The sequence below is a fragment of the Methylocella tundrae genome, assembly GCF_901905185.1.
Lineage (GTDB): Bacteria > Pseudomonadota > Alphaproteobacteria > Rhizobiales > Beijerinckiaceae > Methylocapsa > Methylocapsa tundrae.
In genome coordinates this window covers 1-57,671 of the sequence record NZ_CABFMQ020000080.1, presented here as the reverse complement: position 1 = coordinate 57,671, position 57,671 = coordinate 1, and the positions used below count along the sequence as shown (strand labels likewise).

At 62.8% G+C, this 57,671-nt stretch carries 50 protein-coding genes (1 of these 50 running past the window's edge); 23 read left to right on the top strand and 27 right to left on the bottom strand.

Annotated elements, in window-relative coordinates:
• The 9 genes from secD to MPC4_RS10560 form a co-directional block, all read left to right on the top strand.
• Window positions 1-307 carry the 3' portion of a protein translocase subunit SecD gene (gene secD / locus MPC4_RS10600; RefSeq protein WP_174512498.1) on the top strand. The gene continues 1,292 nt to the left of window position 1, outside the view, so the window shows 307 of its 1,599 coding nt (coding positions 1,293-1,599); its start codon lies off the left edge, out of view; it ends in the stop codon at window positions 305-307.
• A gap of 128 nt (window positions 308-435) precedes the next feature.
• A complete protein-coding gene (gene secF / locus MPC4_RS10595; RefSeq protein WP_174512497.1) occupies window positions 436-1,401 on the top strand; it encodes a protein translocase subunit SecF in 966 nt (321 codons plus the stop codon).
• 23 nt (window positions 1,402-1,424) lie between these two features.
• On the top strand, window positions 1,425-1,811 hold the full coding sequence (locus tag MPC4_RS10590) for an Mth938-like domain-containing protein (RefSeq protein WP_174512496.1): 387 nt from the start codon (window positions 1,425-1,427) through the stop codon (window positions 1,809-1,811).
• On the top strand, window positions 1,811-2,680 hold the full coding sequence (locus MPC4_RS10585; protein ID WP_174512495.1) for a phytoene/squalene synthase family protein: 870 nt from the start codon (window positions 1,811-1,813) through the stop codon (window positions 2,678-2,680). Before MPC4_RS10590 ends, MPC4_RS10585 begins: the two co-directional genes overlap by 1 nt.
• Window positions 2,681-2,996: 316 nt before the next feature.
• Complete coding sequence (gene ileS / locus MPC4_RS10580) at window positions 2,997-5,978, top strand: isoleucine--tRNA ligase (RefSeq protein WP_425312454.1); 2,982 nt, start codon at window positions 2,997-2,999, stop codon at window positions 5,976-5,978.
• Complete coding sequence (gene lspA / locus MPC4_RS10575) at window positions 5,975-6,469, top strand: signal peptidase II (protein WP_174512493.1); 495 nt, start codon at window positions 5,975-5,977, stop codon at window positions 6,467-6,469. The genes ileS and lspA overlap by 4 nt, the downstream gene beginning before the upstream one ends.
• Before the next feature lie 151 nt (window positions 6,470-6,620).
• Window positions 6,621-7,289, top strand: coding sequence for a hypothetical protein (locus MPC4_RS10570; RefSeq protein ID WP_174512492.1), 669 nt, complete (start codon window positions 6,621-6,623; stop codon window positions 7,287-7,289).
• Window positions 7,290-7,522: 233 nt separating this feature from the next.
• Window positions 7,523-8,890 (top strand): M16 family metallopeptidase, encoded by a 1,368-nt coding sequence (locus MPC4_RS10565; protein WP_425312452.1) that lies wholly within the window; start codon window positions 7,523-7,525, stop codon window positions 8,888-8,890.
• A 245-nt stretch (window positions 8,891-9,135) separates the two neighbouring features.
• Window positions 9,136-10,374, top strand: a complete 1,239-nt coding sequence (locus MPC4_RS10560) for a M16 family metallopeptidase (RefSeq protein ID WP_244628952.1) — start codon at window positions 9,136-9,138, stop codon at window positions 10,372-10,374.
• Between the two features lie 264 nt (window positions 10,375-10,638).
• Here the strand turns inward: MPC4_RS10560 and MPC4_RS10555 are convergent, their stop codons facing one another.
• A complete protein-coding gene (locus MPC4_RS10555; RefSeq protein WP_174512490.1) occupies window positions 10,639-12,252 on the bottom strand; it encodes a thaumatin family protein in 1,614 nt (537 codons plus the stop codon).
• Window positions 12,253-12,798: 546 nt separating this feature from the next.
• Here MPC4_RS10555 and mutL point away from each other — a divergent pair.
• Window positions 12,799-14,637, top strand: a complete 1,839-nt coding sequence (gene mutL, locus MPC4_RS10550) for a DNA mismatch repair endonuclease MutL (protein WP_174512489.1) — start codon at window positions 12,799-12,801, stop codon at window positions 14,635-14,637.
• Here mutL and MPC4_RS10545 read toward each other — a convergent pair.
• A complete protein-coding gene (locus MPC4_RS10545) occupies window positions 14,620-15,627 on the bottom strand; it encodes a lysozyme inhibitor LprI family protein (protein WP_174512488.1) in 1,008 nt (335 codons plus the stop codon). The genes mutL and MPC4_RS10545 overlap by 18 nt on opposite strands.
• A 181-nt stretch (window positions 15,628-15,808) precedes the next feature.
• Here MPC4_RS10545 and purD point away from each other — a divergent pair, with 181 nt between their 5' ends.
• Both purD and MPC4_RS10535 read left to right on the top strand, forming a co-directional pair.
• On the top strand, window positions 15,809-17,101 hold the full coding sequence (gene purD / locus MPC4_RS10540) for a phosphoribosylamine--glycine ligase (protein WP_174512487.1): 1,293 nt from the start codon (window positions 15,809-15,811) through the stop codon (window positions 17,099-17,101).
• A gap of 40 nt (window positions 17,102-17,141) precedes the next feature.
• Window positions 17,142-17,699 carry a fasciclin domain-containing protein gene (locus tag MPC4_RS10535; protein WP_174512486.1) on the top strand — a complete coding sequence of 186 codons (558 nt, stop codon included), beginning with the start codon at window positions 17,142-17,144 and terminating at the stop codon, window positions 17,697-17,699.
• A gap of 100 nt (window positions 17,700-17,799) precedes the next feature.
• Here the strand turns inward: MPC4_RS10535 and rsmD are convergent, their stop codons facing one another.
• Both rsmD and MPC4_RS10525 read right to left on the bottom strand, forming a co-directional pair.
• Window positions 17,800-18,354 (bottom strand): 16S rRNA (guanine(966)-N(2))-methyltransferase RsmD, encoded by a 555-nt coding sequence (rsmD, locus tag MPC4_RS10530; RefSeq protein ID WP_174512485.1) that lies wholly within the window; start codon window positions 18,352-18,354, stop codon window positions 17,800-17,802.
• Window positions 18,355-18,358: 4 nt separating this feature from the next.
• Window positions 18,359-20,239: a pseudouridine synthase gene (locus tag MPC4_RS10525; RefSeq protein ID WP_174512514.1), complete on the bottom strand. Its 1,881-nt coding sequence runs from the start codon at window positions 20,237-20,239 to the stop codon at window positions 18,359-18,361.
• 138 nt (window positions 20,240-20,377) lie between these two features.
• Here MPC4_RS10525 and MPC4_RS10520 point away from each other — a divergent pair, with 138 nt between their 5' ends.
• Window positions 20,378-20,848 carry a nucleoside deaminase gene (locus tag MPC4_RS10520; protein WP_174512484.1) on the top strand — a complete coding sequence of 157 codons (471 nt, stop codon included), beginning with the start codon at window positions 20,378-20,380 and terminating at the stop codon, window positions 20,846-20,848.
• Window positions 20,849-20,884: 36 nt separating this feature from the next.
• On the opposite strand, the gene MPC4_RS10515 is transcribed toward MPC4_RS10520, so the two are convergent.
• The 14 genes from MPC4_RS10515 to MPC4_RS10450 all read right to left on the bottom strand — a co-directional run bounded on the left by MPC4_RS10515 (window position 20,885) and on the right by MPC4_RS10450 (window position 35,001).
• Window positions 20,885-21,313, bottom strand: coding sequence for a hypothetical protein (locus tag MPC4_RS10515; RefSeq protein ID WP_174512483.1), 429 nt, complete (start codon window positions 21,311-21,313; stop codon window positions 20,885-20,887).
• 436 nt (window positions 21,314-21,749) lie between these two features.
• Window positions 21,750-22,016, bottom strand: a complete 267-nt coding sequence (locus MPC4_RS10510) for a BQ00720 family protein (RefSeq protein WP_134491765.1) — start codon at window positions 22,014-22,016, stop codon at window positions 21,750-21,752.
• 77 nt (window positions 22,017-22,093) lie between these two features.
• Complete coding sequence (locus tag MPC4_RS10505; protein WP_134491767.1) at window positions 22,094-22,486, bottom strand: Hsp20 family protein; 393 nt, start codon at window positions 22,484-22,486, stop codon at window positions 22,094-22,096.
• A gap of 310 nt (window positions 22,487-22,796) precedes the next feature.
• A complete protein-coding gene (locus tag MPC4_RS10500) occupies window positions 22,797-24,164 on the bottom strand; it encodes a CarD family transcriptional regulator (RefSeq protein ID WP_174512482.1) in 1,368 nt (455 codons plus the stop codon).
• Between the two features lie 416 nt (window positions 24,165-24,580).
• Window positions 24,581-24,919, bottom strand: coding sequence for a ferredoxin FdxA (fdxA, locus tag MPC4_RS10495; protein WP_174512481.1), 339 nt, complete (start codon window positions 24,917-24,919; stop codon window positions 24,581-24,583).
• 260 nt (window positions 24,920-25,179) lie between these two features.
• Window positions 25,180-25,461, bottom strand: coding sequence for an RNA-binding S4 domain-containing protein (locus tag MPC4_RS10490; protein WP_174512480.1), 282 nt, complete (start codon window positions 25,459-25,461; stop codon window positions 25,180-25,182).
• Window positions 25,462-25,526: 65 nt separating this feature from the next.
• Window positions 25,527-26,792 (bottom strand): CobW family GTP-binding protein, encoded by a 1,266-nt coding sequence (locus MPC4_RS10485; RefSeq protein WP_244628947.1) that lies wholly within the window; start codon window positions 26,790-26,792, stop codon window positions 25,527-25,529.
• Complete coding sequence (locus MPC4_RS10480) at window positions 26,789-28,477, bottom strand: D-alanyl-D-alanine carboxypeptidase family protein (RefSeq protein ID WP_174512479.1); 1,689 nt, start codon at window positions 28,475-28,477, stop codon at window positions 26,789-26,791. The genes MPC4_RS10485 and MPC4_RS10480 overlap by 4 nt, the downstream gene beginning before the upstream one ends.
• Window positions 28,478-28,684: 207 nt before the next feature.
• Window positions 28,685-29,968 carry an FAD-dependent oxidoreductase gene (locus MPC4_RS10475; protein WP_174512478.1) on the bottom strand — a complete coding sequence of 428 codons (1,284 nt, stop codon included), beginning with the start codon at window positions 29,966-29,968 and terminating at the stop codon, window positions 28,685-28,687.
• A 275-nt stretch (window positions 29,969-30,243) separates the two neighbouring features.
• Window positions 30,244-30,465 (bottom strand): hypothetical protein, encoded by a 222-nt coding sequence (locus MPC4_RS10470; RefSeq protein WP_174512477.1) that lies wholly within the window; start codon window positions 30,463-30,465, stop codon window positions 30,244-30,246.
• Window positions 30,466-30,649: 184 nt separating this feature from the next.
• Window positions 30,650-32,161, bottom strand: coding sequence for a monocarboxylate uptake permease MctP (mctP, locus tag MPC4_RS10465; protein WP_174512476.1), 1,512 nt, complete (start codon window positions 32,159-32,161; stop codon window positions 30,650-30,652).
• Window positions 32,151-32,333, bottom strand: coding sequence for a DUF3311 domain-containing protein (locus MPC4_RS10460; protein WP_134491781.1), 183 nt, complete (start codon window positions 32,331-32,333; stop codon window positions 32,151-32,153). Before MPC4_RS10460 ends, mctP begins: the two co-directional genes overlap by 11 nt.
• A 171-nt stretch (window positions 32,334-32,504) precedes the next feature.
• Window positions 32,505-34,097 (bottom strand): M48 family metalloprotease, encoded by a 1,593-nt coding sequence (locus MPC4_RS10455; protein WP_244628946.1) that lies wholly within the window; start codon window positions 34,095-34,097, stop codon window positions 32,505-32,507.
• A 46-nt stretch (window positions 34,098-34,143) separates the two neighbouring features.
• The gene (locus MPC4_RS10450) at window positions 34,144-35,001 is read right to left on the bottom strand and encodes a hypothetical protein (RefSeq protein ID WP_174512475.1); all 858 of its coding nucleotides are present in this window, start codon (window positions 34,999-35,001) and stop codon (window positions 34,144-34,146) included.
• A 280-nt stretch (window positions 35,002-35,281) separates the two neighbouring features.
• Between MPC4_RS10450 and pyc the strand changes: the two genes are divergently transcribed.
• Window positions 35,282-38,725: a pyruvate carboxylase gene (pyc, locus tag MPC4_RS10445; RefSeq protein WP_174512474.1), complete on the top strand. Its 3,444-nt coding sequence runs from the start codon at window positions 35,282-35,284 to the stop codon at window positions 38,723-38,725.
• Window positions 38,726-38,803: 78 nt separating this feature from the next.
• On the opposite strand, the gene MPC4_RS10440 is transcribed toward pyc, so the two are convergent.
• The 3 genes from MPC4_RS10440 to MPC4_RS10430 are packed head-to-tail and all read right to left on the bottom strand — an operon-like array spanning window position 38,804 to window position 42,360.
• A complete protein-coding gene (locus MPC4_RS10440) occupies window positions 38,804-40,222 on the bottom strand; it encodes a coiled-coil domain-containing protein (RefSeq protein WP_174512473.1) in 1,419 nt (472 codons plus the stop codon).
• Window positions 40,223-40,226: 4 nt separating this feature from the next.
• On the bottom strand, window positions 40,227-41,189 hold the full coding sequence (locus tag MPC4_RS10435; RefSeq protein ID WP_174512472.1) for a DUF6384 family protein: 963 nt from the start codon (window positions 41,187-41,189) through the stop codon (window positions 40,227-40,229).
• Entirely contained in the window at window positions 41,182-42,360 is a 1,179-nt protein-coding gene (locus MPC4_RS10430; protein WP_174512471.1) for a cell surface protein, read from the bottom strand. Before MPC4_RS10430 ends, MPC4_RS10435 begins: the two co-directional genes overlap by 8 nt.
• A 446-nt stretch (window positions 42,361-42,806) precedes the next feature.
• Here MPC4_RS10430 and MPC4_RS10425 point away from each other — a divergent pair, with 446 nt between their 5' ends.
• From MPC4_RS10425 to MPC4_RS10410, 4 genes are all read left to right on the top strand, one after another.
• Window positions 42,807-44,033: an aminotransferase class I/II-fold pyridoxal phosphate-dependent enzyme gene (locus MPC4_RS10425; protein ID WP_174512470.1), complete on the top strand. Its 1,227-nt coding sequence runs from the start codon at window positions 42,807-42,809 to the stop codon at window positions 44,031-44,033.
• A gap of 139 nt (window positions 44,034-44,172) precedes the next feature.
• Window positions 44,173-45,351: a hypothetical protein gene (locus MPC4_RS10420; protein WP_342343627.1), complete on the top strand. Its 1,179-nt coding sequence runs from the start codon at window positions 44,173-44,175 to the stop codon at window positions 45,349-45,351.
• Between the two features lie 309 nt (window positions 45,352-45,660).
• The gene (locus MPC4_RS10415; protein ID WP_174512469.1) at window positions 45,661-46,692 is read left to right on the top strand and encodes a fatty acid desaturase; all 1,032 of its coding nucleotides are present in this window, start codon (window positions 45,661-45,663) and stop codon (window positions 46,690-46,692) included.
• A 183-nt stretch (window positions 46,693-46,875) separates the two neighbouring features.
• Complete coding sequence (locus MPC4_RS10410) at window positions 46,876-47,400, top strand: DUF3280 domain-containing protein (protein ID WP_174512468.1); 525 nt, start codon at window positions 46,876-46,878, stop codon at window positions 47,398-47,400.
• Between the two features lie 141 nt (window positions 47,401-47,541).
• On the opposite strand, the gene MPC4_RS10405 is transcribed toward MPC4_RS10410, so the two are convergent.
• The 3 genes from MPC4_RS10405 to MPC4_RS10395 form a co-directional block, all read right to left on the bottom strand.
• On the bottom strand, window positions 47,542-48,018 hold the full coding sequence (locus MPC4_RS10405) for a Spy/CpxP family protein refolding chaperone (protein ID WP_174512467.1): 477 nt from the start codon (window positions 48,016-48,018) through the stop codon (window positions 47,542-47,544).
• A 129-nt stretch (window positions 48,019-48,147) separates the two neighbouring features.
• Window positions 48,148-48,924, bottom strand: coding sequence for a glycerophosphodiester phosphodiesterase family protein (locus tag MPC4_RS10400; RefSeq protein WP_342343626.1), 777 nt, complete (start codon window positions 48,922-48,924; stop codon window positions 48,148-48,150).
• Window positions 48,925-48,940: 16 nt separating this feature from the next.
• Window positions 48,941-49,414 carry a RidA family protein gene (locus tag MPC4_RS10395; protein ID WP_174512466.1) on the bottom strand — a complete coding sequence of 158 codons (474 nt, stop codon included), beginning with the start codon at window positions 49,412-49,414 and terminating at the stop codon, window positions 48,941-48,943.
• A gap of 188 nt (window positions 49,415-49,602) precedes the next feature.
• On the opposite strand from MPC4_RS10395, the gene MPC4_RS10390 reads away from it, so the two are divergent.
• The 4 genes from MPC4_RS10390 (at window position 49,603) to MPC4_RS10375 (ending at window position 53,608) form a co-directional block, all read left to right on the top strand.
• Window positions 49,603-50,511 carry a cell envelope integrity EipB family protein gene (locus tag MPC4_RS10390; protein ID WP_174512465.1) on the top strand — a complete coding sequence of 303 codons (909 nt, stop codon included), beginning with the start codon at window positions 49,603-49,605 and terminating at the stop codon, window positions 50,509-50,511.
• 197 nt (window positions 50,512-50,708) lie between these two features.
• Entirely contained in the window at window positions 50,709-51,470 is a 762-nt protein-coding gene (surE, locus tag MPC4_RS10385) for a 5'/3'-nucleotidase SurE (protein ID WP_134491811.1), read from the top strand.
• A gap of 13 nt (window positions 51,471-51,483) precedes the next feature.
• Entirely contained in the window at window positions 51,484-52,176 is a 693-nt protein-coding gene (locus tag MPC4_RS10380) for a protein-L-isoaspartate O-methyltransferase family protein (RefSeq protein WP_174512464.1), read from the top strand.
• A 121-nt stretch (window positions 52,177-52,297) separates the two neighbouring features.
• Window positions 52,298-53,608: a peptidoglycan DD-metalloendopeptidase family protein gene (locus MPC4_RS10375; RefSeq protein ID WP_174512463.1), complete on the top strand. Its 1,311-nt coding sequence runs from the start codon at window positions 52,298-52,300 to the stop codon at window positions 53,606-53,608.
• Between the two features lie 14 nt (window positions 53,609-53,622).
• On the opposite strand, the gene MPC4_RS10370 is transcribed toward MPC4_RS10375, so the two are convergent.
• A complete protein-coding gene (locus MPC4_RS10370; RefSeq protein ID WP_174512462.1) occupies window positions 53,623-54,414 on the bottom strand; it encodes an adenosylcobinamide-GDP ribazoletransferase in 792 nt (263 codons plus the stop codon).
• Window positions 54,415-54,577: 163 nt separating this feature from the next.
• Complete coding sequence (locus MPC4_RS10365) at window positions 54,578-54,826, bottom strand: hypothetical protein (RefSeq protein ID WP_174512461.1); 249 nt, start codon at window positions 54,824-54,826, stop codon at window positions 54,578-54,580.
• Window positions 54,827-55,147: 321 nt separating this feature from the next.
• Between MPC4_RS10365 and cobT the strand changes: the two genes are divergently transcribed.
• Window positions 55,148-56,173: a nicotinate-nucleotide--dimethylbenzimidazole phosphoribosyltransferase gene (gene cobT, locus MPC4_RS10360; RefSeq protein ID WP_174512460.1), complete on the top strand. Its 1,026-nt coding sequence runs from the start codon at window positions 55,148-55,150 to the stop codon at window positions 56,171-56,173.
• Window positions 56,174-56,281: 108 nt separating this feature from the next.
• Here cobT and MPC4_RS10355 read toward each other — a convergent pair.
• A partial coding sequence (locus MPC4_RS10355) for a S10 family peptidase (protein WP_174512459.1) occupies window positions 56,282-57,671 on the bottom strand: 1,390 nt, incomplete at its 5' end.

The window sequence follows — 57,671 nt, the reverse complement described above, 5'->3', positions numbered from 1 at the left end:
CGGCATGGCGGTCGATTCCAACGTGCTGATCTACGAGCGTATTCGTGAGGAGGCTCATATGGGGCGTTCGATCGTCTCCGCGCTCGACGCCGGATTCAACCGCGCCTTCGCCACCATCGTCGATTCCAACGTCACCATGTTCGTCGCCGCCGCGATTCTCTATTTTCTGGGATCGGGGCCCGTGCGCGGCTTTGCCGTATCGCTGGCGCTCGGTATTTTGACGACCATCGTGACAGCGGTGACGATGACGCGCATGATGATTACCTTGTGGTATCGCTACAAACGGCCGGTGCGCCTGCCCATCTAGCGCCTCGGCCCGAGAAGCCGGGGCTTTGGCCAGGCCCATGCTGGACGGACGAATAGATAAAGCCGCTAAACCATGATTCGAATGATCGCCCGGTCAATCCGGGACAGCAAGGCATAAGGCATTTTGGCATGAAACTTCTGCGCCTTGCGCCAGAGAACACAAAATTCCCCTTCATGCGCTTCCGGCGCGTGAGCTACCCCTTCTCGGCCGTGCTCTCGATCATTTCCGTCGTGCTGTTCCTGACGCTCGGCATGAATTTCGGCATCGATTTTTCGGGCGGCACGCTGATCGAGCTGCGCGCCAAGACCGGCGTCGCCGACATCGCCCATCTCCGCGCGGTCGCCGAAAAGATGAATGTCGGCGACGTCGAGGTGCAGGGATTCGGCTCGCCGTCGGACGTCACCTTGCGCTTCGGCGTGCAGCACGATGAGAAGGGCGACGCCGCGGCGCAGGAGGCGGCGATCGCGCGCATCAGGGCCGCGATTGGCAATGATTATGATTTCCGGCGCGTTGAGGTCGTCGGCCCGCGCGTTTCAGGCGAACTCGTGCAGTCCGGCACGCTTGGCGTCGTGCTCTCGATCATCGCCGTGCTCTGTTACCTCTGGTTCCGCTTCGAATGGCAGTTCGCGGTCGGGGCGATCATCGCGACCATGCATGACCTTCTGCTGACGGTCGGCTTTTTCTCCCTGACCCGGCTCGAGTTCAATACGACGTCGATCGCCGCGATCTTGACCATCGTCGGCTATTCTTTGAACGAGACCGTCGTCGTGCTCGACCGCATTCGCGAAATGATGCGCAAATATCGCAAGATGCCGACCGACGAACTGATCGACGTCTCGGTCAATGCGGTGCTGCCAAGAACGATCATGACGGCGACGACGGTGTTCCTCGCGCTGTTCTCGCTCGTTGTTTTCGGCGGGCAGGTGATTCGCTCCTTCTCGATCGCGATGATCTGGGGCATCTTTGTCGCCACCTATTCGTCTGTTTTCATCTGCTCGCCGATGCTGATTTACCTTGGCCTGCGCAGTGAGACCGTCGGCGCCGAGCCGACGCCGGGCGGCAAGCTCGCAAGGACCTCGGCCGCAAAATCCTGAACGCGCTCTCTTGGGAGCCAAGCATGAGCGAAGCGAAATACGCCGGGTTTCTTCCCGGCGCGCATGTGATCGAGGGTTACGGCGCCGGCGGCTTTCGCTTCGGCGGCATGTCCCATCGCGGGGCGATCCTCGCCGTGCCGTCCGGCATTTACGCCTGGAGCGCGATTGACCCGTCAGACATTACGATCGAGGCGCTCGGCCCCGTCTTCGCTGAAAAGCCGGGCCTGATCGAGCATCTTCTGATCGGCACGGGGCGGGAGATGGTTCCGATCAGCGCCGCTCTGCGTCAGCGTCTTCGCGCGGCGGGCATCAGGGCCGAGCCCATGCAAACCGGCGCCGCCGCGCGCACCTATTCCATTTTGCTCGGTGAAAAAAGGCGAGTCGCGGCCGCGCTTCTGGCTGCGCCCTGATGAATGGCCCGGCCAAAAATATGAGCGCCGACCCGAACTATGCCTATTGCGACGCGATCGTGCGGCAGGGCGACCCGGACAGATGGCTCGCCAGCCTCTTTATTCCTGAGGCGAAGCGCCGCCATGTCCATGCGCTCTATGCCTTCAACCTCGAAGTTTCCCGCATACGCGAAATCGTGTCTGAGCCGCTGCTTGGCGAAATCCGCCTGCAATGGTGGCGCGACGCGCTCGAAAAGCCGGACTCGGGCGACGTCAGGTCCAGCCCGGTCGCCGCGGCGCTCCTCGACACGATGGAGCGCTTCGATCTGCCGGCGGGCGCCTTGCTCGAACTGATCCACGCGCGGGAGTTCGATCTTTATGACGACGGCATGGAAAGCGTCGAGGCCCTGACCGCCTATGTCAAAGCGACCTCCTCCTCGCTCTTTCGCATGATTCCGATGATCCTCGATGGGGAGCAGCCTGCGAGCGGGCTTGGAGCGTCGCAATATGGCGGAATTGCTTACGCCTTGACGGGATTGTTGCGGGCTTTTCCCTGGCTCAGCGCGCGGGGCCAAATGTTCATCCCGCTCGATATCCTCAAAAAGCATGGGCTCGACCGCGCCAACGTCGCCGCCGGGCAGGCGACGCCTGCGATTCTCGGCGCGCTCTCTGATCTGCGTGGCCTCGCGCGCGACAATCTCGACGTTTTCCTGACGCGGATCGAGGGCCTGCCGGATGTCTGCCGCGCCGGGTTTCTGCCGATAAGCCTCTGCGAAGCCTATTTACGCCAGATGGAAAAACCCGGCTACGAGCCGTTCCAGACGGTGGTGCAACTGCCGCAATGGCGCCGCCAATGGATTCTTTGGCGCGCCGCCAGGCAGTGGGCATAGGCGGCGCTGCGGAAATCCTTTATCCGCCGCCGTTTCATTGCTAGAACGCCTCCATGTCCAAGATCGGCCTGCGCCCCACGTCCCGAATTATGCGCCCGGCCCGCGCGTAAAAAGTTTTCGCGCGGGGCCGGGGATTTTTCGCCCATTCCGGCGGCAAAGCCGCGCCGCGCCCCAAAAGGTGCGCGATCAACATTGCAGAATCAAAATGAATGAGACGGACCGGGCGCAAGGCGCGCCCCATGAGCGTGACGCCGAGGCCGGACAGAAGCCGGCGGACTATTCAAAAAGCCTTTATCTGCCGCAGACGGATTTTCCGATGCGGGCCGGATTGCCGAAGAAGGAGCCGGAGCTGCTCGCCTATTGGCGCGAGATCGGGCTTTACGAGCGCATGCGCCAGGCGGCGAAGGGACGCGAAAAATTCGTCCTGCACGATGGGCCGCCCTACGCCAATGGCAACATCCATATCGGCCATGCGCTGAACAAGATCCTCAAAGACCTCGTCGCGCGCTCGCAGCAGATGCTCGGCAAGGACGCCAATTATGTGCCGGGCTGGGACTGCCACGGGCTGCCGATCGAATGGAAGATCGAGGAGCAGTATCGCGCCAAGGGGCGCAACAAGGACGAGGTTCCGATCAATGAGTTCCGGCGCGAATGCCGCGTCTTCGCCGAGCATTGGGTCGGCGTCCAGCGCGAGGAGTTCAAGCGCTTGGGCGTCAATGGCGATTGGGATCATCCCTATCTCACCATGACCTATCCGGCGGAAGCGACGATCGCCCGCGAGATCATGAAGTTCGCCGAAAACGGGCTGCTCTATCGCGGCTCGAAGCCAGTGATGTGGAGCGTCGTCGAAAAGACCGCTCTGGCCGAGGCCGAGGTGGAATACGAGGATCACGTCAGCGACACGGTTTTCGTGGCGTTTCCGGTCGCGAAGATTGTTCCAAGTGAAGCTGAGCTTCTATTTGTAGAAGATAATCCCAGCGCCACAAAAATAGAAATCGAAGAATTCTGCGCCGCGCTCGAGAGCGCTAAGGTCGTGATTTGGACGACTACGCCTTGGACTATTCCTGCCAATCGAGCGATAGCGTATAATCCGCATCTGCATCACGTCTCATACAGTGTCTACCAAGTCACCGATGCGCCTGACGGCAATTGGGCTGCGGTGGGCGCCAACTATGTGCTGGCTGATGCGCTTGCCGCCGAAGTATTCAAAAATGCAAAAGTGACGTCCTTTGTACGGCTCGGACGTGTGTTTGCCGATGCTATTAAATACTGTGACCATCCTCTCAAAGGTCAGTTTGGGGATTACACGTTTCTGGTGCCGCTCCTTGCCGGCGACCACGTCACGGCGGATACCGGCACGGGCTTCGTCCATACCGCGCCCGGCCATGGCCGCGACGATTTTGACGTCTGGATGGCCCACTCTCGCGACTTGCAGAAGCGCGGCATCGACACCCGCATCCCCTATACCGTCGACGCCGATGGCTTTTTCACCAAGGATGCGCCGGGCTTCACGGGCCGCCGCGTCCTCGACGACAAAGGCGCCAAGGGCGACGCCAATGACGCGGTCATCGAGGCGCTGATCGAGGCCGGCAATCTTGTCGCGCGCGGAAAACTGAAGCACCAGTATCCGCATTCGTGGCGCTCGAAAAAGCCGCTCATTTTCCGCAACACGCCGCAATGGTTCATCGCGCTCGATAAAGATTTCGAGCCGACAGATGCGCGCACGCTCGAGGGCTCCGAGAAAACCTTGCGGACCATCGCCCTGCGCGAGATCGCCGTCACCAAATGGCACCCGGCGTCCGGCGAAAATCGCATCACCGGCATGATCGCCAACCGGCCGGACTGGGTCGTCTCGCGCCAGCGCGCCTGGGGCGTGCCGATCGCCATCTTCGTCCATAAGGAGACCGGCGAGATCTTGAAAGATCGCCAGGTCAACCGCCGCATCGCGGAAGCCTTCGAGGCCGAGGGCGCCGACGCCTGGTTCGCGGAGGGCGCCGCCGCGCGCTTCCTCGGCAACGGCTACGCTCCCGAACAGTACGAGAAAATCGACGACGTTCTCGACGTCTGGTTTGATTCCGGCTCGACGCATGCCTTTACGCTCGATGATCCGGTCCATTTTCCGGGCCTCGCCAATATCTGCCGCAAGCGCGACGGCGGCGGCGACGAGATCATGTATCTTGAAGGCTCGGACCAGCATCGCGGCTGGTTCCACTCTTCGCTTCTTGAATCCTGCGGCACGCGCGGCAGGGCGCCCTTCGACCTCGTTCTGACGCACGGCTTCGTGCTGGACGAGAAGGGCCAGAAAATGTCGAAGTCGGTCGGCAATGTCACAGCGCCGCAGACCATCATCAAAGAGGCGGGCGCGGATATTCTGCGCCTGTGGGTCGCGGCCTCCGACTATTCCGACGATCTGCGCATCGGGCCGGAGATCCTCAAAACCTTCGTCGAGACCTATCGCAAGCTGCGCAACACGATCCGCTGGATGCTGGGTTCTCTCGCGCATTACGAGCCGGCGCGCGCGGTGGCGCATAAGGATATGGGCGAACTCGAGCGCTTGATGCTGCATCGGCTGGCGGAGCTTGATGAGGACATCCGCGACGCCTATCAGCGCTTCGATCTGAAGCGCGTCGTCGCGCGGCTTTCCTCTTTCCTCAACACCGATCTTTCGGCGTTTTACTTCGACATTCGCAAGGATGCGCTTTATTGCGAGCCGCCATCGAGCCACAAGCGTCTCGCGGCGCTTTCCGCGATCGAACAAATCTTTCGCGCCGTCACGCTGTGGCTTGCGCCGATTCTCGTCTTTACCTCGGAGGAGGCGTGGCGCTCGCGTTACCCGGACAAAGCCTCGGTGCATCTCGAAACCCTTCCTGATGTTCCGGCGGACTGGCGTGATGACGCTTTGGCGGCCAAATGGGAGAACATCCGCCGCATCCGCGCGGTCGTTACCGGCGCGCTCGAGATCGAGCGGGCGCAAAAGCGCATCGGCTCCTCGCTCGAAGCCGCGCCACGGGTGTTTATAAAGGATGACGGCCTGCGGGCGGCGCTGGATGGCGTCGACTTTGCCGAAATCTGCATCACCTCCGACATCGCAATCGAGGCGGGCGAGGGACCGGCTGACGCGTTCCGTCTTGACGAGGTTCCGGGCGTCGCCGTTGTTCCGCATCGCGCCGAGGGCAGAAAATGCGCGCGGTCGTGGCGGATTTCGACGCTGGTCGGGTCCGATCCAGACTATCCCGACGTCACGCCGCGCGACGCCGAGGCCTTGCGCGAATTGACGGCGGCGGGACGTTGGCCGTGACGCCCCGCGCGATTGGCCTCATTGTCGCCGTTCTGACGCTGGCTCTGGATCAGGCCAACAAGCTATGGCTGATTTTCGTGTTTGGCATCGAGAGGCGCCAGCCGGTCGCGCTGGCGCCCTTCCTTGATGTCGTCTACGCGAAGAATCCGGGCATTTCCTATTCGCTGTTCAGCGCCCGGACCGATCTCCAGCGTTACGCCTTGCTTGCCGTCACATTGGCGGCGACGGCGTTTCTTCTCGTCTGGCTCTGGCGCTCAAAAACGATGTTCATCGCCTGCGCGCTCGGCCTCATCGTCGGCGGCGCGCTCGGCAACGCCTATGACCGCATAGCCTATGGTTTCGTCGCGGATTTCTATCATTTCCACGTCGGATCCTTCTCCTGGTATGTCTTTAACCTTGCGGACGCGGCGATTGTCGTCGGCGTCGGGCTTTTGATCTGCGAGTCCCTGTTCGGCGCGAAGCCGGCGGGGGAGGGCGCCTCTGTTGGATAATGACATTTTAACTGTTTTCTGCCCCTAAATTGCCCCGATGGCGCCCGATGTTGCGGGACCGAACGCCGCCGCGCGGCGCGAGGCGGGTCTATGCCGCCCAGGCCTTTTTTTGCCAAGTCGATTTTGAAAAAGACGCTCGAGGATGAACGCTATGGTCTCTGACAGAGTTAAGACGCGCCCGAGCGCGGCGGCGCCCTCTCTCCAGCTCATTGCCGCCATTTTCGCGCTCGCGGCGTCGATTGGCGCATCGCCGGCGTGGGCGCAGGCTCCGGAGCAGGGCGGCAATCCGGTCAACTCGGTGCTCGGCTTCTTCGGCATGCAGCCCGACAAAAGTAAGGAAGAGATCGATTATCGCGCCCGGGCGCCGCTGGTCGTCCCGCCCCGCTTCGATCTCCCAAAGCCGAAGGAAGTCGCCCACGGCGCCGACTGGCCGAACGATCCGGACATTTCCGAGCGGCGCCACGCCGCCGCGGCCGCGCAGCGGCCTGCGCCGCAAGCGCGCGGTGAAACCGCGTCTCAGGAAGAAGGCGGCCGCGCCGAAGCGCCGGGCGCAGGGGGGACGCCTGACGATTGTCAGCCGGGCGCGCTCTGCATCAATGCGCCGTGGAAAATTCTGCAAAACATGGTCGGCGGAGTGACCGGCGCAAAACCCGAGACGGACACAGTGGCCACGGGAGAGGAACCGCCGCGTAATTACCTGACCGAGCCGCCGTCCGGCTATCGCAAGCCGTTGGAGGACGCCACTGCGACGGCGGAGCCAGCGAAAGAGACGCCCGACCCGGCCAATACGAAGGCCTATGTCGGCCCGCAGCCGCATTAAGACTTCCGTCGAGAATTGATCGGCCCGAGGCGCGGTTGCAGCCGATCGGGCGCGGCTTTGGCCGCGGCGCGGGACAAACTCGGCGCGGCAGCCGCCGCCCCGATGGCGGCTTTGACCTTGCTAAAGCCCGTAACGCTTTCTAAGTTCTGTTTAATAGAGGCGACGCGCGCCCGGCGCGCGCCTCCCGCCCTCAGCATGCTTTGCCGCGGGATCTGCAGAAAGCGATGTACGAAATGTCTTTTGGCCAATCCGCAGCGGCGCCCGGCGCGCTCTTTCTGAACCCCTCCGCGCAGTCCACAGCCAAGCCCGCGGGCCCCGCCATTACCGAGGCAAAGCTGGCCAATGGGCTCGACATCGTCGTCATTCCGGACCATCGCGCGCCCGTCGTCACCCACATGGTCTGGTATCGCAACGGTTCGGCCGACGATCCGCTGGGCAAATCCGGCATCGCGCATTTCCTTGAACATCTGATGTTCAAGGGCACCAGGAATAATCCGCAGGGAAAGTTCTCCGAGCTTGTCGCCGACTCCGGCGGCCAGGAGAACGCCTTCACCTCGAATGATTACACCGCCTATTTCCAGCGCGTCGCCAAGGATCAACTCGCCGTCTGCATGGAATATGAAGCGGACCGCATGAAGAACCTTGTTCTTTCGGACGAGATCGTCGCGCCCGAGCGCGAGGTGGTGCTGGAGGAGCGGCGGATGCGCACGGATTCCGATCCGTCCGATCAATTGAACGAAGCGGTGCAGGCGGCGCTGTTCACGCAGCATCCCTACGGCCGGCCGATCATCGGCTGGAACCATGAGATCGAGGGCCTCGACCGCGTTGACGCGCTCGCCTATTATGATCGTTTCTATACGCCCGAAAACGCCATTCTCGTCGTCGCCGGCGATGTCGAGCCGGCCGAGGTCATTGCGCTGGCGGAAAAAATCTACGGTCAGATTCCGGCGCGCGGCGAAGCGCCGGAGCGGATGCGCCCGCGCGAGCCTTCGCCGCGCGCGCATCGCCTCGTCACCCTCGCGGATGAGAAGGTCGAGCAGCCCTCGTATCAGGGCGTCTATCTGGTGCCGTCCTATCGCACGGCGGAAAAAGGCGTCGGGGAGGCGCTCGAGGTTCTTGGCCATCTTCTCGGCGGGGGCCAGACGAGCCTTCTCTTCAAGAGCCTCGTCATGGAGCAGAAGATCGCGGTCGCCGCCGGCGCGCATTATCTCGGCACGGCGGTCGATGACACGCGCTTTTACGTCGTCGCCGTGCCGGCGCCCGGAGTTCCCCTCGATCGCCTTGACGCCGCGATCGACGCCGTCATCGCCCGCGCCGCCGCCGGCGGCGTTGATGAGGCCGATTTCCTCCGCGCCAAGACCCGCCTCGTCGCCGATGCGGTCTATGCGCAGGACAGTCAGGCGTCATTGGCGCGCTGGTATGGCGCGGCTCTCGCGACAGGGCTCAGCGTTGAGGATGTCGCAAAATGGCCGGAACGGATCGAGGCGGTGACCCTCGAAGACGTGCGCAAGGCTGCGCTCTGGCTCGACAAGAAGCGTAGCGTGACCGGATTTCTGCTGTCGGCGCCGGGTCATGATTCCGGCCTTGAGCTTGACGGCTGATACATGACCGGGCGGCGCCGGCCGCCTTGTCAAGCTCAGGATTTTTGAGTTCGCATCATTTCATCGGCGATCCGGCGTCCAGTTTTCGGAAATGATGCTTAGATATCCCCTTGTTCGCCGCATCCGGCATCGTCCCGCGCGGCCTATCGGAAGTGACGCATATGACCGCGCCTGCAACCACAACGGATGCGCCGACCCTCACGCCGGCGGGGCTGAAGACAAGCGAGCGAGGCTCACGCGCCTCGATGGTCCAGAAAGTCGTCTCGAAAGGCGGCATTGAGGCCTGGCTCGTCGAGGATTACGCGGTGCCGCTCGTCGCGGTCGAATTCGCCTTCAAGGGCGGCGCCTCGCAGGATCCCGCCGGCAAGCCCGGCGCCGCCAATCTCCTCGCGGGCCTCATCGACGAAGGCGCCGGGCCCTATGACGCGGAAGCCTTCCATCGCGCTCTCGACGAGGACGCGATCGAACTCTCCTTTTCGGCCGATCGCGATATACTCTCCGGGCGGCTGCAGACCCTCTCGCGCAACAGCTCGCAAGCCTTTTCTCTGCTGCGGCTCGCGGTCAATGAAGCGCGGCTCGAGGCCGAGCCCTTTGAGCGCGTCCTGAGCCAGATCGCCGCCGGCCTGAAGAGCGAGGCGAACGAGCCGGATTATGTCGCCGGCCGCACTTTTCGCGAGAAGGCTTTTCCCGGGCATCCCTACGGCCTGCCGGTGCGCGGCGATCTTTCCGCGCTGCCGACGCTGACGCGTGGCGATCTGGTCGAGCTGCGTGGAAAGATCTTCGCGCGCGACACGCTTAAGATCGCTGTTGTCGGCGCGATCGACGCCGCGACCCTTGCCGGCCATCTCGATGACGTGTTCGGCCCTCTGCCGCAGGCTTCGCATATCGCGCCGGTCGCGGACGCGCTGCTTTCCGGCGAAGGCGATCGCTTCGTCGTCGACATTGACGTTCCGCAATCGACGATCCGTTTCGGCCGTCAGGGCCTTGCCCGCATGGATCCCGATTTCATCGCCTCGATGGTCGTCAATCATGTGCTCGGCGGCGGCGTGTTTTCGGCGCGGCTCTTTCGCGAGGTGCGCGAAAAGCGCGGCCTTGCCTATTCCGTCTATTCTCAGCTTATCACCTATGATCATGGCTCGATGCTTTACGGCGGCACCTCGACCAAGAATGAGCGCGCCGCCGAATCGATGACGGTGATCGCGGGCGAGATCGCGAGCCTTTCGGAGCAGGGGCCGACCGAGGAGGAGCTTGAGAAGGCGAAGAAATATCTCATCGGCTCCTATGCGCTGCGCTTCGACACTTCGACCAAGATCGCCTCGCAGCTCCTGCACCTTCAGACGGACGGCTTCGGCGTCGACTATCTCGACGAACGCAACAGGCTGATCGCGGCGGTGACGATGGAAGACGCCAAGCGCGCGGCCAAGCGCCTCTTCGGCGACGCGAAGCTTCTCGTCGCGGTGGCCGGCCGTCCCGAGGGGATGTGAGGGGCGGCAGAGGCAAAGGCCTTAATCTCGCAGGATGGCCTCGGCGCAGTCGCTAGAGCGCTTTCCGATCGAATGGAGTCATTCGATCGATCAGAAATCGCTCCAGATTCATAAACTTGAGCATATTCTTGTCGATCAGATCGAACCGATCTGATCGGATTATGCTCTAAGGCGGCAAACGCGTTTTATTGCTCGACCGCTGCTCACAACAAAGGCGCGAGGCCGCAAGGCTCCGCGCCTTTAATGGTTAAAGACTGACCGCGCTCAGGGGGTCGCCCACCGGCATATGACGCCTTCGTTGCCGGCGCCGCCGGGAGAAAGATTGCAAGCCCAGGGTGAAGCTCCTGTAGGCGAGGGATGAGCGACGGCGAACGTCGCCTTATCGATATTTACAGGTACGTCACAGGGCTTGGAGTTACTGCCGGGTCCGCCATATTGGGTGGAGTAGCCATATATTGTCGGCAAATCGCTGCAAACTGGAATTGCGCCAGCGGGAGTGATCGGCACTGTTGTGCCTCCCGGCGCGAAGATGATCCTGTAAAGCTGTGCGTCGCCACCGTAGACCTGAGGGTCGTTGGGCCAGGTATAGGCCTTGTGCATGACGTGGTGCACGACATCATCCCCTATGCAGCCTTTGGGATTGTCGCCGACGATATCGCTGCAATGTCCAAACGGAGGCTGCGTCGAGAAGAATTGCTGACCATTTGTGGGGTCGATATAGCCGTAAGGAAAGGTGCAGATATTTGACGGGCAGGTCGCATTTTTGATGAATGCCCGGCCTTGGCAGGTATGATCCAATTTAGAGCCTGGATTGTTCCAGCATGACGTTCCCTGCTTACAATCGCTATCCTGCGTGCATTTCACGCCGAACACGGATCCTACAGGATATTCATTGAGGCAAAACGATTTCCAGCGATAGCAACGGGTGTTGTGGTCCGAAGAGTCGCAGTCCGCGGCCGGCACGTCGGGGAAGGCATATCTCGCACAATTTGAGAAACAGGCCACCGTGCCGTCGCCGCCTAACGGTTTGCCGTCATTTCCAACGATGACAAAAGCGTAGATCCCTGACGTGAGGTCTGAGCGTTGGAGGCGAAACTTCTCCAGGCATCGGGCGTCGCTCCGCATGTCCTGTCCGTGTTTCGTAAGGGGGTAGTTCTGGGCCAGCCACTGGATGTCATGGCCCCCCAGCGCGTCGAAAGGGTCAACGGAGTGGCCGCCAACCGGCTGAATGTCCATATTCAAGTTCACGCCATCGACCGCGCTGATGTCCGGCGAATCCTTGAAATAAGTGATGTTGCCGGCCGTGACCTGCTCATAGAATGTCCATTCGGCGACCGTCGTGCCTACCGATGCTCCAAGCTTGGCGGCGCTACAATCATATTTGCCGCCGCAGCCGCCCGTTTCGCATTGAGCCCTGTCGCTTGCGATATCATAACGGCAACCTGTTCGCGCCCAGATCCTCGGGCCGGTCGAGCCTGGGCCAATGGTGGACTCCCATTTCGGCGGCACGTCTATGGTGAGGATATTTCCATTGGGCGTGGACGGCGGATACGGCTGCATCACCCAGGTCTTCTCTCGCGGGAAAACCGATTTCAGCGGCACGACGCCTGCCTTTCCGGCCGCGTTCGCAGCGCCAAGCACAACCTGGTTCGAACAGTTGATCAGTTGTAGCACCCTGTGGACGGCGGGCTGTTGTGGTGTAGGCGTGGGCAGGCCCTGCAGGCACGGATCTACAACCTGCGCGTGAGCATGGGCGCCCCAAAACATCGGGATGATTGAACCGAACCCAAAAGCCAAAAGTGCAATGATAATGATTTTGTGGGTCAGGCGCGTTGCCTTCCGACCCGAAATCAATTGTATCGGAATTGCTGCTGTCATGACGCTAACCTCTGAAGCAGCCTTTTCCGGCTTACATAAGCCGATATTCTACGGGCAGCTGCATCTACTCGAGCGTGCCCCGATTCTGCACGCTTGACAAGCAGCAAAACAGGGCCGCGCCTCATGAACAGGCGCCGCCGCGGGGCCGCTCCAACGTCCGGGCGACCGTTGCGCAAGGGCGCGGCACAGAGAGGGAATAAGGCCCATCCGCCCCCGACATATTGTGCGCCGCCGTATAAGCGATCGGCGGCGCGTTGACGCCAGGTCGGCTGGCAAGCCTGGCGCAACGGCGGATTTTCAGAATTGGAACCGATGCCGGCGCGCTGCGTGGGCAAGAACACGTGGCGGACGGATCTTTCCCGTTGAAATCATGATAGCGTAAAAACGCTTTGGAAAAGCGCCCCGCCTCAGGCCTCGCCCATTCGCTTAAGGCCGAGATACGACTATTCTGGAGTTCCTGTTCTTGACAGGCGGCCTCGCCGTCTTCGGCTCGCCGCCGAAGCATGATCCTTCGGCGCCCGGCGCCTGCAAGCAAATGTGAGCGCCATGCCCATCCGCCGCCTTGATCCCGTTCTTGTCGACCGCATCGCAGCAGGCGAGGTTGTAGAGCGGCCGGCCTCGGCTCTGAAAGAGCTGGTCGAAAACGCGCTCGACGCCGGGGCCGCCCGCATCGACATTGCAATCGAGGCTGGCGGCAGGCGCCTCATCCGCGTCATCGACAATGGCGCTGGCATGTCGGAGGAGGATCTCGACCTCGCCGTCGAGCGACATGCGACGTCAAAACTCCCCGACGGCGATCTCTCGGCCATCGCGACCCTTGGCTTTCGCGGCGAGGCTCTACCCTCGATCGGCTCCATCGCGACGCTCGAAATTTTTTCACGCACGAAAGAAGCCACGCAAGGCGCCCGCATCCGCGTCGATCAGGGCGTCAAGCAGCCCGTCGCGCCCGCCGCGCAGCCGCAGGGCGCGCGCGTCGAAATCCGCGATCTCTTCGCCGGCACGCCGGCGCGCCTCAAATTCCTGAAAACCGATCGCGCGGAGGCGCGCGCCTGCGCCGATGTCGTCCAGCGCCTCGCCATGGCGCATCCTGATGTGCGCTTCAGCTTTTCGGCGAGCGAGGCGGCGGGTTTCGATCTTCCCGCCTCAGCGCCGGGAGAAGATGGGCTTTTGACGCGGCTCTCTTCCATCCTCGGCGCCGAGTTCCGCCCCAATGCGCTGCGGGTTGAGGCCGCGCGGGAGGGCTTCCGGCTCGAAGGCTTCGCCGGCCTGCCGACCTGGCATCGCGCCAGCCCCTCGGCGCAATATCTGTTCGTCAACGGGCGTCCCGTGCGCGACAAGCTTCTCATCGGCGCCGTGCGCGCCGCCTATATGGATTATCTCCCCTCAGGCCGTCATCCGGCGCTCGTTCTGTTCATCGCCTGCGATCCCCACGAGGTCGACGTCAACGTCCATCCCGCCAAGGCGGAAGTGCGTTTTCGCGACGCGGGCCTCGTGCGCGGGCTTTTGATCGGCGCTTTGAAACAAAGTTTACAGGGCGCGCTGCATCGCGCGACGCCGACAAATGGCGCGGCGGCTCTCGATCTTCTCGCGCGGCGCGGCGCGCCGCAACAGGGCGGGCGCTTTAGCGGGCAGGGCGCCCCCGTGGCCGATTGGGACTGGCGGCGCTCCCCGTTTCATCCAGATCCCGGCCAGACTGCACATGTGGGCTTCGCCGAGCCGGCGCAGGCGGCGTTTCAGGCCTTGGGCGGCGATCTCGCCCTTGCCGCGCGCGCGGAGCCTGAGGCGCCTTCCAATGAGGTCTGCGAGGCCCCGCTCGGCGCGGCGCGGGCGCAGATTCACGAGACCTATATTGTGGCGCAAACGCGCGACGGGATTGTCATCGTCGATCAGCACGCCGCCCATGAGCGCCTCGTCTATGAGCGGCTGAAGGCGGCGCGCGCTGGCCGGGCCGCGCCGCGGCAGGCGCTGCTCGTACCAGTGATCGTCGAAATGGCGCAAAGCGAAGTCGGCCTCATTGAAGAGGCGGCCCCGCTGCTCGCCGAGTTCGGCCTGATCGTCGAATCCTTCGGGCCGGGCGCCATCGCCGTGCAGGAAATGCCCGCCGCGCTGAAAAGCGCCGACGCGGCAAGGCTCATACGCGATCTCGCCTCGACGCTCGGGGAAGATGGCCATGCCGCCTCGCTCGAGCGGCGGCTCGATCATGTGCTCGCGACCATGGCCTGCCATCATTCCGTGCGCGCCGGGCGGCGGCTTTTAATCGAAGAGATGAACGCCCTGCTGCGCGATATGGAGCGCACGCCCGGCTCCGGCCAATGCAATCACGGGCGTCCGACCTATGTCGAATTGAAACTCGCAGACGTCGAAAGACTATTTGGACGGCGATGAGTCCTGAGGCGCTTCCTGCGCCAGATAGTCAAGCTTCAGATAGGGCCGTAGATCCGCCGCGGGAAAATCGCAGGCGTAGGAGCCTTCGAAATAGGCGCCGAGCGCATAAGGATCGAACGTCACCTCGGCCTTGTCAGCCGAAAAGCTCCATCGGGTCAGGTCTTTAATGCTGTCTTCGATCGTTTTCTTCTGTTCCTCCGCGCTGATGACGCCATAGGGGTCGTCCGGCATTTTTTCGTGCTTTTGCTGTTTGATCTGCTCAAGGCAGGAAGCGACGAATTTTTGCCGCGCGGCGGGCTCGAACAGATCCGAGAAGGACAGCTCCTTGCCGCTTTGAAGGTCGATGGCGAAATTTGATGTGCTGGAATTGCCATGCGCGCCGCCGGAAAAATCATAAAGCTCGATATGGCCAAAGGCGAATTTTGCCGAGGCGAAGGGCGCGCTGACGTCGAGCACATAGGAATAGACCATATTCTGCCGGATATCGCTTTGGTCGATCTTTGGAACCTCCTTCAAAAGAGCGTCGATCTTGGCGTTGAAGAGCTTTTCGCCGGGCAGATTCGGGTCGGAAAACTTCAGCGCCGTGACGTCGAGATCATATTGGTTCGGTTTGCCGACATGCTGGATCAGCACCGGAAGGAAGGTTTGCGCGGGGGCGGGACCGCTCAAGGGTTCGCCGGAAAGAAAGGCGCGGCGCGCTTCTGTCTCATCCTTGAGGCATGAGGTGATCCGATCGCCCTCGCGCCCGAGGCAAACGTCGGCGCGGCGCTTCAGCCATCGCCTTTGCGAGATCAAAAGCGCGGTTTTCTGGGGCGGCGGCAGCTTCAAAGCCAGCGCGTCATAGGCTTTGGTCATGGCCGCGTCCGCGGCCTCGGCCGCAGGATCGCCGCAGATCGCCAGTTCCGCTGGCGCCTTCGCCTTCGCGCAGTCGAGCGCCCAGGCTGGAGCCGCCGCGAAAACGAGGGCGGACAGATAGAATGCTGCGCGCATCGCGGATCCCTTTAAAAAAGCGGCCGCTCCGAGAATAGCTAAAAATAGACCGGAAATCTTGGCTCAAGCTGACCGATTCTCCCTTTCAAGGCCGAACTTGAAATCGGCGCGCCTTGCCGTGATAAGAGGGCCGGCTGAGGCCCTAAAGGGCCAGGAGAGACAACAAAGGTTTTCGCGCGGCATGAACGTTCTTCTTCTGGGCTCCGGCGGGCGCGAACATGCGATCGCCATAGCGCTCGCCAAAAGCCCGCTCCTGACCCGGCTCTTCGCGGCGCCGGGCAACCCCGGCATTGCGCGCCTCGCGCGGCTGGCGGCGCTGGATCTTGCCGATCATGCCGCGATCATTGGCTTCTGCAAGGCGAACGCCATCGATCTCGTCATCGTTGGTCCCGAGGCGCCGTTGGTCGCGGGGCTCGTTGACGATCTCGAAGCCTGCGGCGTCAAGGCTTTCGGCCCCAGCAGGGCGGCGGCGCAACTCGAGGGCTCGAAGGCCTTTACGAAGGACTTTTGCGCGCGCTTCAATATTCCCACAGCGGCTTTCGGACGCTTCGATGAGGCCGGCGCCGCCAAGGCCTATGTACGGGAAAAAGGCGCGCCGATCGTCATCAAGGCCGATGGCCTGGCCGCCGGCAAGGGCGTCGTCGTCGCCATGACCGTCGCGGAGGCGGAGGCCGCCATAGACATGATGTTTTCGGGCGGCTTCGGCGCCGCGGGCAAGACCATCGTCGTCGAAGAGTTTCTGAAAGGCGAGGAGGCCTCCTTCTTCGCGCTCTGCGATGGCGAGCATGCGCTGAGCTTTGCGTCCGCGCAGGATCATAAGCGCGTCGGCGAGGCCGAAAGCGGCCCGAACACCGGCGGCATGGGCGCCTATTCGCCGGCGCCGATCATGGACGAGGCCATGTCCGCGCGCGTGATGCGCGACATCATCGAGCCGACGGTCAAGGGCATGGCCGCGATGGGCATGCCTTTCAGGGGGGTGTTGTTCGCGGGACTGATGATCGGTGAGGATGGCCCGAAGCTCATCGAGTATAATGTGCGCTTCGGCGATCCCGAGACGCAGGTCATGCTGCCGCGTCTCAACGATGATTTGCTGACGCTCATCATAGAATGCGTCGAAGGCCGCTTGCCGCAACGGCCGGTGCGCCTGTCGCCGAAGACGGCGCTCAGCGTCGTGCTCGCCGCGAAGGGCTATCCGGATGCGCCAGTCAAGGGCGGCGAGCTCAAGGGCGCGGCGCACGCCGAAGCCATGCCGTTCGTGACGTTGACCCATGCCGGAACGAGGCTCGAGGGCGAGCGACTCATCGCCGACGGCGGACGCGTGTTGAATGTGACGGCGCTCGGCAATGATATCGCCGAGGCGCAAAGCCGCGCCTATGCCGCGGTTGACGCAATTGATTGGCCGGACGGATTTTGCCGGCGCGACATTGGCTGGCGCGCTTTGAAACTTTTTCGCGAGGGCTCCCGTAAAGCCTGACATACCGGCGCTGCGCCGGCATGAGCGGAGGAGCCTCAAGATGAGATTCAAACAGTTTACTTTCGCCGCCGCGTCTTTCATCGCTGTCGCCGGCGCATCCGGCTTCGCGTCCGCCGAGATGACGAAGATGGTCGGCGGCGCCGCCATGTATCCGAGCAAGAACATCATCCAGAACGCGGTGAACTCCAAAACCAACACAACCCTCGTCGCGGCGGTCAAAGCGGCCGGCCTCGTCGAGACGCTTGAGGGGCCCGGACCTTTCACCGTGTTTGCGCCGACCAATGCGGCTTTCAACGAACTGCCGCCTGGCACGGTGGATTCTCTGTTGAAGCCGGAGAACAAGGCTGAGCTGACGAGCGTTCTAACCTACCATGTCGTGCCCGGTCGCCTCACCACCGAGGACCTTGGCGCGGCGATCAAGCAGGGCGGCGGAGAAGCGACGTTCAAGACCGTCGAGGGCGAGCCGCTGATTTTCTCGGAGAAAGGCAAGACCTTTGAAATCAGGGATTCCAAGGGCCGCGTGGCGCGCATTACGATTGCGGACGTCATGCAATCGAATGGCGTCATCCATGTCGTCAACAAGGTTCTGATGCCCTGATCCGTTTGCGCGGCGCGCGACCTATGATGAACGTCATAGAACGGGATGGCCGTCGCGCGGCAGGCCGCGTCATCGTGCAGCCCAAAACAATTTGCACGCGTCAGCCGGCGCTCGCAAAAACCACTTGCGTATCGCCGAACTGGCGAATTTCGCGCGGCGCAAAACCGCCCGGCAGCGCCACTTCGCTCTGTGTTGTTTCCTCAATCAGAACGAGGGCGCCTTTTTCGAGCCAGCCGCCTTCGCGCAGGGCCGTGAGAGCGGGCGCGGCGAGACCCCTGCCATAAGGCGGATCAAGGAAGGCGATATCGTAGCGCTCGTCCTTCGGCGCGGCGCCGAGTTTGCGTGCGTCCCGCCGCAGCACCCTCGTTGTCTGGCCTAGCCCCAAAGCCTCGATGTTGGTGCGGATGATCGCCGCCGCCTGCGCGCTCTGATCAACGAAGAGCGCAAAGGCCGCGCCGCGCGAAAGAGCTTCGATCGCCAGCGCGCCCGTGCCGGCGAAAACGTCGATCACACGCGCCCCCTCGATGGGCGCGCCATAGGCATGCTCCAGAATGTTGAACAGGCTTTCGCGCAGACGGTCCGATGTTGGCCGAATGGAGTCGGAGGCTGGTCCCTTGAGCGTGCGGCCTTTCAGCCGGCCGCCGACGATACGCATGGATTTAAGGTTTTCCGCGCGGGCGCCCTTTGCCGGGACGCCCTTTCCCGGCATCGCCCGGGCCCCTCGACGCGCCCGTGGGCTTGCCGGGGCGCTTGCCGCCAAATGACGGTTTGCCGCCGTGGCCGCCCGGACCTTGATCCTTGCCACGAAAACGCGAAGCGGCGCCGTTTGGCCGCGTCTCCGACTGAGCGCCGCGCGTTCTCTTATCCGACGGCGCCCCGGTCTTCGCGCCGGGGGTCCGTTGCCCCTGGGCTTTGCCGGGGGCGCCGCCAAAGCGCTTCGCGGCCCCTCGGTCTGCTGGCCGTGAGTCTGTGCGCGCACCGGAGGTTTTTGTTCCGCGATAGGGTTCGCCAGAGCGCTTCGCCGCCCCGCTCCGCGCGGGCCGGGCGTCGGTCCGTGAGCGGTCCTTGTCGCCGTCATAGGGGCGTCGGACTTTTGCCGCTGGCGCGCCGCCTTCTGCCCGCTTTTGCGGACGCGCGGCGGCTGCGTCCGTCGTGGCGCGATGCTCCTTCGCCTCAAAGGGCGCGCGTACGCGGCCGGGGCCGCGCATGGGCCGCTCCGATACGCCGTGACGCTGCTGGCGCTCGGCCTCGAAACGGCGGCTGTTGCGCGTGTTTGGCGGCGGGTTCTCGCCTTTTCGCTCCTCAAATCTGGCTTTCGCCTTGCCGCGCGCGGCTCGCTCGACGGGGACCAGACGCTCGACGGGGACGGTTCGCCCGCTGCGGTCGGCGGTCTCGCTGCGCTCGATCCGTTTGCGCGCGGCGCCTGGCTCCGCGCCATCCTCGCGCAATGCCGAAATATGTTTGCGCGGGGCTGGCGCCGGTTTTTTGCGCGCCTCGGGCCGGGGCGACAAAGCCAGCGGCTGCCGTTCACCTCGGCGCATCGGGCGGTCCGGCGGCGCTCTGCGCGCGCCATCATCGCTCTGCCGTGCTGCGCGGGCCGGTTTTCCGCGCGGCGACTCAACGGGGGCGTCGGGCTCCGCCGCGGCTCCGGCAAAATCGACGCCGGCGGCCTCGGCCAGCGCCGGCCCCAATTGGTCGCGCAGGACGCGGGTTCGGATCTCCTCAAAACCGCCCTCGGGAAGGTCGGCCAGCTGGAACGGCCCGAACGACAGCCGGATCAACCGATTGACCTCGAGCCCCAGATGTTCGAGCACGCGCTTGACTTCGCGGTTCTTGCCTTCGCGCAGGCCCATGGTCAGCCAGCTATTGGCGCCTTGCACGCGATCGAGCTTCGCCTCGATCTCGGCGTAAGCGACGCCATCGACGGTAACGCCGTGGCGCAGCTGATCCAGCACGGCTTGATCGGTCGAACCCTTTGCGCGCACGCGATAGCGGCGCACCCAGCCGGTCGAGGGCAGCTCCAGAACGCGGGCGAGACCTCCGTCATTGGTCAGCAGCAAAAGCCCTTCGGTATTGATATCGAGGCGACCGATGCTGACGAGACGGGGCGCATCCGGCCAATGCTCGCGCAGATAATCGAAAATGGTCTGCCGCCCCTCGGGATCGCGCTCCGTCGTGACGAGGCCGCGCGGCTTGTGGAACAGGAAGAGCCGGGTCGGCGCGCGCTGCGCGAGGGGGGCGCCGTCGACGGTGATCTCGTCGTCATCGCCGACATTGACCGCGGGACTGGTGAGGACAACGCCATTGAGGGCGACGCGGCCCTCGCTGATCCAGGCTTCCGCATCGCGCCGCGAACAGGCGCCGGCTCTCGCTATGACCTTGGCGATGCGTTGCGGGCCGGCGGCGACCGCAGGAGCTTCGGTTCTGGCCTTTCGCTCAGGTCCGGCAAGGGGCGCGATTTTTTTCCGCGCCGGACGGGCCGCTGGTCCGCGGGAAGAATGAGAAGAGGGTGGATGGTGTTTCGTCGGGTCATCGCGCATATAGCCCAATAGCAGACTCTGCGCCGAAAGGGGAACCGAAGGCGGTGGGAAAAGGCGCCATTTGTTCAAAAGCGCCTGGTGGCGCGGCAAATGAAGCTATTGATATGAGTGAAGCTATTGATATGAGGCGGCGATCCCATGCGGCGAGGCGAGACTGATTCCAAATCCCTGGCCGATCCGATGTCCTGCGCGTTCATGGAGGCGGAAGCGGCCTTCGCGCGCGGAGAAGTTCCGGTCGGAGCGGCGATTGCGCGGCATGGGGAGGTGATCGCGCGCGCTGGCAACCGGACTTTGGAGGCCCATGATCCGACCGCCCACGCGGAAACTCTCGCGATCCGCGAAGCCTGCCGCAGGCTCGGCTCGCAAAGACTGACGGACTGCGACCTTTACGTGACGCTCGAGCCTTGCGCCATGTGCGCCGCGGCGATCTCCTTTGCCCGCGTGCGGCGGCTCTATTTCGCGGCCCCTGATCCGAAAGGCGGGGCGGTCGAGCATGGTCCGCGTTTCTTCGCGCAGGCGACCTGCCATCATGCCCCCGAGTTTTATGGCGGCATTCGCGAAAGCGAAGCCGCGCAGCTGCTGCGGCGGTTTTTTCAAGAGAGGCGGTGATCGCGAACCGCCGAAGGCGGCCGCCGCGCGCGCAATCTATGAGCGAAGATGCGCCGGCGCCTGAGGGTTGCTCGCTGGGTTCGTGTCGTGCTTGGACAATCGCGTGACAAGCGCGCCGCCGACCAGGGGCTGGAGGTCCGTCTCCAGCGCATCCGCGATCTCTTTCGCGTAGACTTCCTTGCCGTCGACATAGAGCGTGAAGGATTTGATGTGCTTTTCCTTCTTTGCGGGATCCTCGATCGTGACCTTGGTCCATTTGTAAAGCGGAAAATGCTCGACGCCATGCTTTTCAGCTTCGGCGACATAGTCGGCGAAGGCGTCGAACTGACTTTTCAACTTCGCGTGATGCCTGGTGAGAATGTCTGTCAGCGGCTTGATCGCCGCATTACCGGGATCGCTTCTCGCCACTTCCGCGAATTCACCGGCGAGATTGACACGAATCTGATACTCCCATTGATCGCTCACCGAGATCCCCTTTGGCTGTTGTGGCCATTCCGCGGCGCCGCCTTTGGCAAACATGCGGCTTTCAATCGACTATATGGTCGAATTCAGAACGGCTTTCCATGGCTCTTTGAACCGGCGCCGCGCGGATGATCGACGCATGCCAAATCTGACGCGGGCGCGCCAGCCGCGAAATCAACACAAAAAAACTGCGCCTCCAAGTCGTGCGGAGGCGCAGTCATCAGTAACGGAACTTCGAAAAAGCGCTTCTAATGCCATAAGAAGTATAGAAGAATAATAATCGGAATCGGGACCCCGACAAGCCAAAGTAAAGCGCTGCGTGCCATTTCACTTCCTCCGCAAAAGCATCAGGTTTCGCGGGCTAACGTAACGGCGTTGGAAAAAGTTCCAGACTGTGCTTGCTTGGCGGCGACGCGGCCCTTCGCTCCTCCATGAAAACTCAATGGACGCTCACCATTTCAAGTTCCTGCTCCATCGCATTGGCCACCGCCGCGTCGCGCGACTGGGTGACGGCGATCGGCGATCCGTCCGCGGCAAGAAGCGCAAAAAGCTTGAGGCCCGGCTGCATCGCAGGCGCCTGGGGAAACAAGCGGTTCACCTCCTCGGACCGCATCGCCTTCAGGTAAGCGACGCGGCCGCCGCCAAGGCTTGCCAGCTGATCATTGGTCAGCGGCGCCAAAACTTCATTGTCGCCATCATTGAACATCAGAATTCTCCTTCGCTGCTACGCATTGTCTGCCCTGAGCGATCATCGGGGTTCTCGCCCCTGTTCGCCCTCGATCGCTATTCCGCCTCGCGCGGCGCCAGTTCGACAGAGAGGAGGCCGCGATCCAAAGTCGCGAGCGCCACCTGCATCGCCTCGGCTAGAATGAAGACGCGCTGGAACTGCCTCGTCGCGATGCCCCGATGAAGATGGAATCGCTCTCGCTCATCTTGCTGACGCCCGCGAATGACGAGTTGCTCGCGCCCATGGACGATCTCAATCTGGTCGACGGAGAAGCCTGCAACGGCCAGTGTAATGCGCAGCCGCGCGGTTCCCGGCCCGTCTCCCGAAAATCTTTCAACGTTAAAGGGTGGGTAGCCATCGAAGGGAGCGTTGGCGGCTCTGGAAAAGCCCCGCTCGATCTCGCTGAAAGCAAGAACGAAAGGGATATGTGAATTCGACCCGCGCGCCATCAGCGAAGCTTTCAAAAGCCTTCGACAAGGGACCCTTCAAAAGGCGTCCCGCGGCCATCGCCGTTCCTTCGATATGGCGAGCGGCGGCGCCGATTCAAGAGGGCGACAAGAGCGGCTGCGACAGGCCGCCAACCGAAAGCAGCGCTGAAATCCTCGTTCGGGTCTCGGGCTAAATGGGCGAGCGTCCGAGGGAGCGTTGACGCCAGCGCAAAAAAAAAGCCCGACGCTTCGCCGGGCTTTTCGTCAGGTCCCGCGCAAGGCGGGCGTATCGCAGGGTAGAAAGAAACCGCCGGGCAGCTGGCGCGACGGCTCAGGCAGCCTCTTCGATATCCGCATCGACGTCTTCGACGTCGATCTCTTCGGCTTTGCCGCGGCGGGGGCCTTTTTGAAGCTGCGCTTCAATGGTCTTGAGCGATTCCGTTTCCGTCAGCTTCTGCACGATGACGACTTCGCGCGCCATGCGATCGAGGGCGGCCTCATAGAGCTGGCGCTCGGAATAAGACTGCTCCGGCTGCGCATCCGAGCGATAAAGGTCGCGAACAACCTCGGCGATCGCGATCAGATCGCCCGAGTTGATCTTGGCTTCATACTCCTGCGCGCGGCGCGACCACATGGTCCGCTTGATGCGCGCCCGGCCGGCCAGGGTGTCGAGAGCCTTCTTGACCACATCGGCCTCAGCCAGCTTGCGCATTCCAACGCTCGCCACTTTCGGAACCGGCACCTTCAGGATCATCTTGTCCTTAACGAAGCTGATCACGTATAATTCGAGCTTGAAGCCGGCGACTTCCTGATCCTCGATGGCGACGATCTGACCGACCCCGTGCGCGGGGTAGACGATGAACTCATTCGGCTTGAATCCCTGCCGCCCAGCGCTGGGGGCCTTGGCCGCCTTGCTGATCGTCGCCGCCGCTTTTTCGGCCGGCTTCGGCTCGCTCTGCTTTTGTCCTGCGCTCAGGGCCGATGTCGCGGCCGTCGTCTCGATATCTGCTGTAAAATCCACAGGTGCTCTCTTTTCGATTTTCTTGGTCACTATCTTTTGCTCGTCTGCGCCCGGGATCGAATTCAGGAATGCCGCAGCCCGTCCCGGGGTCACTGCTCGGCCAATTTTCGGCGAATTTTCCGCCTCGATAGGATCGCCGCCCTCCGAAACGATGGCCACGTCCAGTCGAGCGGACGAAGATTCGACGATGACCTGGCGCTGAGCGCCGGCCGCGAGGAATGCTTCGGGTAGCGGCTCAACCGAAACGGCAGATCGTCTCCCTTTCGATGGATCTTTCGCTTTCGGCGAATCCGTCAATTTCTCCATCGCAGCGGCAGGGCTGGCGGCGAAAATCTCGACCGACGTCTCCTCGCCATCCGTTTCGATCTCCAACCTAAGCCGAGCCTTCACCGCGGACGCCTTGCGGTCCAAAGGCTTGAACGCCGCGTCGGAACCTTGAGCGACATTCGGACGCTTTGGCTTGCGAATTCCTTTTGCGTTTCCCGCCGCTTCCACATCTCCGGCCTGCAGCGGGTCTTTCGACTGCGCGGCGAACCCCTCGGCGACTGACTTCGTTTCGCCGCCGCATTTTGGCTTTTTCGTCCCAGTCTTTCGATTTTCCGATTGCCTCGCTGAGTCGCGGGCGATATCTGCTGCTTCTGTCTCGAACGGCTTTCCGGTCTTCTTGGCGGACCTCATCGGCGTCCCTTTCAGGCCCCGCTTTGGAGACGGAGCAATTTGATCATCGGCGGACCGGGAATCCGCCGACGAATGACTTCACGATAAATCGTGAATGCCCCTATAGGGCGAATTGTGATCGAGGATCATCCAATTATGAGCTGGCGAACTTCAAGAGGCGAGACTTACACATTGAGCAGCATCATAAATTGACGTCCTGACGCATGATGGCCTCGTCAGGACGACGGATGACGGCGAAAATCGTAAAATCCCATAGTTCCGATTGATTTTTTGAGTATAACACGGAAAGTGACAAGAATCAAAAGATTCGATCCGTGTCCGGCTTCTCCTCCAGCTGGGGCGCCGCGCGCCATCTGTCAGTCAATCAGAGAATTCGGACCGTGCTAATGCGTCGCTGGGCGGCGCTCGACCTTCCTCTAATCGCCCTTGCCGGGATCGGCGGAGAAAAACTCTTTGAATTTGCCAGGTCTTCCGTCGAACGCCTTGGCGTCAGGAGCCGCCTCGCGCTTCACTGTGATGTTCGGCCACGATTGCGCCATTTCTGCGTTCAGCTGAATCCACTGTTCGATCCCCTGCTCGGTGTCCGGCTTGATCGCTTCGGCGGGGCATTCGGGTTCGCAGACGCCGCAGTCAATGCATTCGTCCGGATGGATAACGAGCATGTTTTCGCCTTCATAGAAGCAGTCTACCGGACACACCTCCACGCAATCCATGTATTTGCACTTGATGCAATTCTCCAGGACGACATAGGCCATCATCATGCTCCTTCGCGGCCAAAGCCAGCGAACCTACGGCGATGCAACCAGGATTCGCTCAGCGCCCAATCACGGCGCCGTCGAGCTTGGCGCGAACCTTTGATTCCGGCAAAATCACCACAATGACTGATTGAAAGATCGATTAACTCGCCACGCGGGCGGGATGGACCCACTAGCGGCTTTGCGCCAGATAATCAAGGCATGGTTGCAGGCCAATCGCCGCAGGCGTTCGTCGCGACGCCGCCCTGCAGCCCCATAGATCAGTCTTGCGCGGCGGTTCCGCCGGTCAAATCCTCAAATAGAAGGCGCGCTTCAGGATATCCGCCGCGCCGGGTCCCCGGATGCAGCACCTTCAGCACACGAACCTGCTGTTCCAGCGCGATGGTCAGGACGTCTCCGGGAGCGACTGGCTTGGCTGGCGCATCAATACGCCGCGCATTGATGCGAACATGCCCGGACGAGATGAGGCGAGCCGCAAGCGTCCGAGTCTTCACCACTCGGGCGAACCACAGCCATTTATCGACCCGCTGCGTCTCGGCCATGCCTTTCCCGGATAAGCCGCCAACTACGTTACTTAGTCATCGCGCGCCGGGTTTCAAGCGGTGATTTATGCAAGGAGCCCGGTCTTTGTAGGCGCGAGAGGATTATTTCCCAGCGCCGCAGCGTCGGCGCGGTCAAGATCGGGGACGCCGGCAAAGGCCTTCCACATCCCCTCGACGAACGCCGGATCCATGTCCCGCAGGATGAAGACGATGCGCGTTGCGTGGTCGTCATCCGGCCACGCCGGCAGCCGCGCGGGCGGATGAAACACGTGCTGCACGCCATGAATGACGACCGGCCGCGACAAATCATCGTCAAGGGCGACGATGCCCTTGACGCGCAGCAGACTCGGCCCATGCGCATTGCGCAGGAGCTCGAGAAAGAGATCGAAGGCGGCGGGCGCGATCGGCGCGTCTGAACGCATGCAGAAGGCGCGGATGCGGGCGTCGTGACGGTTGACGTCGCGCGGCTCGTGACCGCCATGATCGTGATGATGGTCTTCCCCATCATCATCGTGATGATGCGCGGTCGCGCCTTCGGACCGCTGGGAAAACGCCTCGGCGTTCAGCCATCGCCGAACCTCGAGCGTCTTGCGCTCCGGATCATAGAGTCCCGCGTCGAGGAGCGCCGCGGGGGTCGCCTCGCCCTTCGCCGCGTCGATGACGCGGGCGCCGGGATTGAGCCGTGACAGGCGCGCGCGAAGGTCGGCGGAAGCGCGGGCGCCGGCCTCGCCCTCGAGGAGGTCGGTCTTGGCGATAACCAGCCGGTCGGCCATGGCGGCCTGCTTGACCGCTTCTTCATGCGCGTCGAGCGTCGCGGCTCCGTTCACCGCGTCGATCAGGGTTACGACGCCGTCGAGCCGGAACCGCAGCATGAGATAGGGATGATACATGATGGTATGGAGGACCGGCGCCGGATCGGCTAGCCCCGTCGTCTCGATGATGACGCGTTTGAACGGGGTGATGCGCCCATTGTCGCGCCGGCGCAAGACGTCTTCGAGCGTCGTTATGAGGTCGCCGCGAATGGAGCAGCAAACACAGCCCGATGTCATGACGAGCATGTCGTCGCCGGCCTGTTCGACCAGAAGGTGATCGAGGCCAATTTCACCAAATTCATTGATGATGACCAGCGTGTCCGAAAGGGCAGGATCCCGCAGCAGACGATTTAACAATGTGGTTTTGCCGGCGCCGAGAAACCCGGTGATGACGGTCAGCGGAAATGGCGCCGGCGGTCGGCGCGCCTCGGGAGCGGCGTGATTCGCGCTTCGCTGAGCCACGTCTTGACCGGCGCTCGACCCCGGCGCTCCTGACGTCATGACGGATGGTTCGTTCATTCGGAGGTTTCAGCCTTTTTGGCGCCGGCCTGGCCTGCTTTTGGGGCGGCTTCGGCGCTGTTCGCTTTCGCCGAAGATGTTTTCGCCGGCTGTTGCTTGAGATGGCCCTGCGCCTTCGTTTTACCAGACGGCGCCGGCGTTTCCGCGCTCTTTATGTGAGCCGCTTTGTCCTTGCCGTGCCTGCCCTTTGCGGCCCGGCCCGGCTTGACCGCGCTCGCCGCGTCGGCGTCGCCCACCGCATCAGCCGTCTGCGCCGCGCCTGCGTGGCCGTGATGCGCTGTTTTTGTCTTTTTGGAGGACGCCTCGGCGATTTTGCCGTGTGTTTCCCTTCGCGCCGCCTGCGCCGCGGCCAGATGGCGCGCCGCCAGGGCTCTGGCATGGCGAGAAGGCTTCGCGCCTCCCTTCATGGGCAGAGCCTGGTCGTCCGGCTTCAACTGTGCGCTGGTCGCCGCCAGCGCGGGGCTGACGGCCGGCGCGTAGGCGCTGACCGCCGGCGGGGTCTGCGTGTTGGCGGGGGCGCCGCGCGCGACCGACGCTGGCGCGGCATAGCCAGCGATCGCGATCGGCACGGGCTCGAACGTTGGCGCCGGCACGAGAGTGATGCGGGTCGCCATCGGCGACATCCTCGAAAGCGCGCTTGAACTGTAAAAGGCGCTTCCTTGCGTGGAGGCGAAAGCCTGGCTGTTGGCGGCCTCAAGGGGCGCGATCAGTTGCTCATTCTCGGCGCTGAACTCGGCAATCGCCCGGCCGCGATTGCGGCACACCGCGTTGCCCATGTCCGGCGGCGCGCCACCCTGCAGGGAAAGCCCTGCGAGCGTTCCCGAGGGGCGATCGATCCCGGCAAAGCCGCGATCGAACAGGGCCGCCGCCTTGATGGTGCGCAAGGCGACGTTCGGCGCTCCGAGAACGACGGCGATCAGCTTTTTGCCGCCCTGGGTCGCGCTGGCGACGACGTTGAAGCCTGCGGCGCAGGTAAAGCCGGTCTTCATGCCGTCAACGCCAGGATAGCGCCCCAGCAGATTGTTGTGATTGGTGATGACTCTCCCGTCCATCTCCAGGGCGCCGATGTCGAAGAGATCAGCATGTTCCGGGAAGGACAGATAGAGCGCCCGCGCCAGCACCGCGAGGTCGCGCGCGGAGGAATAATGGTTGGGATCCGGCAGGCCGTTTGGATTGACGAAATGGGATTGCTGCAGGCCGAGCGAAGAAGCGGCGGCGTTCATCTCGCCGGCGAAGGCCTCGACGGAGCCCGAAACGCCTTCGGCGACAGTGACCGCGACGTCATTGGCCGACTTCACCATCAATATCTTCAAGGCTGTATCGAGCGTAACAAGCGTGCCGGGCCGGAACGCCATCTTGGAGGGCGGCATTGCGCTCGCCCGCGCGGAAACGGTCAGCGGCGTATCAAGCGAGATGCGATGGTCCTGCACGGCTTTCAGCGCGACATAGACTGTCATCAGCTTTGTCAGCGAGGCTGGAAACCAGGGCTGCGTCGCGTGATCCTGATAGAGCACGTCGCCGGAGTTCAATTCGATCAGCAAGGAGGGCGCGGCGACAGCGCGCAGGGCGGCGAGGCAGCCCAATGCGGCGAGGATCAGGGCGGCGGCCGAATGGCGCAATCCGCTCTTTTCCCTGCGCACGCGCCCGCCCGCCGATTGCGCGAGGCCTTGGATCTTGAGGTCCATCGGTTTCGACATTCGCTTCAACGTGACAGCGCCAAACAGCCAAGGCCGGGCTTTTCGTCCCCGGCCGCCGACGCTATCAGGGCCTCTCTTTTCCTATCCCGCGCGGGCGCAATTGGGAAGGGCCATGCTCAAGCGCCTAATGTCGCGCGACGATGCAGCGAGATTATGGCGCAAGCCTGGCCGATCGACCTTCCCCAAAGGAAACCGTCAAGCTGAGCGCCGTTCCTGCGAGGCTGCCGGCGAGGCGACGCGCTCCGGCCTGACACCGAGGCCGATGACGCGCGCCGGCAGACGCCGCAGCAGCGGCGCGATGATGAAGAGGCGCAGGAACCAAGCGGGCTGCATCTTGCCGCTTCCCGCCAGAACGCGTGAAATCACCTTGCTTTGGATAAAGACTTGCAGCGCCTGCGTCGCTTTGGTCGGAAATTCGCGCCTTGCCTGAACTTTGGCAAGACATTCGTCCGGCGGACGAGGCTGGTCGAGCAAAGGAACCGAAAGGAGATTGGCCGTTGCGATGGCGTCCTGGATCGCCAGATTGATCCCGACGCCGCCGACCGGAGACATGGCGTGAGCGGCGTCGCCGATGCACAAAAGCCCCGGCTTGTGCCAGAGCGGCAGGCGATCGACCGCGACGCTCAAAAGCTTGACGTCATCGAAGCTTGCGAGCTCCGCGACCCGGTCGCCGAGGAAAGGCGCAAGCGCTGCGATCTTTTTGCGCAGATTGTCGATGCCGGCGGCCTTGAGAACGTCAGCTGAGCCTTTGGGAATGACATAGCCGCATTGCCAATGGCCGCCGCGATTGATCAGGACGAGAATTTGTCCGGCGTCCATCCGGCCGAACGCCTCGCTCTCGTCGTCGGCGCGGCGCGAAAGCCTGAACCACAGCACGTCCATCGGCGCTCCGATGTTCAGCGGGACGAAGCCGGCCGCGTCCCGAATGCGCGAATGGCGCCCATCCGCGCCGATCGTGAGATCCGCGCGGATCGTCAGCGCGCCGGTTTGTTTCTTGGCGGCGACGCCCGCGATCCTTGAACCATCCTTGAGGAGGCCCACCGCTTCCGTCGACATCAGGAGCCTGAAATGCGGGTAGAGCGACGCTTTTTTGGCGAGAAAGTCGAGAAAATCCCATTGCGGCATAAAGGCGATGAATTTCGCGCGTGTCGGCAGATGAGAAAAATCGGCGATGGGGATTGTGACGTCGCCGACCCGGCCCTCGAGGCGGCGCGCTTCCTGATGCGGCAGGGTGAGGAACTCGTCGAGGAGGCCGAGATCGTTCAGGGCCTCGAGCGTTGAAGGATGGATGGTGTCGCCGCGAAAATCACGCAGAAAATCAGCGTGCTTTTCGATGACGACGACATCGACCCCCGCACGGGCAAAGAGAAGGCCGAGCATCATGCCCGCCGGGCCACCGCCGACGACGCAGCACCGGCACGTCAGATCTTGCGGGGGTGGAGGGCTTTGCGGCGTCGGGGCCTGCGTGGCGTCGTCCATCTTCTGCTTCCGATCGTTGTCTCAGCCGAAGATCAGCAATCCCGACGCAAAACCGCGCGGCCGTCTCGCCAGCACGGCTCAACCTCAGGGCGCTTCACGATCGAGCGGCCGCGAGGCCGGGTAGCGCGAAACCGCCGCTGGCGTCAGCGACGCCATAAGCCGCCGCTCTTTGGCCCCAAGATCCTGGGGCGCCAAGACCCTGGGGCGCCAAGACCCTGGCCTCGAGGCCTTGCGCAGGCGCCGATTTTCCGGCGCCGAAATAAACGCCGCAGCGCTCAGCCGTCGTCGCCGTGAGCGGCTTCGTTGATGGTTATCGTTTTCATCTTCGAGAAGTCGACGGCGACCGGCATTTTCTCCTTAATGATCATCAATTGATAGGTTTTGATCACATGTTCGAGCCGGCGATAGACTTCCTTATATTCTTCCGACGAAGTCGGAAGGTTCAAAGGCTTCAGGCAGAATTCTATGATTTCGCGCGGTCGATCGAATTTGTCCATTTCTGGCGCTCCTTTTAATCAGATCAGTATACAGGAACTGGCGTCGAGGTGAATGCCGATCAGGCGGGGGCTCGGACTGTTTGATTTTGCGGGACTGAAGCTGAGCGGCGGCGCTGAAGGGGCCTGCATCATCCGTGCCGGCGCCGCGAAGTCAACGTCGGATTCTGCGTTTTTCCGTCGCTCGTCAGCTTCGCCTCAGACCGCGCTCCGCAGAGGGCGTCAGCCTCCCGCCCACGCCGCGTCCGCGCGTGAAAGCCGAGACCACGACAGCGACCAGTATATTGGCCGCGAGAGCAAGCAGTCCCGAATAGACGGAGAACTTCGAGCCGTCGTAAACGAAACCATGCAGCGGCTTGAAATCATCCGTCCAGGCGAGCCATGTGCCGCCGACAAATCCTATCCCCCAGCCGGCAAGAAGGCCTGGCGCCCGGAACCAGTTGGTGAAAAGGCCGAAAATCAGCGCGGGAAAGGTCTGCAGGATCCACAAGCCGCCGAGCAGTTGCAGATCGAGGGCGAATTGCGTCGGCAGGAACAAGATCACCATCAGCGCGCCGACCTTGACGAGCATGGAGGTGATCTTCGCGACCTTTGCTTCGCCCGCGGGGCTGATTTCGGGATCAACGTAGGCTTTCCAGAAATTGCGCGTGAAGAGATTGGCCGCGCCAATGCTCATGACCGCGGCGGGAACCAGCGCGCCGATGACGATGGCGGCGAAGGCGAAGCCGGCGAACCAGCCGGGAAACAGCGTCTTGAACAACACTGGAACGACGTCATTGTTGTTGGTGAGCTTGAGGCCCGCCGCATGGCCCATGTAGCCCAGCAGCGCGAGCAGGCCGAGGAGCAGGGTGTAGGCCGGCAGCAGCATGGCGTTTTTGCGAATCGTGTTCGCGCCGGAACTCGCAAAGATCGCAGTCAGCGTATGCGGATACATGAAGGCGGCCATCGCGGAGCCGAAGGCAAGGCTCGCATAGGCGATATACTGGCCCGGCGCCAACAAAATGCCGCCAGATCCCTTCGCTTTGAAAGCTGCCTCGGCTGATTCGAACACGGCGCGATAGCCGCCGAGTTTCAGCGGGATGAAGGCGATCGCCACGAACACGACGATATAGATCATCGCATCCTTGACGAAAGCGATGAGGGCGGGCGCGCGAAGGCCCGACGAATAGGTGTAGACGGCGAGCACCAGAAAGGCCGCGATGAGCGGAATTTCGCCGGGAATGCCGAGCGCGTGGATCGCCGCCGCCATGCCGATCAGCTGTAGCGCGATATAGGGCATCGTCGCGACGACGCCGGTCGCCGCGACGGCGAGTTCAAGCGCGCGGGATTTATAGCGGCCGTGCACAACATCAGCGGCGGTGACGTAATTGTGGCGCTTCGCGACCTTCCAAAGTAGCGGCATGACCGCGAAGACAAAGGGAAAAACGATGATCGTGTAGGGCAGCGCGAAGAAGCCATAGGCGCCGACGGCATAGACCAGCGCCGGCACCGCGATGATCGTATAGGCGGTGTAGAAATCGCCGCCGACGAGGAACCAGGTGATCCAGGTGCCGAACTGGCGCCCGCCGAGGCCCCACTCGTCGAGGTGGGCGAGCGTCTTGGGCCGCCGCCAGCGCGCCGCGACGAAGCCCATGACGGTCACGAGCGTAAACATGACCAGAAAAACGATCAGAGCCGGGTAATCGAGCTCAGGGTTCATCGCGCACTCGCCGATAAACGAGATAGATCAGAAACGACGTGATCGGCACAAACAGCAGCTGGTACCAATAGAAAAAGGGGAAGCCGAACAGCTCAGGCGTCATCCGGTTGTAGAACGGAACCCAGAGAAGGCCGATGTAGGGGATGAGGAGAAGGAGCCATAATGGGCGCAAGGTGGTCTCCTCCAATTTATTCTTCTTAATTTAAGGTTTCGTCATGCTACCCCAGCGGCGGCCGAAATCAATCGGCAACGCGGGATTGCGCGGCGGAAAATGACAATAAAATCCAGAACTCTCAGCATGCGAACGGCGGGCGCCGCGCCGCCGGGGCTGTTGCGAGAGCGTCTATTCCTGTTCAACGACAATCTTGTAGCGTTCGCCCGGCGCGACTGTCGCGTCGGCCTCGAGCCCATTGATCAGCAGGAAAAATTCGAGCTTACGATCAGGCGTCGCCATCTTGTCCGCCAGATCGCCGGGCGTCTGGCCCGGCGTCGCCGTCACGATGCTGATTCGCATCGGGCGCACCTCCCGGATCTCTTCGGGAGAGGCGCGGTGAAACGAATTGAGCGCGCCGCGAAAGCGCTTTTCGTTCGCGTCGGTCTGCGCCCGCATGGCGAAAATCAGACGATAGATCTGCGTCGGGTCGAAACGAATCACGGCGAGGCGGAAGTTCCAGTCGCCCGCCCTGGCGCTGGCGATCACGGCCGGCATGCCGTTGACGTCGACCGATTCGATCGAGCTTTGCATCAGGCCGTCGATCCAGTCGGACGCCATATAGGCCTCAAGCGACATGCCGGGCGGCGCCTTGACGCTGTCGAGCCGGAGCGCCTCGTTTCCGTCGCCGGAAACCCCGAGCAGGGCTTTCGAGGCGTTCTCGAGAGCAAATCCTTCCGGGGCGACGAAGGCAAAGCCGAGCCGCGCCTGCAGGAAGGAGCGGCCGCGCACGACGCCTTCGGAGGGGCCGTCGCCGAAAATCATGCCGTCGATCGCCGCGAGATAGGAATCGCGATCGGTCACCCCGATGCCGGGCGCGCCGATCTGACGGGCGACGGCGATCGCTTGCGTCACCCGCTCCGGCGTCGAGGGATGCGTCGCAAGAATATCTGGCTTGTCGGCGCTGGCGTTCTGGCCGATCAGCGAGGTGCGCATGGCGGCGGAGCGTCCGAGCGCGCTGAGGAAACGCGATGCGCCGTAAGGATCAAAGCCCGCCCTTGCGATCGCCTTGATGCCGATCTGGTCGGCGTCGAGCTCCTGCTGGCGCGAGAAGGTCGCGATGGTGCGCCGTGCGGTGGCCTCAATCTCCGCGCCTTTCTGCTTGTTCTGAATGACGGTCGCGGCCTGACTGATCACGGCGGCGCGCTTTTCTTCTTCCTCGCGCTGCACGGCGTGCCTGGCGGTGAGATGGGCGATCTCATGCGCCATCACCGCCGCGACCTCCGAGGCGTCATTGGCGAGCGCCAGCAGGCCTCTTGTGATGAAAAGGTCGCGCGGAGGCAAAGCGAAGGCGTTGACGATGGGCGAATTGAGGATCGTGACCTTGTAAGGCTCGCTCGGCTTGTCGTCGGCCTTGGCGAGCTTTGCCAGGATCTCGTTGAGATAGCGCTCGGCGGCGGGATCTTTATATTCGCCGTCGAAAAGCGCGACCATGCGGTTATGCTCCGCCAGCGCCTTGTTTTCGGGCGCTGGCGGATGAGGCGGCAACGGCGGCGCCTCCATCTTGAACGATTGGTCGCCCTGCGGCTCTATCGAGGCGCAGGCCGCAAGCGCGAGGGCGGCGGCAAGAACGCAGAAAACGCCGAAGCGTCGCGCGATTTCGTCCGACCGGAGCTTCGCCCATCCCTGACGAAATGCGGCGCCTTCCTTGACCGTAAGAGGCTCCGTCACGCGCGATAATGACCCGGCGAGGTCTCGGCCGCTGAGGGCCATCGACCGCAGCATGCCGGCCATATCCGCGAAAAGCTTCATAGCGTGACGAAGACCTGTCTCAACGCTGCGGGGCCGTCTTCGGCGCGGCTGCGTCTTGTCCTTGCGGTAGCATTTCAATCTCATCCGGGTTTGAGACTTCGATCTGCGGTCCGAAACGCATGTCAAGGAGGCCGCGCACGCGAATCGTCTGGCCCTGAAACTTTTCGATGTCGACCCCGGCGGCGGTGAATATCTTGACGTTGCGTTGCAATATCGTGACCGAAAAATCGAAACCGCGGCGATCCCCGAATAAAAGTGTCGTACGAAACCCATCCTTGGCGACGCCGGTGACGCGGCCTTCGACAATGACGGAGGTTGCGGCCTTCTCGGCGAAGGACTCGTGATCGCCGGCCGCGATAATCGCATAATACGGATCGGCCCAAAGTCCAAGCGCGCCCGCGCGGGCGGTGGTTTCGGCGGCGAGCAGAAAAGTGCGGCACGGCCGCGCCGCGGCGCCGGGTTCAAAGCGCGCGAGGCCGGCGTCGAGCGCGGCCTGCGCGACGGGCACGGCTGAGGGCGCCGCCGCCTGCGCGGGCGCGAAGGCCTCAACGCTGTAGCGGCCCCAGCGGTCCGGGCGTGGTCCGGTCAGGCGAAAGACGATATCCTTGCCGGCAAGCCAGGCCGCGAGCCTTTCTCCCGATCTGACGTCGAGGTCGGGATTGTCCGGCGTCGGCCGTGGCGGATCGAGGCCCGCGATCTTCAGCCGCCTGCCGTCTTCAAGCGTCAATTCGAGCCTTTCATTGACGGCTTGGACGCGTCCTTGCGCGGCGCCCTCGCGGCCCGCGGGGTCGAGGGCGGGCGGTCGCGCGCAAGCATCTTCGGCGCGCGCCGTGGCGACGACGGCCAGCGCCAGACCGGCGAAACCGGCTCGCAGCATCGCGCTTTTCCCACGCTTTTCCCGAGTTTTAGCGCGGCGCGGCCTCACGCGGCCGCCCGGTCCCGGCCCAGAGGCGGGACGCGGCGCATCTTGCGCGCGGCGCGGCGAAACATCATCTGCGGTCATTTCCCGGTCATAAGGCGGTCGGGCGCCATTAAACTAGGCTTTCACTCAAACAGCGATGACATTTGTGTTTCGTTGCGTCTAAATGGGCGCGGTCTTGACCGTGACTTCTCCGGGGGCGGCGAGACCGCACCATCTTGAACGGCAGTGAGAGACTATGGCCCGAATTCGTCGTCTATTGGTCGCCAACCGATCCGAAATCACGATCCGCGTATTCCGCGCGGCGACGGAGCTCGGCATCCGCACGGTTGCGATTTATGCTGAGGAAGACAAGCTTTCGCTGCATCGATTCAAAGCCGACGAAGCCTATCAGATCGGCGTCGGCAAAGGCCCGCTCGAGGCCTATCTTTCGATCGAAGACGTCATCCGGGTCGCGATTGAAGCCAAAGTCGACGCCATCCATCCCGGCTATGGCTTCCTCTCGGAAAGTCCCGAATTCGCGGAAGCCTGCGCGAAGGCCGGAATCATCTTCATCGGTCCCTCGCCGCAGACGATGCGCGACCTCGGCAACAAGGTGGCGGCCCGCAACATCGCGGTCAGTTCCGGCGCGCCGGTGATGCCGGCGACGGCGCCGCTCCCCGATGATCCGGACGAGATCAAGCGCCTCGCCCGCGAGATCGGCTATCCGGTCATGCTGAAAGCCTCCTGGGGCGGCGGCGGGCGCGGTATGCGCCCGATCGAGAGCGAGGACAAGCTCGCCGACGCGGTGGTCAGCGCCAAGCGCGAAGCCAAAAACGCTTTCGGCAAGGACGAGGTTTATCTCGAAAAGCTGGTGCGCCGGGCTCGCCACGTCGAGGTTCAGATTCTTGGCGACACGCATGGCAATCTGGTGCATCTCTTCGAGCGTGACTGTTCCATACAGCGGCGCCATCAGAAGGTTGTCGAACGCGCTCCCGCTCCCTATCTCGACGAGTTGACGCGTCTCGAACTGTGCGAGGCGGCGCTGAAAATCGGACGCGCGACGAATTATGTCGGCGCCGGCACCGTCGAGTTTCTGCTCGACGCAGACACCAACAAATTCTACTTCATCGAAGTCAATCCGCGCATCCAGGTCGAGCATACGGTGACGGAGGTCGTGACCGGCCTCGACATCGTCAAAGCCCAGATCAGAATCGCCGAAGGCAAGCACATCGGGCGGCTCGACGAAACCGGAATCCCCGAGCAAAAAGACATTCGTCTCTCGGGTCACGCGCTGCAATGCCGGATCACGACGGAAAATCCGGAAAACAACTTCATTCCGGATTACGGCCGCATCACCGCCTATCGCGGCGCCATGGGCTTTGGCATTCGCGTCGACGGCGGCACCGCCTATTCGGGCGCCATCGTCACGCGCTTCTACGATCCCCTGCTGGAGAAGGTGACCGCATGGGCGCCGACGCCGGAAGAGGTGATCCGCCGGATGGATCGCGCGCTGCTCGAATATCGCATTCGCGGCGTCGCCACCAATCTCGCCTTCCTGCACAACATCATCAACGACCCGCATTTCATATCGAACGACTATACGACGCGGTTCATCGACGACACGCCGTCTCTGTTCGACTTCAAGAAACGCAAGGACCGCGCGACCAAGCTGCTGACCTGGATCGCCGACGTCACGGTCAACGGCCATCCGGAAACGCGCGGACGGGCGAAGCCCCCGGCGACGGCGCGCCCGCCGGTCTCGCCCTATTTTCCGGACAAGCCTGTTCCGCCCGGAACGCGGCAGCGGTTCGATGCGCTTGGGGCCAAAGCCTTCGCCGAATGGATGCGCAATGAACAGCGCGTGCTCGTCACCGACACCACCATGCGGGACGCCCATCAATCGCTGATCGCGACCCGCATGCGCACGCGCGACATCGTCGCCGCCGCGGAGGCCTACGCCAAGGGGCTGCCGCAGCTGCTTTCGCTGGAGTGCTGGGGCGGCGCGACCTTCGACGTCTCGATGCGGTTCCTTTCCGAAGACCCGTGGGAGCGGCTGGCGCAGGTGCGCGAACGCGCGCCAAATCTGCTGACGCAAATGCTGCTGCGCGGCGCGAACGGCGTCGGCTACACCAATTATCCCGACAATGTGGTGAAATATTTCGTGCGCCGCGCCGCCAGCGGCATCGACCTGTTTCGCATTTTCGACTGCCTCAACTGGGTCGAGAACATGCGCGTCTCAATCGACGCCGTATGCGAGACCGGCAAGCTGGCCGAAGGCGCGATCTGCTACACTGGCGACATCCTCGATCCCGCCCGCGCCAAGTTCTCGCTGAATTATTACGTCGGCGTCGCCAAGGAGCTGGAGCGGGCGGGCTGCCACATCCTCGCGATCAAGGATATGGCGGGCCTTTTGCTGCCGGAGGCGGCGCGCGTTCTCGTCAGAACCTTGCGTGAAGAAGTCGGCCTGCCGCTGCATCTGCATACGCACGACACCTCCGGCATTTCGGCGGCGACCGTGCTCGCCGCCATCGACGCGGGGGTCGACGCCGTCGACGCGGCGATCGACTCCATGTCCGGCATGACCTCGCAGCCCTGCCTCGGCTCCATCGCGGCGGCGCTGCGCAACAATCCGCGCGACACCGGGCTCGACGCGGAAACCATCCGCCAGCTGAGCTTCTACTGGGAGGCGGTGCGCCAGCAATACGCCGCCTTCGAGAGCGACCTCAAGGCCGGCACCTCGGAGGTTTATCTGCACGAGATGCCGGGCGGCCAGTTCACCAATCTGCGCGAGCAGGCAAGGGGTCTTGGACTCGAGACGCGCTGGCACGAAGTCGCGAAAGCCTACCGCGACGCCAATGACCTCTTCGGCGACATCGTCAAGGTGACGCCGTCCTCCAAAGTCGTCGGCGACATGGCGCTGATGATGGTCAGCCAGAATCTGACGCCGCAGGACGTGCTCGACCCTGGCCACGAAATCGCGTTTCCGACCTCGGTCGTCGATATGCTGGCCGGCGATCTCGGCCAGCCGCCGGGCGGTTGGCCGCCGGCCTTGCAGGCGAAAGCGCTGAAAGGCGAAAAGCCGATCGACGGGCGCCCCGGCGCCTTGCTGGCGCCCACCGACTTCGGCGGCGCGCGCATTGATGCCGAGAAAGCGTGCGGGCGCCAGCTGAGCGACGACGATCTCGCCTCCTATCTGATGTATCCGAAGGTTTTTAGCGAATTCTGCGCCACGATCCGCCGCTTCGGGCCGGTCTCGGCCTTGCCGACGCCGGTGTTCTTCTATGGCATGCAGCAAAATGACGAGATCGCCATCGAGATCGAGCCGGGCAAGACGCTCGTGCTGCTTCTGGTGACGGTCGGCGAGACGGATGAGGAAGGCAAGGTCAAGGTCTTCTTCGAGCTCAATGGTCAGCAGCGCATCATCCGGGTGCAGAACCGTTCCGCCGCGGTCACCGCCATCGCCCGCCGCAAAGCCGAGGACGGCAATGATTCGCATGTGGCGGCGCCGATGCCTGGCGCCGTCTCGACCATCGCTGTGCGTCTGGGCCAGCAGGTCAAGGCCGGTGATGTCGTCGCGACGCTGGAAGCGATGAAAATGGAGACATCGCTGCACGCGCCGCGCGACGGCAAGGTCGCGGAAATCCTCGTCACGCCCGGCCAGCAGATCGACGCCCGCGATCTTTTGATGGTGCTGGAGTAGCGAACTCAAACTACAATCATATCTGACCACTAAGGCCCACACGACATAGGAAATCGCGGCCGTTCCTCTGAAAGAGGCTTAAAATCCCCCGCCGGTCCTGAACCCGTCGCCGCCGCCCGAGTCCCCGCCGATCCAGCCGCCGCCAGATCCACCGCCTTCGGCGCCCGGAAAATTGAACCCCCGGTCGCCGCCAAAGCCGCTGTCGGCGCGGCGCTGGCGCTCATTATAGCCGCCTTGCAGAACCGTTCCCAGCACGGCGCCCTGCACGACTCCTTTGAGGATGGCGCCCAGCGCGTCGGCTATGGCGTTCTCATTGTCGAACTGGCCCATGGGATTGTCATAGCCGCGCCGGTAGAATTTCGCGCGTTCGGCTTCGATGTCCGAGCGGCGCTGCGCCAATTGCCGCGCTTTGCCGATGAGGTCGGCGCGCTGGCGCTCACTCGCAGCCAGGCTTCTGTCGTTCGCCTCAATGTCCTGCACGGCGACATCATCCTCGATCGCGCGGGTCATCGCCGCCTTGCGGTACAGTTCGCGGATGGATTCATTGCTGTCGGCGTTCGAGAGGATGTCGACGGCCCGCGCCGTCGTGGCCTGGACTTCTTCGTTCAGCGCCTTGTCACGCTCCGCGTCGAGCGTTCGGAGCGCCGCGTCAGCCGCCTTCAGCCGGTCGTCCGCCGCGGCGAGCGCCGTTCGCGCGGCGCGCAGCTCCTCCTCGAAGGCGCCTGCGCCCGCCGCTTCGAGGCCGGCCTTTTCGATGTCGGCGAGCTTTTGCCTTTCCGCGGCAAGCTCGGCGCGGCAGCGCTCCGCATGGGCGCGAAGGCGCAAGGGGATTTCCTTCAGCATCGCATAATTCGGCCGCGCGGCGTGAAAGCCGATCAGGCGCGCGACTTTTTCGTCGAAGAACCGGACGAGGAAGCCGGAACGGTACTGCGCCGCGCCGAAACCGCGCGACCAGAGATACATGAAGAGCGGATCATCCTCATAAGGCTTGCCCTTCGCGGCGCGATCGGTTTCGGCCTGCGTCGCCTTCGCGTCCGAGGCCTCGAAAACATGCTGGGCCCGATCGACGCGCTCCTTTTGCGCGATCCATTCCGCCGAACCGCGCACCTTCGGTTCGACGCCTGCCTGCAGCTCCTCGAGCCGGCCGAGAATGCGCGCGACCTCCCCGGCCTTTTCGCGGCGCTCGGTCTCGGCCTCCGCGCGCGCCGTTTGCGCGGCGCCGATCCGCGCCGACAGGCTTTCCAGTGTGGCGCGGCTTTCAGCGATCATGCGCAGCGCCCGCTGCTCCGCCGAGGCGATTTCGCCCGCGATCTGTTCGCTGCGCATGGCGTCGAGACGCGCGCTGGCGAGCTTGCGCAGGAGTTCGCCGCGCGTCGCGCGCAGCCGCGCAAGCTCCTGATCGGTCGCCAAAAGCTGGTTCGCGCAATCGCTCTCCTGAATGCGAATGGCGGCCGTCGCCTGCTCGATCTCGAAAAGCGCCTGCTGACCGCTTATCATGGGCTCACCACTGGCTGATCGCGGCGCCGGAGGTCGGGATTGCGTAATCGACGTCGAGGAACCCGCGCCGTTTCTCGCCAACCTTTCGCTTCTGGATGATGCCGTCGTCGGCTTTGTCGGCGGCGACCGACTGATAGACCTGCTGGTCGACCCGAAGGCCCCATTTGGTCGTCATTTTGGCGCTTCCATCCTCTTCGCTGGTGATGGGCAGGGCCATCGGGCGGCCGTCGGCGCCGATCGCCTCGACGATGAGATAATAGTTGCGCGCGCCCGTGTTGCGATCAGGAATGCGGAAGACGCCGCTCGGCTCGCCGGGGCGCGAGACGATCATGAGCTGATAGTTCTGGCGCAGATCCGCCGAAAGCCGCCCCAGCCCGCTGATTGCGGCCTTGGCGCCGGCGCCGTCCTTGCGCGCCAGCGCCTCGCGGCCGTCCGCCAGCAGGCGATCGGCCCTTGGCCGCGCGGCCGGCGTCTTCGCGTCGTTGATGACCTCGCCATAAGCCTCATCCAATGCTTTCGGCAGGCTCGTCGAAATTTCGATCTGCGCGCGTTCCGCCTCGATGCGGGCAGGGCGCTCGGCAAGGAAGTAATAGGCCGCCCAAATCACGCCGATTGCGCCTGCGATGGCGGTGAGCGCGGCGCCGATCCGGCCGCGCGCGATCCATAGCCTCGCCAGAACGAGACCGGGGCCGCGCTTTGGCGGCGTATAGACGAAGCGGCTTTCCTTGAGGGCCTTGACGCCCTCCCCGATCGTCGCGTCGGAGACTTCGATGCCCTGCTCGCGATAGATCTTGCGCAGGCGGAGAACCAATTCCTGCTCCCGCGCGTCCTCATTGAGCTCGCGGGCGACGAAGGCGTCCTGGTGGCGTAGCGTATCAACGACGTCCATGGCGAGCATGAGGTCGTCGAGCTTGACCGCCTGACCTCGCGCGGCCCCGGCCGCGGCCGGAGCGAGAGTTTCAGCCATCGATCGGAAGCGCCTTGCCTTCGGCGATCAGCGCGGCGATGCGCCGGTTGCCGGCCTCGACCGCGTCCCGGATCTCGGCGGAATTCTTCGTCGCCATTTCGCGCATTTCAGCGACGATGCCGAGCGAGCGCACCTGGAAGCTGACGACGCTGTCGACCAGCTTCTTCACTGCATCGGCCCTGATCGTCGGGCCATAGCCGGCGCGGACGGCCGCTTCCTGCGCCTTGCCGCCGACCTCGGCGAGAATCTCGATCGATTTGGAGACTCCCTCTTTCATCGCCTCGAGGGTCGCGGTCGATTCATGCAGCCCGAAGACTCCGGTGAACGAGGCCTTCAGCGCCGTCAGCACGCTGTCATTGGTGGAGAAAAAGCTCACGGACTGCGCGTAGACCCGCTCCTTGGCGTTGGTCGTCTGCATGAGGCGCGCCATGATGACTTCCGACGTATTATAGCTGATGGTCAGATTGTCGGCGAGATCCTTGGCGATCTGATAGCGCTTTTCCTCGTCTTGCACGCGGCGCAGATGCTCGTCGCGCGCGAGTTCAAAGCCGGCGCGTTCGGCCGCCTGCGTTCCGGAGAAGTTTGCGACCTTGTCCGAGGCGGCCTTGAGGCCGGCCTTCGCCGCGTCCAGCTTGGCCTCGGCCGCTTCCTGGACTTCGAGAGCCAGTATCTCGGATTGTTTCAGCGCCCCGCGATAGTCACGATAAGCTTCGAGAATACGGGCCTCGCGCTGGATCTGGTCTTTCGTCGCGGCGGTTACTTCAAGATAAGTCTCTTTGATCTTGTCGAACCGGACCGCGATGTCGCCGCGGCTGACTTTCATCCATACATTATTGACGCGCTCAAAAAGATCAATTTTGCCGTCATCGAGCTGGTCGACCATCGTTTTCGCGTCATCGCGAATGGAATCGAAGGCTTTGGCGATGTCCTGATAACGCTGGCCGATTGACATGGCTGCGGTCTGCTCGCGCACCACTTCATTGAAGACCGAGGCTTCGCCGAGCGTTTTCGCGATCACCGCGATCTTTTCCGGCTCGAGGTCCGAAATCTGTTCGAGAAGCGCATTGATCGGCGCGGCTTCCACCTTGGCCGGCAGGAGCCCAAGATCGCGCAAAGCGGAATTAGCCTTGTCCAGATATTGCATCGGAGTGCGCACAACGACGTCGCCCATGGATTTAATCCTTGATTGTCGATCGGTCACCGGACGCTGCAAGTCATAGATCAAAATCGGCTCCGCCGATAGGCGCGCCGGCGCGCGGCGGCCGCCAAAGGCAAATTATGCGACGGTGAAACTGATTCGATCCGCAATGTTTCCGCTTAGGCCGTTGCATCAGGAACGGCGCGGCTCGCGCTTGGGAGAGGAGTTCGTCCCTTTGTTACGTTTTGTAACTCGAATTGACCAATTGAATTAAGTCTTTGAAGTATAAAATTTTATCGGCGTTCAAGGCGCTTCATGAAGGCGATGTCGCGGCGCAGGTCAAAGATCGCTTTTGCTCCATCGCAGCCGTGATGCTATTGCTCGGATCCATATCTCCGGATCCTTTCGATCCTTCGCAGTAGAAGCGCTCATCTTTGATAGAACAGGCGTTTCTTGAACCGTTTGGACAGCCGAGCTAAGTGACCAAGATCAACAGCCTCGAAGATCACGCAACCCGCCGCTTCCGCCTCGCCGGCAAAGCCTATCTCGAAAGCGGCGATCCGTTCTTCGCGCCGATAGATAGCTTGCGCAAGGAGGCCGCGGCCAACGGACGGCGCTTCGTCAGCTTCGCCAATTATGACTATCTTGGCCTTTCCTCGCATCCGGCGGTGAAGAGCGCCGCCTCGGGCGCGCTCGAGACTTTCGGCGTCGGCGCCCTCGCCTCCCGCCTTGTCGGCGGCCAGCGGTCCCTGCATCATATCCTCGAGGATGATCTCGCCAAATTCATCGGAACCCAATCGGCGCTTACGCTGGTCAGCGGCTATTTGGCCAATGTGACGACGATTTCGCATCTGCTCGGATCGCGCGACGCGCTTTTCATCGATGAATTGTCGCATAACAGCATCGTCAGCGGCGCCAAAAGCGCGGTCGCCGAAACGATCATCTTCCGCCACAATGATTTCGACCATCTCGATTTTCTGCTGCGCGAGCGCCGCGAAAGCTATCGCAATGTGATGATCGTCGCGGAGGGTCTCTACAGCATGGACGGCGACATCGCCGACCTGCCGCGTCTCGTCGAGATCAAGGAGAGCCACAACGCCTGGCTGATGATCGACGAGGCTCATTCAATTGGCGTGCTCGGCGCCGAGGGGCGCGGACTTTGCGAATATTGCGGCGTCGATCCTCAGCGCATCGACCTGATGGTCGGCACGCTGTCGAAGACGCTCGCCTCCTGCGGCGGCTTTATCGCCGGCAAGGCGGCCGTCATCGAATGGATGCGCTACACGCTGCCGGGCTTTGTCTATTCCGTTGGTCTTTCCCCGGTCATTTCCGCCGCCGCCGCGGCGGCGCTGCAATTGATGCAGACGGAGACCTGGCGGCTCGAGCGGCTGCGCAAGAACGCGGAGCTTTTTGTCGACCTCGCGCGAGAATCCGGCCTCGACACAGGTCCCGCGATCGGACGAGGCGTCGTTCCTATCCTCTTTGCCGACAGCCTCGATACGCTGGACGCCTCACGGCATCTGATGGAAAATGGCTATTACGTGCCGCCGATCATCCAGATCGGCGTGCCGAAGGACCAGCCGCGCCTGCGCTTCTTCATCTCCGCCTCACATACCGAGGAGGAGATCAGGGGCGTGATTGATCTGCTCGCGAGGCGCGAGCCGGTTTCGACGGCGCCCGCCCTCGGCGCCGCGGTCGCGCCCTAAACCGGCGCGCAGCGTCAGCTTTGTTCCCCGCGCGGGGAGAAAATAATCGACGCATCAGATAAGCGCCGTTCCCAAAGCGCGACGCCCGTTGCTGGCAGGTCCAGAGGGCATGATTTAACATTGCGCGAAAGAACCGGTTTTGTCATTGGACGCCAAAGGTAAAGCCATGTCGCTCGGCGCGATCGAAATCATCCCGGTCAACGGCCTGACCGCCTTTCTCAGCTTTTGCCGCCTGCCGCGCCAGATCTACAAAGGCCAGAGCGGCTTCGCGCCGCCGCTGGACGCCGAACGCTGGACCGTGCACGGGTCAAAGCTCAATCCGCATTTCAAGCAGGTCGATTGGCAGGCCTGGATCGCGCGCAAGGACGGCAAGCCAGCCGGCCGCATCATGGCGCAAGTCTATAAGAAGGACACGCCCGCGCCTGTCGGGGCCTCGAGCGCACAATTTGGCTGCCTTGACGCCGTCAATGACCCGGCTGTCGTCGAGGCCTTGACGCGCACGGCCGAGAAATGGCTGCGCGAGAGAGGCGCCACGGTCGTTCACGGGCCGTTTTCGCCTTCCGTCAATGGCGAAGTGGGCCTGCTCGTTCAAGGATTTGATGCGGCGCCGATGGTTTTGATGCCCTGGAATCCGCCTTATCTCGTCGAGGCGATCGAAAAGCTCGGCTACCGCAAGGCGCGCGATCTGATCTCTTACCGCTATGACGTGACGGCGAAGGACCGGCAGGCGAAGGCCGGCATTCTCGACCGTCCCGAATGGCGCGATCGCCTGAAGATCCGAACGCTTGACCTCAAAAAGCTTGGCGACGAGGCGGCGATCATCGTCGATATTTTCAATGACGCCTGGAGTGAGAACTGGGGTTTTGTCCCCTTCACCCTCGAAGAGTTCATGTCGGCCGCCGATGGCCTGAAACTGGTCATGCCTCCTGAAGGCGGCTTCATGATCGAGCTCGACGGGACGCCCCAGGCTTTCGGCATCGTGCTGCCGAATCTGCATGAGATCACCGCTGATCTTGGCGGGCGCCTGTTTCCGTTCGGGCTGCCGCGGATCATCGCGCGCATCCGCAATCATGCTTTCAAGTCAGGGCGTCTCTGCCTCTTTGGCGTCCGGCGCGCCCTGCAGCGGAAAGCGGCTGGCGGCGCCGTCATCCTGGCCTTCATCGAGGAAATCCGTCAGCGCAGCGCAAAAAGCTCGATCGAGCATGTCGAGTTCGGCTGGGTTCTGGAGGATAATATCGGCATGCGCCGGCCGATCGAATTCGCGGGCGCGCGCATCGACAAGATTCACCGGGTCTATGAGAAGAAACTCACGGCTTGAACGGCGCCCGCGTCCAGATCATTCGCGCGGCGCCCGTGAGCATATTCCGATCAGACTGTTCTCATCTGATCGACGCGACTATGTTCGGACTCCTGAAGCTGGGGTGGTTTCCAATTGACCGAATGGCCGGTTCCGCTGGAAAGCGCCCGAGATGAAGTTAGAATAACTCAAAGGTTTTGCAGATCGGGCGATCGCATTTTAAAGATCGAAAAAAGAGCGCCAAGTTTTGACGCAAATATGCGCTAGATCAGATCGACATGGGGAGGATCGTTTTAATCTTGAAACGATCCACCTTCAGGAGACCATTCAATGAGTCTGCATGCAACGCGCGTCGACGCCGCTCGCGCCCGCCCGGGCGCCGCCTCGACCGAGGGCTTTCTCCAGACCACCGCGCCGCGTCCGCATCCGCCGCGCCGGCGCGCGATTATGGCGGCGCATCCGGAAGTCGCCCGCCTCATTGGCCATGATCCGATCACGGCGGTCATCACGCTCTGCGTCGTCGCGGGGCAGCTTGTCATCGCGGGGCTTCTCGGCCATCTTGGGCTTGCCTATTGGTGGCTCGCTCTGATCGCCGCCTTTTGCGTCGGCGCCTTCGCCAATCACGCCATGTTCGTCGTCATTCACGACGCCTGCCATAACGCCATCCTGAAGAAGCCGGTCTGGAACAAATGGGTCGGCATCCTGGCCGATCTGCCGAATACCGTGCCGACCGCGATGGGCTTTCGCTGCTATCACATCAAGCACCATTCCCATCTTGGCGATTATGATTTCGACGCCGATCTGCCGAGCCATTGGGAGGCGCGGACCTTCGGGCACAGCTGGTACGGCAAGGCTGCCTGGATGTTCTTCTTCGCGGCGTTTCAGCTGGCGCGGCTCGGGCGCCTTCGCGGCTCCGTTCCGATGTGGGGCCGGTGGACCTATATCAACGCAGTTTGCGTCATCCTCTTCGACATAGCCGTGCTGGTCTTTCTGGGCCCCAACGCCTTGCTCTATCTCTTCGCCTCTTTCTGGTTCTCGGTCGGCGGCCTGCATCCGCTCGGCGCGCGCTGGGTGCAGGAGCATTTCACCGATGATCCGGCGCAGGAAACCTTCGACTACTATGGCCCGCTCAATATAGTCGCGCTCAATATCGGCTATCATAATGAGCATCATGACTTTCCCGACATTCCGTGGACGCGGCTGCCGGAACTGAAGCGCATGGCGCCCGAGTTCTACGATCATCTCAAGACGCATAAATCCTGGTTCGGACTGTTGATCAAATTCATCTTCGATCCGCATTACACGCTCTATACGCGCGTCGATCGCAGCGCCGCCAACACCCCAGCCTCCGCCAAAGGTTAAGGGTCCGTTTCACTCGCATTTTGCACGCGGCGCAGCGATTCGGGCGCGCGCCCGGCGACGCTGCGTGAGCGAGCTTCAGCGGACCTTTTCGCCCGTTCGCGCGTTGGAAAGCCCGGCTCCGATGGGGCGGGCGTTCGCGGCCTGAAACACAAAAGATCGAAAAGATAGTTAAGGGAGAATGGTATGTGGGCTGGCCTTCGGTTTGGACTGGCGGCGTTGGCGCTGATGATGGCGGCGGCCGGAGCCGTCGCGCAAACAAACAAGCCGCAGCCATTGGCGGTGTTCCCCGTCGAGCTTTGGGACACCAGCGGCGAAGGCGCAAAACCCCATCAGGCGGAGCGTCTCGAACGCGCTACGGCGACCTTGGCCAAGGCGCTTGAACAGGACGGACGCTACCGCGCGGTCGACCTTTCACCCTATCGCGACGAGATTGCGAAAACCGAGCCGCGATATAATTGCAACGGGTGCTGGCGGGAAATCGCCCGGAAAGCAGGCGCACAATTCGCGGCGCTCGCCACCGTGCACAAGGTTTCAAGCCTGATCTCGAGCTTCGACATAACCATCACGAACCTCGAGACCGGCAAAGCGGTCGCTTATGCGAGCGGCCAGTTCCGCGGCGACGACGACGAAGCCTATACGCGAGCGGTGAAGTTTCTTGTGAAGGATCGGCTATCGAGCGCCGGCGCGCAGGGCGCGGCCGCGCAGTAGAGCGCTTTCCGATCGAATGGAGTCATTCGATCGATCAGAAATCGCTCCAGATTCAAAAGCTTGAGCATATTCTTGTCAATCAGATCGAACCGATCTGATCGGAATATGCTTCTAGCGCGCGGCCCGCTTCGATTGCGGGCGTCACGTTTCGGCGTGCGACCCTTGTGCGTTTATACTCGCGAGCAGAAGGCGTCCGAACCGGCGCTTTTGTTCTTTGTCGAGGCTCTCGTAAAGCGGTCTCGCGGCCTCCGAGAGCGTCCTCAAATCAGTGGCGCGCGCGAAAAGCCGTTCGGAGATGCGTTGGAGGCGCTGGAGCGCGTCAGAATACTCGCTGTTTTCATTGCGCTTCAGGCGCCCTTCCGCGAAGGGCTCCGTGCGCTGCCGAGCTTGATGACGAACGAGCGCTTCCAGGGGCGCCCAGTTTTTCTCCTGTGCCGGGGTGAGGTCGAGACCGGCCCTCAGCGCGACGACGCGCGCATCGATTAAGGCCTGCGCGTCTTCGGCGGACATTTGCAAGTGGTGTTCGCGCCGGTCGTCGAGAGTGGCCAAGGCGGCGCCGGCGAATGGAGAAACGGCTAAGGTCGCCGCCGTCGAAGCAATGCGAATCGTTTTCTTCACCGAAAATGCCTTAAGAAACGCCAAATAATGCCTTAACGTTGCTCTGCGCCAACTATCGGTCAAGTAAACTGCTCGTAATATAAGCGATCTTGCGTACTGCGCGGTTTTCAGCCAAAGGCTGGATGAGCCTCACGGCTCAAATCCTTCAAAAATCATCTGGTCCGCCCATTCTTGCGCGCGGTGGCGATCGGCTGGCGAACGCACCGTCCATGTCAGGACCGGCATGCCGATCCAGCCGCGGCAGAGTTCGGGGGTTGCATGCGGCAGATCGCCGACATGCCAGGAGAGAAAATCTGGCCGGACGACGGAAAATGCGCTGAGGGCGGCAAGCGCCAAGCGCTGGCTGACTCCAAGTTCGGGCCATTCGGCAGCCTCATAACGCGCTTGCGCCACGAGGCCGATGGGCCCGGCAAAGCCTTGTGCGCGGAAAAAGGCGAGGACGTCCGGGTCAAAGCTTTTCAGGGCCGCTGGCCCCGCATAGGCGGAAGCGATCGCGAGCGCGCGTTCGGCGAGGCGCAAATCGCCGTCGAAGCGGCTTTTGACTTCGATGATGAGAGGCGTCCTGCCCGCGACTGCCGCGAGAAACGCCGAAAGGGGCGCGATCTTTGCCTCGCTTTCCTTGAACCTCAGAGCCATGAGCTCCTGCGCAGAAAAGCCATCGACGCGGCCATGCCCGTGCGTCAGGCGCGGCAGGGTGAAATCATGGAACACCACCGCCTCGCCGTCTCCGGCAAGCTGGATGTCGCATTCGATGGCGTAGCAGCGCGCGATGGCGGCCTCCGCCGCCGCCACCGTGTTTTCAATGACGCCGCGCGCCTTCGAATGGAGGCCGCGATGCGCGACCGGCCGCTCCGTCAGCCAATCAGGGGCGTTGACGGGCGCGGCGCGCATAAGCGGATGGCTCACCCTTGAAACGCCCGCGTCAAGCCGCGATCTCGAACATTGCCTCGACCTCGACGGCGCTCTGCAGGGGCAATTCAGCGACGCCGACGGTGGATCGCGCATGACGGCCAGGATCGCCCAGAACCTCGACAATGAGGTCAGAGGCGCCGTTCATGACGGGGGGCAGGTTGAAAAAGCCCGGCGCCGCGTTGATGAAGCCGCCAAGCCGGATGCAGCGCGTGATCTTGTCGAGATCGCCGAGCGCGACCCTGGCCTGGGCGAGCACATTGATGACGCAGGCCCGCGCGGCGGCCTGGCCGGCTTCGACCGGGACGGTCGCGCCGATCTTGCCGATATGGGCGGGATCAATCTTGCCGTCCATCCCGAAAGGCAACTGGCCGGAAATAACGAGAAGCCGGCCAGAAATCACAAAAGGAACATAATTCGCCACCGGCGCGACGGGGGAGGGCAGGCTCACCCCGAGGGCCTTCAATTTCGCTTCCGTTTTGCTCATCCTTAAAATCTCCTTTTTTAGCTCGCGATGATATAGCGGCGAACCGGCCTGCCGTCGAACCTAAAGCGCGGCCCTTGCCGCAAAGGTTGCAAGTCCCGCGTGTTGACCTTAGGCTTGCGCTCTTGGCAGGATTCGTTTCCTGGGAGGAATCGTTCAGCCGCCGCCCTGACGCTCAAGGAACAACGATCATGTCTCATTCACATGCCGGCCTCCTGATCTCTGGCGCGCTCGCTTGCCTTTTTCCCCTCGCCGCGGTTTACGCCGCCGGCAATCCAGCTCAGGGCCCTTTGGATCAGGTGCGGCCGGATCCGGTTAAGATGGATCAGCTCAAGGCCAACCCTGGCGAGCAGATCCCCCTCGCGCCGCATCACGCCATCTATGAGTTGACCCTCTCGAAATCCGTCGGCAGCAAGAGCCCGACGGCCGCGCACGGGCGCATCGCTTTCGATTTCGCGGGCTCCCCTTGCGAAGGCTACGTCCAGAATTTCCGGCAACTGACGGAGCTGCAGCCCGCCGAGGGACCGACCCGCGTATCGGACATGCATTCCGCGACTTTTGAAGATTCGGACGGCAAGAGTTTCGACTTCAAAATGCAGACCAAGGTAGACAATGGGACGACGGAATCGATCGACGGCACGGCGGTGAGGTCGGGGACCGGCCCGGTCCTTGTCAATCTGGCCAAGCCGAAGCGGAGCAAGGTCGAGCTTGGCGACGACGTCGTGTTTCCGACCGAGCATTTGAAGCGCATCATCGCCGCCGCCGAAGCCGGTAAGAATCTGATCGAGGTCAAGGTTTTCGACGGCTCGGATACGGGCGAAAAGGTTTTTGAAACAACGACTTATATCGGCCGGCCCACGACAGCTCCGGTTTCCGAAAAGGCGGCGCAAGTCGCAGAACTCGCAAAAATGCCTCGATGGCCGGTGTCGATCAGCTATTTCGAAAGCGGTAAAAAGGACGAAAGCCCGAGCTATATCCTCTCGTTCGATCTCTATCAGAACGGCATCTCGCGCGCCCTGAAGCTTGATTACGGCGATTTCGTGCTGTCGGGAGAACTGTCGAGCCTCGATATTATGAACGAACCGGCGTGCTCCAAATAAGCATGCTTCGCCGCATGGAGGCTGACGCGGCGGCAAGCGCTTGACGCGAGGCGTTGCGTAAAATTATTTCTCTGACGCGACGCCTGGATTGAGAGCGTCGAAAAACCTCTTTCTTCCTTTGAACCCTTGCATTGCCCGCGCGAACCGCTATCCGCTTCGCTTGAAAATGATTTAGGCCGCCTTCCGGAGCCGGGTTCATGCGCATTCTGGTCACCAATGACGATGGCGTTCACGCGCCGGGCCTTGGCGTGCTGGAGCGGATTGCGCGGTCGCTGTCGGATGATGTCTATGTCGTCGCCCCGGAGACAGATCAGTCGGGCGTCGCCCATTCGCTCTCGCTCAACGATCCTTTACGCCTGCGTAAAATTTCCGAACGCCGTTACGCCGTCAAAGGCACGCCGACCGATTGCGTCATCATGGGCGTGCGCCGCATTCTCGACGGAGCGCCGCCAGACATCGTTCTCTCGGGCGTCAATTGCGGCCAGAACGTCGCCGAGGACGTGATCTATTCGGGCACGGTGGCGGGCGCCATGGAAGGCGCCATCTTGGGCATTCCCTCGATCGCCCTGTCGCAGTCTTTCGGCCGCAGATCAACGCGCGAGAACGCGCTCTGGAGTTGCGCCGAAACCCATGCGCCGGCTCTGATCGCCAAAATTCTCGCCGAGGGCGTCGCCCCGAATATCGTTATCAACATCAATTTTCCTGATTGCCCGCCGGAGGACGTGCAGGGCGTCTCCGTCACGGTTCAGGGGCGGCGCGGCTATCTTGTCAAAATCGACGCGCGGGCCGATGGGCGTGGCAATCCCTATTATTGGATCGCCTTCGATCGTCCGTTCTCCGATCCCGGCCAGGGCACCGACGTCGAAGCGATGGCGGAAAATCGTATTTCCGTCACGCCTCTGCGCCTCGACTTGACGGATACGCCGACGCTGACGCGTTATGCGCAGGCTCTGCGCTGAAACGGAGCCCTCGTTGACGCTGCAAAACGAGCCAGCGCCGCTCTCTGACGGGTCCGCCGCGCTGGCGCAGGCCAAGGCGGCGTTCCTTCTGACGATGCGCGCGCGCGGCATCCAGGATGTGAATGTGCTCCGCGCGCTCGAAACGGTGCCGCGCGAAATCTTCGTGCCGCATCGCTATCAGGATCTCGCGCGCCGCCATCTCGCGCTTCCGCTGCGCTGCGGTCAGACGCTGCCGGAGCCCTGGCTTTCAGCGCGAATGATCGAGGCGCTTTCCCTTTCAAACCGGCATCGGGTGCTCGAGATCGGCGCGGGTTCGGGCTACGCGACGGCCCTCATCGCGCGGATCGCTCAACATGTCGTCTCGTTTGAACGATTTCAAAGTCTCGCCATCGAGGCGGGCGCGCGGCTGCTGCGTCTTGGCGTCGATCGGGCGAGCGTGACCTGGGGCGATGGGCTCGCCATCGCAGCCGAGGCGGGGCCCTTCGATCGGGTGATCGTGCAGGGCGCGCTGAATGAGCCGCCACAAAGCCTGCTCGCCGTCCTCGCCGCGGACGGCGTCATGGTGATGGCGCGCCCCGACCGGTTCGAGCCGCGGCGTCAGCATGTGGTGCGGGTTGCGCGGCACGGCTCGGGCGGGCTCGAGGTGACGCCGATCTGCGCCTGCCGGCTGCAGGCGATCCTGGCCGGAGCTTCGCATGCGCTATAGGACATGTTGCCGTCAACCTTAATGATTTTCTCTTTTTGTTGAATATGCGTTCATCTTAAACTCTCCCTTAACTCACGCCGCCTTTAATGCAGTGATAGCTACTGCGTTGGTGGGTTGCGTCATGAGTCACATTGCTTCGATTTATTGCTCACGCGTCGCGTTACGGCTCGCTTTGATCGCTGGCGCCGCGGGCTTGCTCGCCGGCTGCGCGGGATCTGAGCGGATGGCCGATCCGTTCAGCAACCCCTTCCAGACATCGGACGCGGGCACCGATCCGGCGCCGACCTCAAGCATCAATCCGTCGAGCTATCATTCCGCGGCGCCCGTGACGCCGGTGCAGTCCCGCCCCCTCGGAGCGCCTGTCGCTCAATATTCCAGCCCCGCCACGCAAGCGTCCCGCGTCGCCGCCGCATCGCCGCCGCGCGTCTCTCAGGCGGTGGCCGGATGGTCGGCGGCAGGGGGAACCCCCGTTTCCGTCGGTCCGGGCGAGAGCGCCTCGGTTCTCGCCAACCGTTATGGCGTGCCTGTCGACGCTTTGGTCAAGGCCAATGGTCTCGCCTCCGCCGCCCAGGTGCAGCCCGGTACGAGGATCGTGATCCCGGTCTATAATGCGGTCGGCGGAGCGGCAGCCGCCAGGGTGGCGCAGGCCGAGGCCGCCGCCCCGGCTCCCGTCCGCGCCGCCGAGTCCCATGCCCAGAAGATCAAGCTTTTGAAGGGCGCTCCAGAAACGAGGCTCGCGAACGCGAGCGAGAAGGCGCAGCGGCAGACGGCGGAAAAGGCGGCCGCGATGACCCATGCGGGCAAGGTCGCCGCGGAGCAGGAAAGCGCGCGAGCCGCCAAAGTCGCCGAAGTGCCGGTCAAGACGCTTGTCGCCGAAGCTCCGAGGAAAGTCGCCGTGGTGAAGACCGAAGCCGTCGCCGCCCAGCCGGTCAAGACCGCGGTTTTGACGAAGCAGGACGCCGCCAGACAGGCAAAGATCGAAACGCCCGCGCAAGAGACGGCGAAGGCCGAGCCCGAGGACGCTGCTGGCGCTCCCGCCGATGCCGCAAAGGCTGGCGGCGCCAATCCGGAATTCCGCTGGCCGGCGCGCGGGCGCATCATCCAGGCCTTCAAGCTGGGCGGCAATGACGGCATCAATATCGCCGTTCCGGAAGGAACCTCGGTCAAGGCGGCCGAAAGCGGCGTCGTCGCTTACGCCGGCAACGAGCTGAAAGGTTATGGCAATCTCATCCTCATCCGCCATCCAAACGGCTTCGTCTCCGCCTACGCCAACAATGGCGACATCGAAGTGAAGCGCGGCGAAACGGTGAAGCGCGGCCAAGTCATCGCCAAATCCGGACAAAGCGGCAATGTCGCCTCGCCGCAACTGCACTTTGAACTGCGCAAGGGCGCGACGCCTGTCGATCCGACGCTCTATCTGGCGGGACTCTGATCACCGGCGATTTGCTAAACGGTCGCGGCGAAGATGAGGTAGAACAGGGCTTCGGCGATCTGTTGCGTGGCGCCGGCGACGTCGCCGGTTTGGCCGCCGATCTGCCGCCTCGCGAGATCGCTGAAGGCAAAACCCGCTCCAGCGCAGGCCGCGAAGGCCAGCGCCGACTTTGAGGGATCGGCGCCCGCGATGAGCGGGGCGCCTGCGAAGAGGGCGGCGAGAGCCGCGGCGACAGCCAACGCGGAGGATCGCGGGCGCCCGGCGGAAAAACCGGCTCCTTTCGTTCGGGCGGGCGGCAGGACCGCGAGCGGAATCAGCGCCGCCGCGCGCGAAACCGCCGCCGCGCCAATCAGGGCGGTCACCGCTAAGGCAAGGCTGTGAGCCGCGATCGACGCCACTGCCGCGATGCGAATATAAAGCGCCAGAGCCAGCGCCACGGCGCCGAAAGCGCCGATCCGGCTATCCGCCATGATTTCGAGTTTGCGCTCGCGCGTCGCGCCGCCGCCAAATCCATCGGCGCAATCGGCGAGGCCGTCTTCATGCATGGCGCCGCTGAGCGCCGCGAGTACGGCGATGGCGAGCGGCGCGGCAAGGAGCGGCGGAAGTCCCAGCGCTGAGGCGGAAACGAGAGCGCCGGCGGAAAGGGCTCCAAGGAGCGCGCCGGCGGCCGGAACCATGCGCAAGGCGCGGGAGAATCCGGAAAGGCTTTGCGGCGCCGTCTCGGCTGCGAGCGCCGGAAAAGGAATGCGCGTTAAAAAACGCAGGCAAATCAGAAGGTCGATGAGAAGCGACGAGCTGGCGCGCATCGCTTCTCATCTATGATCGTTGAACTCTTGTCGAGGCTTTTGGCGCGGACTCTTTGGAAAATGCGTCAGCTCGAAGCCGGCAATCGAAGAGCCGAAGGCTTCGGCTCTCTTTTGCGTTGCGGCATTTTTCTCTGGAGCCTCGCGCTTCTGCGGCGCCACGTCCTTACTGTTTGTTGGGCGCGCCGGTTTCCTGCTGGCAGACCCAGCCGCGGTGCCGGGTGGTGCCGTCGCGCGCATCGCCATTGTAGCAATAGACGCGGATAGACGAATCGGCTGTTGACGCAGGCGTAGCAATCGAGCCGGTCACGTCCTCGCTCGTTTCGGCCGGAGCGACGGGGGCCGCGACGGCCGCGCCAATGATCGCGAAAGCGCCGATAAAGCCAGCGGCGACGGCGGAGAGTTTGGTCGTCATACGGATATCTCCATTCTTGTTCTTGATACCTCGAACCGTTTCCTCCCCATTGAAACGAATTGAAGCTGTTGAGCGTGATGTAATACTTTGTATATCGCAGTGCAATATGGAAGTTACGAGACAAGTTGACGCGGCTGGTTGCCTTGCCTGTCCCAGTTTCATGGGCTGCGTCACAGAGCCTCAATTTAATTTATGCTTGGACTAAGTTTTTTTATTTTGCCCATGCGGACGCCGCCGATCGCTTGATCGACAGGCGTTCAAAATGCGCTAAGACGGAGCGCCGCCATCAGGCCCATCGTCCGTCTTTCCCTAAGGGTCGCCATGCTCGCTGAAGCCTCGCCTTTCGACTCCATCCGCAATCTCATCGCGCTGATGCCGCAAGCCTCGGAAAGCGCCGCGGCCGCCGTGCGCGCGCGCCAGGCCGAACTCACCAAGCCGCAAGGTTCGCTCGGCCGCCTCGAGGAAATCGCCGAATTCCTGGCGGCATGGCAGGGCAAGCCGATCCCTTCGCTCGACCGCCCCCTTGTCGCGATCTTCGCCGCCAATCATGGCGTCGCCGCCAAGGGCGTCTCGGCCTATCCGGCGTCAGTCACCCGCGCCATGATGGAGAATTTTTCTTCCGGCGGCGCTGCGATCAATCAGATCTGCGGCGCCTTCGGCCTTGGCCTCAAGGTGTTCGACCTCGCCCTCGACATTCCAACGAAGGACATCACGCAGGAGCCGGCGATGGAGGCGGCGGCGGCGGCGGCGACCTTCGCCTTCGGAATGGAGGCGATCGCGGGCGAAGTCGATCTCCTCTGTATTGGCGAGATGGGGATCGGCAACACCACCATTGCCGCGGCGATTTATCACGGGCTCTATGGCGGCGTGGCGGAAGATTGGGTTGGGCGCGGAACCGGGGTCGATGACGGCGCGCTGACGCGCAAGATCGCAGCTGTGAAGGCGGCGGTTGCGCTGCACGGGCCATTTCTCGACGATCCATTGGAACTGATGCGGCGCCTCGGCGGACGCGAGATCGCCGCGATGGCCGGGGCGATCGTCGCCGCCCGCATGCAGAACATTCCCGTCGTGCTCGACGGCTACGTCGCCTGCGCCGCCGCCGCCATTCTCCACGCCCTCGATCCGCGCGCGCTCGATCATTGCCTCGCGGGCCATGTCTCGGCCGAAGGCGCGCATGGCGAGGTTTTGCGCCGTCTCGGCAAGAAGCCGCTGCTCGACCTTGGCATGCGGCTCGGGGAGGGGTCCGGCGCGGCGCTCGCCGTGGGCGTGATCAAGGCGGCGCTCGCCTGCCATACGGATATGGCGACCTTCGCGGAGGCTCACGTCGCCGGCAAAGACGAGGGATAGAGCATAACGCCGAAAAATTGCGAACCTTTCGGACCAACATCATCCGTCAGAACAAAGACTTAAGGAGCAGAATGCGAATTCAGTCTGAATGCATTCTGCTCAAGGAGGTTATTTCCCCTCGAACAGCTTGCGCGCATCCTCCCGCATCGCGGCGCGGGACTGGTCGCGCAGGTAGGGCATGTGGCCGCCGTCATAGACTTTGAGCGAGATGCGGTCCGGGTCGCCGAAAGGGGGGATCTGATCAATCAGCAGTTTCGAGGCGAAATAGGGCGTCACCTGATCGGTGAGCCCGTGCATGACGACGACGCGCAGGCGCGGATCAATCGCCAGCTCTTGTTTCAGATCGCTGAGCGACTGATTTTTGTCGCGCTTGCCGTCCCAATCCCATTGGCGGTTAACCGATTCATTCAGGATTTCATAGCGCGCGTCGACAGGCCAGCCGAGACGGTTGGCGGTGATGTCGGCCATCGCGCTCGCTAGCGGAGTCTTGTCCGCATCGAGGATGGCATCTGAATAGTCGGTCGAAGCGGAGTGCGGGAAGGGATCGAACGCGCTGACGTTCGAATCATAACGGCTGGAAATTTTGCCCTCGTCGCGACCGCGTTCGCGCGCAAAGCTCGAGGGATCGATGCGCCCGCCAAGACGGCGCACGAAAGCCGCGTCGAGCCCCGTGATGCGCGTGACATTATCGACGATCCGCGCCAGCGCCGCCGGATCACGCTCGCCGCGCACGAGGTCGGTCAGATAAGGGCCGGCCGCATAGGCTTCGACATCTGCGAGGCTTTGGCGCGCGTCGGCGATCGTCAGGCCGCGCGCGGCGGCGGCCAGCGAAGGCAGGTGGGTCACGAAAGGCAGAGGATTGTTCGTCCCCTCGAACCAGGCGAAGTCGATGACCGGCGAGATAAGCACGAGCCCTTCGACGCCGATGCCTTCGGTATCCTGCAATCGCCGTACGAGCTTTGGCGCCCGAAACCCGCCATAGCTTTCGCCGACGATGAATTTGGGGCTCTCCAGCCGTTTATTCGCGCCGAGCCATTTGCGGATCACAACCGACAGCGCCTCGATATCGCCCTCGACCGAATAGAGATGATGGCGCGCCGTCTCGCTTTTGGAGAGGATCCGGCTGTAGCCGGTTCCCGGCGGATCAAGAAAAACGAGATCGGTGAAATCGAGCCAGGTGTCGGCGTTATCGACCGTGATCGGCGGCGCCGACGGCGAGGTCGGCTGCTCGCCGAGGTTCAGCCGCCAGGGTCCCATCATGCCGAGGTCGAGCCAGGCCGACGCCGCGCCGGGGCCGCCGTTGACGACAAAAGTGATCGGCCGCTTCGCCGGATCGCCGCCGTCGAGAACATAAGCGACGTAACCGACGTCGGCGAGCGGCTCGCCGCTCTGGGAATCACTGAGCTGAATGGCGCCGGCGATGGCTTTGAAATGCAGGCTGCGGCCCGGCAGGTCGACGACATGAGCGGTGACGGCGGCCGGGGGCAGGGGATGGGGC

Coding starts and splice junctions, on each gene's coding strand:
- MPC4_RS10560 (WP_244628952.1), top strand. CDS start 9,136: ATGGTCCAGAAAGTCGTCTCGAAAGGCGGCATTGAGGCCTGGCTCGTC.
- MPC4_RS10590 (WP_174512496.1), top strand. CDS start 1,425: ATGAGCGAAGCGAAATACGCCGGGTTTCTTCCCGGCGCGCATGTGATC.
- mctP (WP_174512476.1), bottom strand. CDS start 32,161: ATGAACCCTGAGCTCGATTACCCGGCTCTGATCGTTTTTCTGGTCATG.
- secF (WP_174512497.1), top strand. CDS start 436: ATGAAACTTCTGCGCCTTGCGCCAGAGAACACAAAATTCCCCTTCATG.
- mutL (WP_174512489.1), top strand. CDS start 12,799: ATGCCCATCCGCCGCCTTGATCCCGTTCTTGTCGACCGCATCGCAGCA.
- MPC4_RS10375 (WP_174512463.1), top strand. CDS start 52,298: ATGAGTCACATTGCTTCGATTTATTGCTCACGCGTCGCGTTACGGCTC.
- MPC4_RS10545 (WP_174512488.1), bottom strand. CDS start 15,627: ATGCGCGCAGCATTCTATCTGTCCGCCCTCGTTTTCGCGGCGGCTCCA.
- MPC4_RS10450 (WP_174512475.1), bottom strand. CDS start 35,001: ATGCTGCGAGCCGGTTTCGCCGGTCTGGCGCTGGCCGTCGTCGCCACG.
- MPC4_RS10455 (WP_244628946.1), bottom strand. CDS start 34,097: ATGCTGCGGTCGATGGCCCTCAGCGGCCGAGACCTCGCCGGGTCATTA.
- MPC4_RS10535 (WP_174512486.1), top strand. CDS start 17,142: ATGAGATTCAAACAGTTTACTTTCGCCGCCGCGTCTTTCATCGCTGTC.
- pyc (WP_174512474.1), top strand. CDS start 35,282: ATGGCCCGAATTCGTCGTCTATTGGTCGCCAACCGATCCGAAATCACG.
- MPC4_RS10525 (WP_174512514.1), bottom strand. CDS start 20,239: ATGCGCGATGACCCGACGAAACACCATCCACCCTCTTCTCATTCTTCC.
- MPC4_RS10490 (WP_174512480.1), bottom strand. CDS start 25,461: ATGGCCGAGACGCAGCGGGTCGATAAATGGCTGTGGTTCGCCCGAGTG.
- MPC4_RS10480 (WP_174512479.1), bottom strand. CDS start 28,477: ATGGACCTCAAGATCCAAGGCCTCGCGCAATCGGCGGGCGGGCGCGTG.
- purD (WP_174512487.1), top strand. CDS start 15,809: ATGAACGTTCTTCTTCTGGGCTCCGGCGGGCGCGAACATGCGATCGCC.
- ileS (WP_425312454.1), top strand. CDS start 2,997: ATGCGGGCCGGATTGCCGAAGAAGGAGCCGGAGCTGCTCGCCTATTGG.
- MPC4_RS10430 (WP_174512471.1), bottom strand. CDS start 42,360: ATGGGCGACGTCGTTGTGCGCACTCCGATGCAATATCTGGACAAGGCT.
- MPC4_RS10435 (WP_174512472.1), bottom strand. CDS start 41,189: ATGGCTGAAACTCTCGCTCCGGCCGCGGCCGGGGCCGCGCGAGGTCAG.
- MPC4_RS10395 (WP_174512466.1), bottom strand. CDS start 49,414: ATGAGCAAAACGGAAGCGAAATTGAAGGCCCTCGGGGTGAGCCTGCCC.
- rsmD (WP_174512485.1), bottom strand. CDS start 18,354: ATGCGTATCGTCGGCGGCCGGCTGAAAGGCCGCACGCTCAAGGGACCA.
- MPC4_RS10390 (WP_174512465.1), top strand. CDS start 49,603: ATGTCTCATTCACATGCCGGCCTCCTGATCTCTGGCGCGCTCGCTTGC.
- MPC4_RS10440 (WP_174512473.1), bottom strand. CDS start 40,222: ATGATAAGCGGTCAGCAGGCGCTTTTCGAGATCGAGCAGGCGACGGCC.
- MPC4_RS10510 (WP_134491765.1), bottom strand. CDS start 22,016: ATGTTCAATGATGGCGACAATGAAGTTTTGGCGCCGCTGACCAATGAT.
- MPC4_RS10475 (WP_174512478.1), bottom strand. CDS start 29,968: ATGGACGACGCCACGCAGGCCCCGACGCCGCAAAGCCCTCCACCCCCG.
- MPC4_RS10500 (WP_174512482.1), bottom strand. CDS start 24,164: ATGAGGTCCGCCAAGAAGACCGGAAAGCCGTTCGAGACAGAAGCAGCA.
- MPC4_RS10505 (WP_134491767.1), bottom strand. CDS start 22,486: ATGGCGCGCGGGTCGAATTCACATATCCCTTTCGTTCTTGCTTTCAGC.
- fdxA (WP_174512481.1), bottom strand. CDS start 24,919: ATGGCCTATGTCGTCCTGGAGAATTGCATCAAGTGCAAATACATGGAT.
- MPC4_RS10555 (WP_174512490.1), bottom strand. CDS start 12,252: ATGACAGCAGCAATTCCGATACAATTGATTTCGGGTCGGAAGGCAACG.
- MPC4_RS10365 (WP_174512461.1), bottom strand. CDS start 54,826: ATGACGACCAAACTCTCCGCCGTCGCCGCTGGCTTTATCGGCGCTTTC.
- surE (WP_134491811.1), top strand. CDS start 50,709: ATGCGCATTCTGGTCACCAATGACGATGGCGTTCACGCGCCGGGCCTT.
- MPC4_RS10410 (WP_174512468.1), top strand. CDS start 46,876: ATGTGGGCTGGCCTTCGGTTTGGACTGGCGGCGTTGGCGCTGATGATG.
- MPC4_RS10370 (WP_174512462.1), bottom strand. CDS start 54,414: ATGCGCGCCAGCTCGTCGCTTCTCATCGACCTTCTGATTTGCCTGCGT.
- MPC4_RS10570 (WP_174512492.1), top strand. CDS start 6,621: ATGGTCTCTGACAGAGTTAAGACGCGCCCGAGCGCGGCGGCGCCCTCT.
- MPC4_RS10415 (WP_174512469.1), top strand. CDS start 45,661: ATGAGTCTGCATGCAACGCGCGTCGACGCCGCTCGCGCCCGCCCGGGC.
- MPC4_RS10585 (WP_174512495.1), top strand. CDS start 1,811: ATGAATGGCCCGGCCAAAAATATGAGCGCCGACCCGAACTATGCCTAT.
- MPC4_RS10470 (WP_174512477.1), bottom strand. CDS start 30,465: ATGGACAAATTCGATCGACCGCGCGAAATCATAGAATTCTGCCTGAAG.
- MPC4_RS10520 (WP_174512484.1), top strand. CDS start 20,378: ATGCGGCGAGGCGAGACTGATTCCAAATCCCTGGCCGATCCGATGTCC.
- cobT (WP_174512460.1), top strand. CDS start 55,148: ATGCTCGCTGAAGCCTCGCCTTTCGACTCCATCCGCAATCTCATCGCG.
- MPC4_RS10485 (WP_244628947.1), bottom strand. CDS start 26,792: ATGAACGAACCATCCGTCATGACGTCAGGAGCGCCGGGGTCGAGCGCC.
- MPC4_RS10565 (WP_425312452.1), top strand. CDS start 7,523: ATGTCTTTTGGCCAATCCGCAGCGGCGCCCGGCGCGCTCTTTCTGAAC.